The organism is Psychromonas marina (assembly GCF_030161115.1).
GTDB lineage: Bacteria > Pseudomonadota > Gammaproteobacteria > Enterobacterales > Psychromonadaceae > Psychromonas > Psychromonas marina.
This window is the reverse complement of the sequence record NZ_BSPQ01000002.1, coordinates 156318-213988: the sequence shown is the minus strand read 5'-3', so window position 1 is coordinate 213988 and position 57671 is coordinate 156318. Positions and strand designations below refer to the sequence as shown.

Sequence of the window (57671 nt, the reverse complement as noted above, 5' to 3'; positions counted from 1 at the left end):
CTGTGACTCATGTAATTCTTCTAGTTTTTCTTCCGCTTCATGACTAGCAATCATACGATCCGTTTGATTAGTCAATACTTGCCATGCAATTTGTAGGAAACGAAATGTCATCATCGCCATGCCAATAGGTAAGGCTGCATAGGGAATAAATCGCGGTAATCTTTCATAGCGTTCACCTTCGTTAAACCAATCAGAAAGGAACTGTAAAATTTCTGGCATCGGAATATCTTCCGTCTCATACCAAGCTCTGTCGGTAATAAACGGTAGCCAATAATTCCAAGAGCCAATAAAGAGGGAGATAGAGAAAGCCAAACAGCAGGTAACTGATATCAATGCAAAGGTCTTTTTCAGGCCATCAGGTGCGATATTAATAAGTACATCAACACCAATATGGAAGTGTTTTTTTACCCCATAAGAAGCCCCAACTAACACCATCCACGCAAACATAAATACGGTCAGTTCGAGTGCCCATAAAATATTACTGTTGAGTACATAACGAAATAACACATTGGCAAAGGTAAGCAGTGTCATCAAGCCCATAAACAACGCAATCAGGGTCTCTTCCATATAATCAGTTATTTCCCCAATACGGGTCCAAATTCCAGTTTTCATTTCCCTTACTCCCTTTTTCGAGTAATTAGCTCTCAGTGATTAGTCATTAGCTAGAAACTAGCGACTAACCACTGAAACTAAGCGCTATTTCATGTTTGCTTTTTGTGCCGCTTCAATCAGATCACTACCAATATCTTTTTCAAACTTTTTCCAAACAGGCTTAAGTGCAGTAACCCACTCTTCACGCTGCTCTGGTGTTAATTGACGTACGACACCACCCGCATTAATAATGTTTTGCTTGTTAGTTTCATTAACCAGACTCGATTCTGAATTACGTGTTTCTGTTACCTCTTTTAGAATCGTTGCTAGCTGATCGCGGACATCACTTGGTAAGCCATTCCACCAATCCCCAGAGGTCACAACTAAGTAATCTAAAATACCGTGGTTGGTTTCTGTTACCCCATCTTGTACTTCGAAGAATTTTTTACCGTAGGTATTCGACCAAGTATTTTCTTGCCCATCGATAACCTTGGTTTGTAAACCACCGTAAACCTCTTTGAAGGACATTTTTTGCGGATTGGCACCTAACTGTTCAAATTGTGCAACTAATACATCCGACGCTTGTACGCGGAACTTAAGCCCTTTTGCATCACTTGGCAGTATTAATGGTTTATTAGCAGACATCTGTTTCATGCCGTTATGCCAAAACTCTAAACCGATTAAACCACGACGTTTCATTGCATTTTTTAACTTATCGCCAGACGCTGAATTTTGGAATCTGTCGACGGCATCTACGTCCGCAAATAAAAATGGCAGATCAAAAATACGGTATTTTTTAGTTATTTTTTCAAACTTAGATAAAGAGGGAGCGGCTAGCTGAACATCACCATTTAACAATGCTTCTAACACTTGGTTGTCATCATAAAGTGTCGAGTTAGGAAAGACTTCCATACACGCTACACCGTTCATCTCTGTATTTACGCGTTGCTCTAACAGTGAAGCAGCAATGCCTTTAGGATGTTTATCGGTATTGGTCACATGGCTAAATTTGATAACAATTTCACCTGCATCACAATTTGCATAAGCATTTACACTGCTAAACAGTGCCGCGCTACATAAAGAAATCATGGTTAGTTTTTTTAACATGTTGAGCTCCTATATCCGTATTAGTACGCATCGGTTGCGTATGTTTGATCGTTCACTAAACCTATTGCATTTATTATCTGTGCTGATTATGGATAACTAATTGCTAGGTCTATTGCCCCTATAGCAACTACCACGCCAATGTTAAAAAAATGTTATTAATGTAGCGAGTAAGGGGGGTGTGACTGTTCAGGAAGATGCTTGAAATAGTTGTTAAGTAATAAATGGGGGGGAAATGACTCATTAAAAAAAGATAAATGAGTCAATATTGACCATTTGAATAATGGTTTATCTCGTAACGATACCGGTATAGGCGGTTAATTTACATTTGCACCTATTATTCGCTTTACAGATATCGCTAACAATAAAAGTGAGAACAGCCTAAAAAAGCACAATTAGTTAACATTACATTTACATTGAAAGTTATCTAACCAATCTACTGACAGGACACATTCGCTAAATAAATGAATTACAAATCTATTTAATTGTGAAATAAAGCAGGTTAAATGCGAGCTAATCTCAATAGCTCCCCACCTTTGGGGGTAAACAAAACAGTAATTGACAGTAATACTTGATGACCTTATTTATTGCGTTTTCAGATCGTTAATACTGACGTTTCTTCGACCCATTCTCATGCTATTAAGGTTATAAATTATGACACAGCAAGAATTTAATCAGCCGTTAGGCGGCAATGAAATGCCTCGTTTTGGTGGCCCGGGCACCATGTTTCGTTTACCAAGTAGCGACCCAGTAGAACAATTAGATATCGGTATTGTTGGCGTTCCTTTAGACATTGGTGCAAGTAACCGAAGTGGGACTCGTTTTGGTCCACGCTCGGTAAGAAATGAGTCGGTTTTAGTTCGCCCCTATGGCATGTATACCAAAGCCGCACCTTTTGATAGCTTCCAAATCGCTGATATAGGTGATGCGCCAATTAACACCTTTAATCTAGCCGATTCGATTCGTATTATTGAAGAACACTATGACAAAATCGTAGACTGCGATATCAAACCCGTCACAGTCGGTGGTGATCACACCATTAGCTTACCTATCTTACGTGCCTTGTATAAAAAGCATGGCACGATGGCCTTAGTGCATATTGATGCACATGCCGATATTAATGATTCAATGTTTGGTGAAAAAGAGTGTCATGGCACTATTTTCCGCCGCGCCATTGAAGAAGGCTTAGTTGATCCAAAGAAAATGGTTCAAATAGGTCAGCGAGCAACAGGTTATAGTGCAGAAGATTTTCAATGGGCAATAGATCGCGGTGTGCGAGTCATTCAAGCGGAAGAGTGTTGGTTAAAATCGATGGTGCCAACCATGGAGGAAGTACGTGAACTTATCGGGACAGAGATGCCCACCTATTTAACCTTTGATATTGATGGTATTGACCCGGCCTATGCGCCCGGAACCGGCACACCAGAGCCAGCGGGATTAACCTCGCCACAGGCATTGGAGATCATTCGAGGTATGTATGGCACTAATTTAATTGGCGCAGACTTAGTTGAGGTTTCTCCTCCCTATGATACATCGGGTAACACCTCATTATTAGCCGCTAACCTTATCTTTGAAATGTTATGTAGCTTCCCAGGCTGTATTCGCCGTTAAAAACGCGGCGAATAAAAGTTACACTGATTGTTGAAGGTGTTATGCCTAATCCACTTTCAGCAGAAAAATGACCGAGCTCGATGATCGATCTAGATGGCCGATGTAAAGATACATAACGGGCCCGGGAAGAAGAGAATATATTGGTATCGAACATTCAATGTTTGATAAATCTAAAGCGTAAAGTTGAACGTTTAGTTTTTAGCATGAGTTCAATTCGTTATACAAAAAAACACCATCTGAAGTGGAGGTAAACATGCAAAATGATACAAAATTAGCATTACAAGACACACAGCTAGTTAAAACATGTTCATACATTAATGGTAGCTGGCATAGCAGTGAAACTCAGGTAGCAATCACCAACCCTGCAAACAACCAACAAATTACGCAGGTAAGCAACGCTGGTATCGCTGAAACAGAGCTTGCTGTGAAAGCAGCTAAAAATGCATTAAAAATGTGGTCAGCTAAATCAGCAAACGAACGCGCTACGCTATTACGCAATTGGTTTAATCTAATGATGCAGCATCAGGATGATCTCGGCCGTATTCTGACGCTTGAACAAGGAAAACCCTTAGCTGAAGCGAAAGGTGAAATTGCCTATGGTGCTGCTTTTATTGAGTGGTTTGCAGAAGAAGGTAAACGCGTTTATGGCGATACCATTCCAGCGCCTTCTGCTGATAAACGAATTATTGTTGTCAAACACCCCGTTGGTGTGGTCGCTTCGATTACACCATGGAACTTCCCTAATGCGATGATTGCACGTAAAGCAGCGGCCGCATTAGCAGCTGGCTGTACTTTTGTTGTACGTCCGGCAATTCAAACACCACTTTCTGCACTGGCGATGGCAGAACTTGCTGAGCGAGCGGGCATTCCCGCTGGTGTATTTAATGTTGTGGTCGGTGAAGATGCCCATGGTATGGGGCAAGTGTTAACCCAACACCCTGATATTGCTAAGTTTACTTTCACAGGTTCAACCGCTGTCGGTAAAATCCTACTAGCTCAATGTGCAACCTCAATTAAAAAAGTATCAATGGAACTTGGTGGTAACGCCCCTTTTATTGTGTTCGATGATGCCGATATTGATGAAGCGGTACAGGGTGCAATCGTGTCTAAATACCGTAATGCAGGACAAACCTGTGTGTGTACAAACCGTATTTTTGTGCAACAAGGTGTACTGGCAGAGTTTACTGAAAAATTCAAAGTAGCAGTGGCAGCACTGTCTACCGGTGACGGTTTTGGTGATGGCATTACGATGGGCCCGATGATTTCAAACGAGGCAGTGAATCGCGTCGACAAATTGGTTTCTGAGTCTATTGCAGCAGGTGCGAAATTGGAATTAGGCGGTCACGTTTCCTCTGCGGGTGGCAGCTTCTACCAGCCAACGATTTTATCCAACGTCAGCAATGATATGCCCATTGCACGCAATGAAATATTTGGTCCGGTATCCCCCATTATTGCTTTTGAAAATGAACAGCAAGCATTAGAGATGGCGAATGATACTGAGTATGGGTTAGCTGCGTATTTTTATTCACGTGATATCGGCCGCGTATGGCGCGTTTCTGCGGGGTTAGAGTTTGGTATGGTGGGTATTAATGATGGCTTAATATCAAATCCTGCCGCCCCTTTTGGTGGGGTAAAACAATCGGGTAACGGACGCGAAGGCTCAAAATATGGGTTAGATGATTACTTAGAAATTAAGTACTTATGCATGGCTGGTTTAAACAAATAAAGCGCCTTTAACAATATACTTTGATAATTAAAAAACAATAATAATGGATTACCGATATGACAAATCAAAAATTACAAACAAGAAAAAACCAAGTCATTGCACGTGGACAGGGCAATGTTTACCCCATTTATGTGGAACATGCAAAAAATGCAGAGTTGTGGGATGTTGAGGGTAATCGTTATATCGACTTTGGCACTGGGATTGCTGTTTGTAATACCGGGCATAGCCACCCAAAAGTAATTCAAGCCGTTAAAAATCAAATTGATAAATTTAGCCATACCTGCGTGATGGTGAACCCTTATGAAACGGCAGTAACACTCGCTGAAAAGCTGGTTGAGATTGCTCCAGGGGACTCAGAAAAAAAAGCAATTTTTGTGACTACCGGAGCTGAAGCAGTAGAGAATTGTGTAAAAATAGCACGCGCTCATACAGGTCGTAGAGGTGTGATTGCCTTTAATGGAGGTTTCCATGGTCGCACTAACTTAACCATGGCATTAACGGGTAAAATTACGCCATATAAACATTTATTTGGCCCTTTTCCGGGGGATATTTTTCACGCGCCCTTCCCGATTGAGTCGCATGGTATTTCAGTTGCAGAATCATTAAAAGCGTTAGCAAACTTGTTCAAGGTAGATATTTCACCTACCGATGTGGCTGCAATTATCGTTGAGCCAGTTCAAGGTGAAGGTGGTTTTTATCAAGCCCCCACTGAATTTTTAATCGCATTACGTCAACTCTGCGATGACCATGGCATTGTACTGATCGCTGATGAGATTCAAACCGGATTTGGTCGAACCGGTAAGATGTTTAATATGGAATACTCTGGTGTTGAAGCTGATTTAATGACCATGGCCAAAGGCATCGCTGGCGGTTTTCCAATTTCAGCCGTTGTTGGTAAAAGTGAAATTATGGATGCCCCGTTACCCGGTGGATTAGGTGGTACCTATGGCGGCTCCCCTGTTGCCTGTGTTGCTGCTTTAGCCGTATTAGAGATTATTGAAGAGGAGAAGCTAGTACAACGCGCTAATGAGATCGGCGATCTGTTCAAGCAGCGATTAACAACACTGCAGCAGCAGTACCCACAACTTATTTTAGATGTCCGTAATAGTGGTGCCATGATTGCTATCGAGTTAATTGAAAATGGTGATGTTGAACAAGCCAATACAACATTAACTCAAGCACTCATCGCTAATGCTGCAAAACATGGGTTAATCCTATTAGCCTGTGGTTTCTTCGGTAACGTGATCCGATTTTTACCCGCGTTAACAATCAGCAATGAATTAGCAGAAGAAGGCTTAAGCAAATTTTGTGAATTATTTAATGAAGTTGCTTAGCTAACCTGACCTAATTTACTGTCGGCTTATTACTGTTTTCCAAACCTAACAAGCCGAATATAATTATCATACAATCAATCAGTTAAACTCATAAACACACTAAAGCCGTCATTTTAAATGTGCGCAATATCCCCCTTTCCCCAGCCTCTCGATTTAGTATTTATAAAGTATTTTAGAGCTAGTTCAAGTTATTGATAGTTTGACTTCATTTATCCACTTCACTCCCCGTTAGGGGGTATTTTGATCTTTTTCTTTAACATATGGTTAACATCTTGTTACCGCATTCATCAAAAAAGAGTTGGAGAATACAATGCAATACCATCGTAACCTTTACATCAATGGCATTTGGCAAACCTCTGCAAGTACACAAACAATTGATGTATTAAACCCGGCTAATGGTGAACTATGTGCGCAAACAGCAAGCGCAAATGAGACTGATGTTGATGCAGCAATTAGTGCAGCTAAAAATGCCTTCCCTGCGTGGTCTATTACTTCTGCTAAACAGCGTAGTGATTTTATTATTGCGATAGCCGATGAGATGCAACAAAGAGCAGCTGAATTCACCGATGTGATCACGATGACAATGGGCTGCCCAAGTAGTTTATCCCTCGATATTCAAGTACAGGGAGCGATCGATGCTTTTCGTGCTTATGCCGATATGACCACTTATATGGATCATACTGAAAATAGTCATGGCGCACTGCAACTTCATGCTCCCGTTGGTGTTTGTGTATTCATCAATCCTTGGAATTACCCCCTCTCTCAGCTTATTGGAAAACTCGGTGCCGCGATGGCAACAGGCTGTACTGTCGTCGCTAAACCCGCAGAACAGACGCCTTTGCAAGATCTAATACTGGCAGATATTTTTGACAAAGTGGGTGTTCCTGCTGGCGTATTTAACGTCATTACAGGCTTCGGCGCAACGATTGGCGAACGCCTATGCTCACATCCCGACGTGGATATGGTGTCATTTACAGGGTCTACCGCGGCAGGTATTAAAGTTGCCCAAGCAGCATCAACTACCGTTAAACGTGTCTGCCAAGAACTCGGTGGAAAATCACCTTTTATCATTACCGAAGATGCTGATTTAACGGCAGCCGTTCGCTATGGCGTCGAAGATGTCATGATAAATTCAGGACAGACCTGCTGTGCACTAACACGCATGTTAATACCTGAAAATTTATATCAACAAGCAATACAAATTGCCAAGGTAGCTGCAGAAGAAATTGTTGTTGGTGATCCCCTTGATCCCGATGTAACAATGGGGCCGTTGAGCTCAAGACAACAGCAGCAACGCGTATTAACTTATATAAAATTAGGTATTGAGGAAGGTGCACAATTGGTGACCGGTGGCGTGACGCTTCCCGAGAACTTGCAGCAAGGGGCATTTGTGATGCCAACTATTTTTGCACAGGTGAGCAACGATATGCTTATTGCTCGTGAAGAAGTTTTTGGCCCTGTTTTATGCCTCATCCCCTATTCAGACACTCAACATGCAATTCAGATAGCGAACGACACGGTTTATGGTTTGTCATCAGGCGTCTTCGCTAAAGACCAGCCATCAGCAATACAGATAGCACGTCAAATTCGAGCAGGGCAATGCTACATCCAAGGGTCATATTTTAACTCCAACGCCCCCTTTGGTGGATTTAAACAATCCGGCAATGGCCGTGAGTGGGGAATACCAGGTTTACGTGAATTTATTGAAGTACAAACAATGGTACTTGGATAATTAATAACATTTGTCGATGCAGTGACAAATAGGATGAAGGAAGGTAATACAGCCAACTATTATTAAAAAGGATAGGCAATGAGCGACGTTAAAAAGAATATAAAGACACTGGGCAGAAGGGATATATTTTTATTCTGTATTTCAGCCGTTTTGTTATTAGACACATTAGCTGCGGGCGCGGTGATGGGGCCAACCATTATCTTTTGGTGGGTTATATTAACCGTATTGTTCTTAATTCCATTTGGGGCAATCAGCATTGAATTAGGATCTGTGTATCCTGAACAAGGTGGTATTTATGCTTGGGTAAAACGTGCCTATGGGCAAAAAATGGCCTCACGGATTAGTTGGTATTATTGGGCTAATGTAGCCGTTTGGGTGCCGGCTATCTTTATTCTTTTCTCCGGTGTCTTTTCACAAATCTTCTTTCCAGAGATGTCGCTAAGCGCACAAATAGTACTCGGTGTCGTGCTCATTTGGGTGATTGTATTAGTAAACACTTTAGCGCTTAACGTTGGCAAATGGATTCCTAACGTCGGGGCAGCAATAAAATTAGTTATTTTTGCGTTATTAATTTTTGGTGGGCTTTCGTATGGCCTAGAAAATGGCATTGCGAATGAATTTACGTTAGCAACCATGATTCCTAGTACCGAAAATGGTGGCTGGAGCTTGCAATATTTACCAGCTGTTGTTTATGGCATGTTAGGTTTTGAATTAGCTAGTGCAAGCAGTGCTGAGATGAAGAACCCAAAAAGAGATTTACCTAAAGCGGTATTTTCTTCCATTGCCGTTGTAGTTGGTGCTTATATCTTAGCAACCACCGCTATTTTAGTCGCACAACCCGCAGGTGATGTTGATGTTGTAGATGGGTTAATGGATACCTTAGGCAAATTCTTTGGTGGCAGTGCAATGGGTGATGCCTTTGTTGTTGTATTAGGTGTAGGTGCTTTATATACCTTCTTTTCTAATGGCGCAACATGGGCAATGGGCGCAAATAGAGCAGCAGCAGAAGCGGCGATTGACAAAGAGTTACCCGCGTTATTTGCGTTAGAAACAAAGCATGGTACGCCTGTTGGCGCTGCGATTTTATTAGGTATTGCTGCATCAGTGCTGCTGATAATGTACGGTGTAATGGCGGGTAACAATGAAGATCTTTTCTGGTCATTGTTCGCATTTAGTGGGGTTATCTTCATGTTACCTTATGTCGCAATGTGTACTGCCTTTATTAAAATCCGTGAAAGCCATATTGGTAGCACAGGACAGATTGCAGATGATGGTCACTTCAGATTTCCGGGCAGCCCTAAAGTCGTCAAGTTTTTTGCTTACTTATGCGCCACTATTCTTACACTGACGATTATTTTGTTTATTTACACGCCAGGCGAAGGTATTGCTTGGGAAGTATTATGGGGAGCATTAACCGTGATTGTGATGGGTGAGGTGATCACTAATAGTGGACGTAAACAAGCACAAAAAACAGCCACTGAAGAGGTTAATAGCATCCCACTCAATTAAATGATTGGCGTTTGTCTAAAAAAAATATAAATTATCACAGTGACTCACGCAGTCACTGTGATTTTTCTTTTTAAAACAAATCGCTAGGAGCATTTTCATCATGGAATTAGATAAGTACAGTCAGGCACTCATCGCGTTAACAGACAGTGTGGGAAGTGCATCATTTTATCAAAATATTAATACGCTCATTAGCTGTATCATTGACTTCGATGAATTACTGGTGATGCAATTTAATAAAACCGCCAATGCAAAATTACATTACCGCTACGGTATTGAAGGCACTCCCAACCAACTTCAAGGGGAGGATGCTTGGAAATACTTATCGCGATTATATGTGTTAGATCCCTTTTATCGGGTATTCAGCGATAAAGGAGAGCACGGATTTTTTGCATTAAAAGAGATTGCACCCGATGAATTTGCCAATCTTTACAGTTCTTACTTTAACTTCCTGACCCTTTCCGATGAAGCAGGCTACCTGTTTCCTATTGACTCAGAGAATGCCTTACACATCGATCTATCAAGGTTTGCCGATAGCCCCCCTTTTACTGCATTAGAGCTGCAACAATTAAAATGTTTATTTCTTCCGCTGCAAGATTTGTGTCAAAAACACTTATCAACAATCGATCTAAACGAAGAAAATGCACACTCAAACGTACAAGATCTCTTACTTAATTTTGGTAAAGAGATACTCACCAACAAAGAATATCAAGTGTGCCAGCTTTTATTAAAAGGACATTCCGCAAAAGCGGTTGCTAGCGAAATGAATATTGGCTACGAAACGGTAAAAATGCACAAGAAAAACATCTACGGTAAAACCTCTTTATCTAGCCAATCGGAATTACTCGCCTTGTTCATTAACCTGCTGCAATCTGAATCTTTAGATAAAGGCATCGACCATCTGGCTAAATATGTTAGCAAGCAACAACATTTAACAATTGCTTAACACAAATTAACGCATTCCCCCATTTAGGGGGTATCTAAAAAAACCGATCAGTTTAACTTAATAACTAACAAGGCAGGCATTAGCATGTATCTATAAATGGAGTTATTACTGTGAATGATAAAATAAAAAAAGCATTTAAAAATACCAAATTCACCCCCTTTTGGTTGGATAACCCAAACCGCCCTGATCCAGAAAAAAAACTTGAGTCGCACATTGAAACGGATCTGTTAATCGTTGGCAGTGGCTTTACTGGACTTTGGACAGCCGTGCAAGCAAAGGAACAAAACCCGGATCGTAACATTGTTGTCATTGAAGCAAATACCGCAGCGATTGGCGCTTCTGGCCGACCCGGTGCCATTCTATCTACTTCGCTCATGCATGGGATGGAAAACTCCAATCGTTTATTTACTGATGATATGGAAGAACTAGAGCGTCTCGGCAAAGAGAACATGGACCAGTTTCGTGAAACAATAGAGAAATACAATATTGACTGTGATGTGGAATGGACTGGCGAACTGACCGTCGCTATCGGCAAACATGGCATTCCTGATATAGAAAGTGAGCATCATCTTTATATTAAACATGGCCATGATGCGCATCTATTAAATCAACAAGAAGTACAAAAAGAGATTAACTCACCGCTATTTGAAGGCGGACTTTGGTCCAAAAAACGCTCTGGCACCATTCACCCAGCTAAAATGGCTTGGGGTCTTAAACGCGTAGCGAAAGCGTTAGGTGTTATTTTTTATGAAAACACCCCCATGTTAAACAGTAAAACGAAAGCTCAACAGGTGTTAGTCAATACCCCAAATGGTTCCATCCTCGCTAACAAAGTTATCTTAGCAACCAACGCATTTACTAAGCATCAGAAAAAAATAAGTAAACGAGTCGCCGCAATTCGTGATCGTATCATCATGACAGTACCGCTCACCGAAGCACAATTATCTGAACTTGGTTGGAAAAATAGACAAGGTATTTACGATACGCGTACGCAGCTTAACTATATGCGTTTAACCAAAGATAACCGCGTATTATTTGGCGGCCGTTTAGACTATTTCTTCGATAACGACACGGATCCAGATTACGATAAAAAAGCAGAGCCTTTTGAACGTTTATTAGAAGCACTATATAAAACCCTACCCGCTTTAAAGGATATTGAGATATCTCATGCATGGAGTGGCCCTATTGCACTCACAACACGTATGGCGGTTCACTACCAACATTTCCATGCAGGTAAAATGATATATGCTGGCGGCTATTCTGGCTTTGGGGTTACTGCAAGTCGCTTTGCAGCACGTGTCGCATTAGCTATTATCGATGATGTGGATATACCTGAGCGCCACTTATTATTCTCTAAGACGGTTCCCGCCTGGATTCCACCGGAGCCATTTCGTTGGATAGGTGCAAAAATCACCATGTATGCATTAGATACCTGCGATGAAAAATCAGGTTGGAGAATCCCTTGGTTGAATATGGTTGATAAAATTGGCTTCCCATTAAAACCATAACGCTCCAGCTGCAGTGATATAACCTTCCGTTTTAGCTAAAGCCTCTTAATTGAGGCTTTTTCTTCGCCTCATAACCTAACTAAGTAGTCATATCAGACTTGCCATTGTTGTCTCATTTTATTGATTGTTGAGGTCGGCACGTCGTGAATACTTTGATATTTCCCGGTGCAGATTTTAATCTCTAATCTAGCCCCAAGCTGCTTTGCGAGTTGACGATAAGCATTCATCTCCCATTGCTTTACGAAGGTATTAGCCACCACAACACTCTGTTTTTGCTGCAGCGCTAACAAGCACTGACTTTCACACCATTGGTGGGCTTGCTTGATTAATGCAGGTTGAAAATGGTATTCCCCCTCACTATTCACAAAATACATATCCGCCTCTAAATGGATAAGCGTGTTATTAGCAGCACTTACTAATTGCTGTGCTAGCGTGCTTTTACCACTTCCCGGTAAACCACGGATCAAGGTCAGTGTTAACTCAGACATACAGGACTGTTTTTGAACATCAATGTGATGTCCTCCTTAGAGAAGATAAGTTGCCGTAGGGTATTCAACAAACGCTTACAACGCAATAAAGTCGTTCATGAAATCTTAGTTCTTTAAAAAAGGCTTGTTATTTAATAGACGGTCGGTCTATAATGCAAACATGAATTTAACAGACACTAAACCTAGACGTGGCAGACCCCCAAAAGTAGCGCGTGATAACCGCGATACTAGAACGGAATTAATCCGTAGCGGTCTTGAGCAACTAACAGAAAATGGCTTTGCAGCATCGGGCATAGATCCGATTTTAAAAAAAGTAGGTGTGCCAAAAGGCTCTTTTTATCACTACTTTGCAAATAAAGAGGCTTTTGGCCTTGCGGTGATTGATAGCTACGCTCAGTTTTTCGCTAAACGATTAGATGCTTGTTTATTAGATGAGTCCCATCCACCATTAGCACGCTTAGGTAACTATGTAGAAGGTGCTAAAAAAGGCATGGCACGCTTTGAATTTAAACGCGGTTGCTTAGTTGGCAACCTTGGTCAAGAAGTTGATTTGCTACCGGAAAGCTTCAGACAGATATTAATTGATATCTTCCTTTCTTGGGAACAGCGAGTAGCAAACTGCTTAAAAAGCGCACAAGTTAATGGTGACTTAGCAACGACAGCTGACTGTGATTTATTAGCGGAGTGTTTTTGGGTTGGCTGGGAAGGTGCGGTGAGTCGTGCAAGGTTAGTTCAGAGCAATCAACCCTTAGATAATTACTTTAATAATTTTATCGCGGGTTTACCTAAATAACAGCAGCTTGGAATAGCTATGACATATTGTTCCAAGATGAAATTAAACAAAATTTTTCAACTATTATATTAATACTTATCTAAGTATTATTTTTTAACTAATTAAAGACGATCGGTCTAAAAGAGGATTACAACATGTTTCAAGGTATTTTAATCGAAAAAGATGAACAAGGTTACCGCGCAGCAGTTAAAGATATCGACGAAAGTGTACTACCTGAAGGTGACGTGACGATTAATGTTTCACACAGTACGCTGAACTACAAAGATGCATTAGCAATCACTGGTAAAGGCCGTATTATTCGCAGCTTCCCGATGGTACCAGGTATTGATTTAGTGGGTACGGTTGAGCAGAGTGACAGCGATAAATTTAAAGTGGGCGATCAAGTATTGCTTAACGGTTTTGGTGTGGGTGAAGCACACAGTGGTGGTTTAGCACAAAAAGCACGTTTAAAAAGCGAATGGTTAATTCCTCTACCAAAAGCATTTTCTCCTCGCCAAGCGATGTCTATCGGTACTGCAGGTTACACTGCAATGTTATGTGTATTAGCACTTGAGAAAAATGGCGTGACACCAGACAAAGGTGAAATATTAGTCACCGGTGCGAACGGTGGCGTGGGTAGTTTTGCTATCGCTATCTTAGCAAAACTAGGCTACACAGTGGTTGCATCAACAGGCCGTGTTAATGAAGCAGAATACCTTAAAAAATTGGGTGCATCGGAAATCATTGATCGTGCAACACTCTCTGAACCAGGTCGTCCATTAGCGAAAGAACGTTGGACAGGTGCTGTTGATACCGTGGGCAGTCATACCCTAGCAAATGTATGTGCAAGTACAAAATATGGCGGTACTGTGACTGCTTGTGGTTTAGCACAAGGCATGGATTTACCCGCTTCTGTTGCACCGTTTATTTTACGTGGTGTCACCCTTACCGGTATTGATAGTGTAATGCGTCCTACAGCGGATCGTTTAGAAGCATGGGAACGTCTTGCTGAAGTGTTAGACCCATCTGTATTTGATGACATTTCTACAGAAATCAGCTTAACTGAAGCGATGACTGTTGCTGAAGATCTCATCTCAGGAAAAGTACGTGGACGTGTTGTTGTGAATATCAATAAGTAAATATAAATAACGCTCTATTGGCCTAATCTAAATTTTTAGATTAGGCCTTTTTTATGCTCGATACACATCCAACGGCCCTATCCAATCTACCTGTTTTTTGCTGCACATTGATAAGTAAGTAAAGCTTGTACGGTGGTGATTCCAATACATTCGCGATGATGATCATTGATAACAATAATCATCTCAGAAGCCGTTGAGAAATATTGCTCTGCCTCTTTTATATCACTATCAACATCCAACACCATAAATTCCTTTTTCATAATCTGATGAGCACGCTTATCAAGTGTGGCTAGATCGCGTTTATGTTCACCTTCAGTATCGATATAGGGGCTAATAGCCGCATAATAATCGCGACTATAGACAATGCCAACACACCTTTTATTTTCGATAACGAGGAAGTATTCATGTGCTTGTGATACTAACTTCTCCCTTATTAAGGACAGTCTGTCATCCAGTTCAACTCGCTCAAACGCTTTGATACAAATATCACCTAGCGTCGACGCAGATCTTTGATAAAGATGCTCGCTCAATGAATCAGGATAAGGCTGTACTTGGTTAGTGAGTATATTTTCCAAGCTAAGCGGTCTGCTGAAAATATAGCCCTGCAATAAATCCACTTTAGCACGCGATAATAGCGACAACTCTTCGACTGTCTCCACCCCTTCGGCGATCACCTTTGCGCCTATTTTGTGGGCTAATTTACATAACATCTCAATCATCGCATATTCATTACTATCAAGTGTCAAATCGGTAACAAAAGAGCGGTCTATTTTAATAAAGTTAACCGGCAAGTTACTTAAGTATGCGAAGGAGGAGTAGCCCGTGCCAAAGTCGTCAATAGCGACTTTTACCCCATATTCCTGTAATTTCTCTACCCACTTTTTTTGCTGTTGAAAATTCTCAAAGACAGCAGACTCGGTTAATTCAATTGTGACTTTGCTCAAATCGGCATTAGATGCGAGCAAAATATCAATGGTATCTTCCAAACAGCAGTGGGTGATTCGATCGTTAGCTAAAGAGCGATTAATCGCAATTGCTATATTGTCATCTTGATAATGCTTTTGGATATCAGGTAGTGCGTTAAGGGCGATTTTAGTCACCATGGTATCAATTTCATTTATCCAATTATTGGCTTCTGCAATGCTTATCAGCTCCTGAATTTCATATTCAAGCTCAGTATCCAATTGGATTCGAAATAGTGCTTCAAACTCCTCGATTTGAAGTGAGGGAATCGCCACTATCGGTTGATAATAGACCTCGACTGCTTGCTCATTAAGTGCTTTTTTTAATAACTTAGCGAGTACTTGATAGCGACCAAAACGATTAGCAAGACGACGATCAAAATAGTACAAAGACGAATAGGCTTTAACCGGATTGGCGATTAAGGTTTGCGTACTGTGTGAGATCAACTGAGTTGGATTTTTAGCATCAACCAATAAGATGGAAGCACCGATATTAATCGTAGAAAAAAGATCAAAACCACTATCATCAAAGCCATGACTGAATACTTTTAACAACTGGCGTAACAAAGCATCTATTTTATCTGGCTTTTTTTCTTCTACCCAATAGATTGAATAGATACCTTCGCTTATCAGACCTAACGTACCGAACTGTTTTATCAATTGAAAACGCTGTGAAACGAGCCAACAAGCGGTGAAATCACTGACTGTTTGTAACCAATTTATCTTAAATGTCGCAACAACAAGGGTTTGCTCGTTATTAATGGAAGCAAAGCTTTGTTGCAAACTTTGCGTATACAGCACTTTATTAGGAATACTCGAGTTGCTGTTATCGATGGTTAGATTGCTATGTAATGCTGATGAAGGTAGGTCTAACTTTACACAATTTGAAAAATAAAAATGATCGCCACCATCAAGTTCAAAACGTTGAATTTGCACCTCACGGGCACATACATTGTGCATTTTATTTTTAGCCAATAATTCGCCACGCCACACTTTAAGCGTATCAACCGTTTCCCATAGTTTTTTATAAAACTCAGGCTGATAGTGCCCTGACTTCAATATCTTCGCACTTTTACCAATCAGTTCATGCTGTTGATAACCGAGTTGATCACAAAATGCTTTATTCGCCATAATAATAATATGGTTGCTGGTAGCTAACATTCTGCCGTTATCTGAATGCAGAAAAATTTCTCTTAAAAATTCATTTTCTTGCACTGTTTTAGGGAAGTTCTGTAAATATTCGATCACTCCCTCAACGGATCCCACTCTGTTTTCAGTTGGGAAGATAGATAACTTAACAAGATAACGATGATCGGGTGTGTTAATAACACTATCGAGTTCAATCCCCTGTTGCGTTGAAAGCACGCGTTTAAAAGCGCTTTTAATGATACTTACTTGATGTGTAGGGAAGCAGCTAAGCAGAAGCCCTATTGATAATTTTTTATTAGCAGAAAAACCTAGAAATTCAGACAATAAGGGATCGCAGTCTAATGATTTTTCCTTTAGATTAAAAAACCATTTAAATAGCTGTTTATCTTTAACCGCGCTATATTGTTTCATGGCATGCATGTCCATTGAGAATAAGACTTTTAATAAAAGAATCAGATCAATACAATCATAATACAACAGGAAAAAGTGGTAGACATTGATTCTATTAAATTGAATTTAGCTCACTGTTTATTTAAAATAAAAGGTAACTTTTAAATACTAAAATTACCGTACAATAGGCTAAGTCGTACTTAACATATCCCTCGACATGCTTAAATTAATTCGCAAATAATAAGGACATCATTTTGATTAAAAATTTATTGCCTGTGTTTCTCTGTAGCTTATTATTTGCTTGTGCAGGACTCCCTGAAAATACAACACCAGCATCAACAGCCATGGAAGATTCTGGTAAGAGCTATGTAAGTATTCAGTCAGCCAAACACCGCAAAAATTTAGACATGGCTGAAACCGATGAATTGATGGTGTTATTATCAGCGGGTGTTGATTCCTTCGCATCTCGTATCGCACTTATCGAAGACGCACAAGAAAGTATTGATCTTCAATATTATCTATTCCATTCCGATTTAAGTGGTGGATTAATTATCGCAGCACTGTGGCGTGCAGCCGAACGTGGTGTGCGAATTCGTGTATTAGTTGATGATATCGATCTAGAAGGTAGTGATAGTTATATTGCCAAGCTCGATGCACACCCCAATTTTGAAGTGCGTATTTTTAATCCCTTTTTACGCAGTAAAGGACGTATTGGTCAATATATCACCGGTCTAGGAACAGTAACGCGCCGTATGCATAATAAGACATTCACCGTTGATGGTAGTGCAGCTATTTTAGGCGGCCGCAATTTAGCAGATGAATATTTTGGTGCTGATCCTAATGTTCATTTTGGTGATCTTGATGTGCTATTTACTGGTGAAGCGGTAAAAGATGTACAACAATCATTTGACCTTTATTGGAATAACCAACTCAGTTACGGCATCAATCTGTTAAGTGATTATCAAGTGCAACCAGACGATATTCAGTCTATGACAACGCTGCTGAAAGAATTTGAAGAACAAAACAAAGATTCACTGTACTCAATTGCAGTGCGTGACGATAATATCGTTGAATTAATTAGGGCACAAAAAAAGCGAGAGTTCCAAGGTAATGCTATCGTATTGTACGATGATCCGTTAAAAATAGTTTCCTCGCATGACCAATTACAATATAACCTTGAGCCTAAATTAGAAGCTTTTGTTAATACAGCACAAAAAGAGTTGGTGCTTATTTCTCCCTATTTTGTCCCAGGTAAAGAGGGAATGGCACTGTTTGAAACTTTACTTGAGCGCGGTCTAAAGATAAAAATACTCACTAATTCGATGATGTCCAACGATGTCAAAATTGTACATGCAGGCTACTCTAAATACCGTAAGAAACTGTTAGCAATGGGCATTGAACTGCACGAAGTAGATGTCAAAGAGCTCAAAGATTTGGTTGAAAGATCGCATAAAAAACGCTCTTCAAATGCATCAAAGCTTGCATTACATGCCAAATTTTATGTAATGGATCAAAATACAACCTTTATTGGCTCATTTAACTTAGACCCACGCTCTCGATATGAAAATACAGAAGTGGGTATTGTTATCCAATCCGAAGCGTTAGGCCAGCACCTTGTTAAAGACTTTAATAAAAATATCGATCTTGTCGCTTTTAAATTAAGGCTTGAAGATGGCGATATTATTTGGACTAAAACGGTGGATGGGAAAACGATCACTTATACAGAAGAACCCTATAGTAGTTGGTGGGATCGTTTTAAAAATCGTGTCATGAGGTTATTACCAGTAGAGTCGCAATTATAATACCAAAGGAATTAATAAAGTGATCATTCTTGCTGGTTAAAATTATCCCTAACTGCGTTGTGAGTTTTGAAGTGAGAATAACTATCTCCTGCAACTCACGCCTTATTAGTAATAATTTTTCCTACGCAAACTCTGGTCACCTATTAAATTCCATTGGTATAAGTAGAAAGTTGCTTTTTAAAAAATGATCATTAAGCACTTTTCATGATCAGATAAGTGCTTAATTATTTTTATGACTTAATATCAGCTCTGGATAATGGTATTGAGGTTATTTCGCTAAAATATGGCGAATACGTGATTTCAATATGTCTGCTGCAATACGATTTTTACCACCACGAGGAACGATAATATCTGCATGCTGTTTTGAAGGCTCAATAAATTGTAAAAACATCGGGCGAACGGTTTTAGTATATTGCTGTATCACCGACTCCATGCTTCTTCCTCTCTGCTCAATATCGCGCTTTAAACGACGCATTAAACAAATATCTAATGGCGTATCAATAAACACACTTGCATCAAGCTGCATACGCAATTGAGGATCTGTCAGTAATAAAATACCCTCGACAATGATGATTTTCTTTGGCGTCAAAGTCGTAGTTTTAGCTAAACGGGTATGCTCAGTATAACTGTAAGCAGGAATCTCAACCGATTGCTTATTTTTAAGTGCTTTTAGGTGTTCACACAGTAGATCATGGTCAAACGCTTTAGGGTGATCGTAATTTGTCAGTACTCGTTGATCCATAGAAAGGTGTGACTGGTTACGATAATAGGCATCTTCAGAAATTATCCCTATCTGCTCAGTACCAAGTTCATCACATAACTCATTAAAAATAGTATTTGCAATCAAACTCTTACCCGATGCCGATGCTCCAGCAATAGCAATCACGACACAATCTTTAGTATTCAATTTAAATCTACCTTATTTTTATCAGTTATCTCAGAAATGCGAAGACTGCATTGTACATGAATAAAAATAAAGTGTAGACGCACGAAGTGAATTTGAGGAAAAACTTATGTTTATTCAATACTAACTATTTCGTTTTGTTCACATTTTCAATCGTTCCCCCCCATAATTATCAAATTTTGCTCCTCCAATCCGAACAGGTATACTCAGTGACATAAAAATACATGCTATTAAAAGAGAAAATTTGTGGAATTATTAAGAATTGATTGTTTAGGAAAAGAACTCAGGCTTGAAGGTTCAATGGCGGGTTGGCAACAACTATTCTGGGGCGATACCGTCGTCGCCGTTAAAAATGCTTCTGAAGATAATCAGGGAGCTTATACACATGAGTTCCAACTGACTACCCCAAGTCAGCAACAACAAGAACCAACGTCAATCAACATCAGTCTCGAAATTGATCTGCAATGGCAGCCTTTCAATATATCTTACCGTCTGTTAAAAGATCAGCAATTACTTACCGAGGGAAGTAGGAACAGTAAAGATATTGAGCAACAGGTGCCGGTCAAGCCTGTTGAAGTACAAAGAAAACTGAGTGTCATAGGACTAGCATCCTTAGGCTTTAAACTGCTTAAAAGTGCCAAAGTGATCAAAGTAGTATTAGCGGGTGCCAGTATCGCCGCTTATTCATGGCTATTTTCATTTCAGTTTGCACTCGCATTGATCGCTTGTTTAGTCTTTCATGAGTATGGGCATATTAAAGCGATGAAACATTTTGGTATGAAAACCAAAGGTATCTACCTGATCCCATTTATGGGCGGGCTTGCAATGAGTGATGAGAAAATTAATACGCGTTGGCAAGATGTGGTTATCTCTATTATGGGCCCTACTTTTGGTCTATTTATGTCGATAATGGCCCTTATTGCTTATTGGGTAACTGGCGAAACGTTCTTTGCCGGATTAGCGGCTTTCAATGCGTTGCTTAACCTGTTTAATTTATTGCCTATTTTACCCCTTGATGGCGGGCACATTCTCAAAAGTATTAGCTTCTCAATGAATAGCACAGCAGGGCTTGTTGCTTGTATCGCTGGCGCAGGTATCGGGGTTTATCTAAGTTATAGTTTAGGATTAGCGCTGCTTGGCTTTATGCTGTTAATCGGTAGCGTCGAAATTATTTTTGAATGGAAAACGCGACATCAGAGTCATCTTTTACCATTAGACAGGTACGGGCAGTTATTTTCTGCTGCATGGTATTTTCTCACCGTAGGGGCATTGATCGCAATTATCTGGTACTTCGCAGGATCAGGTGATGAAATTCTTAGCTTACCGCTAAAAATATTACAGAGTTAATCCTTTTTAAAGCAAATGTAAGTGCATGAATGATTGGAAACCATTACCTTAATCGTTATATTATAACAATTAAGGTATCGCTTTTATCGATATAAAAATAATTGGGCTGTGAACAATTTTCACCACCTCACATACATTCGCTTATCAAGGTAACTAACAATGATAAAAATTAATGACCTCTGTTTTTCTTGGAAAACAACACCCGTTATTAATATTAGTAATCTACATATTCAAACGGGAAAACACCTGTTTATTGAGGGCCCTAGTGGCAGTGGTAAAAGTACACTATTAAGTTTACTCGCGGGCGTACTGACACCGAATAGCGGTGGCATTGAGGTGCTTAAACAGCCTTTAACATCTTTGTCTTCTAGCCAAAAAGATAGTTTTCGTGCTGATCATATTGGTTTTATTTTCCAGCAATTTAATTTAATCCCTTATTTAAGTGTTATTGATAACATCACCCTGCCCTGCTCCTTTTCTACAATCAGAAAGCAAAAAGCCATAACCCGCAGCGGTGACTTAAAAAGTGAAGCTGTTCGCTTATTAAAAGCGTTAGGTCTCACCGGTGAAGATATTTTTCAACGCAATGTCAACGAACTCAGTGTCGGTCAACAACAACGCGTCGCAGCAGCTCGTGCCATGCTCGGTTCCCCTGAAATAATTATCGCCGATGAACCTACATCAGCACTTGATAGCGCACATCGCGATGCCTTTATCAGCACGTTATTCAATGAGTGTGATAAAGAGAATATTACCCTTATTTTTGTTAGTCACGATAGCAGCCTGAAAAAGCATTTTAATCACCACATCAATTTAGGCGCAATTAATAACATTAAGCAGGAGCAACAATAATGGCTATTTTCTCTTTAGCATTTAAAAGCTTGCTTAACCGTAAGTTTACTTTTTTAATCACGCTTTTCTCGATAGCTATCAGTGTCGCGTTAATACTTGGTGTGCAGACCTTAAAAGATGAAACGAAAACAAGTTTTATGAAAAGCATCTCTGGCACTGATTTAATTGTTGGTGCACGCGGCGCGTCATCGCAGCTATTATTAAGCTCTGTATTTCATATTGGTAATACCACGAACACCATTAAATACGACTCTTATAAAGAGATCAGCCAATTACCTGTTGTTGAATGGGCAGTGCCAATTTCATTGGGGGATTCGCATAAAGGTTATACGGTGATGGCCACTGAACTAAGCTTTTTTGATCATTTTAGCTATGCCAATAAACAATCATTAAGCGTACAGTCTGGCGAAATATCTGATGATATGTTTGCAGTTATCATCGGCTCTGATGTTGCTAAAAAGTTGAACTATAAGGTTGGTGATAACGTGGTAATGACACACGGTGGTGGTGAAATAGATGGCCACGATCACGACAATATCCCCTACTTTATCAGCGCTATACTTACCTCCTCTTTTACCGCTATTGATCAGACATTAATCATCTCTCTTGAAGCGATGGAAGCGATGCATACTGAACACAATGACTTCCATAGTGCCTTACCTTCAGAACAAAGCACTCGTACTGATACTCAGCAGGATGATGGTCATAAGCATGAACAACATGATCACGATGCTCACAATAACCACGATACTCACAATGATCACGCTGCTCACAATGACCACGATGACCACGATGATCACGATGAACACGCTGCTCACAATGACCACGATGATCACAATGACCACGATGCTCACGATGAACACGCTGCTCACAATGAACACAATGAACACAATGATCACGATGCTCACAATGACCACAATGATCACGATGCTCACAATGATCACGCTGCTCACAATGACCACAATGATCACGATGCTCATCATGATCACCATGATCACGCTGATCACGCTGATCACGCACATCAACATAATGATACCCCAGAGCAACGTATTGCACGTTTATTGCAAATTAAGCCTGAAAATATCAATGCCGTCTTTATTGGTTTAACATCACGCCAAGCCGTTTTAGGTGTGCAAAATTATGTGAATAATTATAAAAATGAACCACTAACAGCAATTATGCCTGCTGTTGCACTGCAAGAGTTGTGGGCCTTTTTTGCCATTGCAGAAGTAGCACTTGATATTGTTACGGTGTTTGTCGTACTGGTTGGTTTATTAGGAATGCTAAGCATTATTTTAATGAGCTTAAACGAACGTCGTCGTGAGATGGCGATTTTACGTTCAGTTGGCGCACGTCCCGGGCATATATTTGCATTGATTATTGGTGAAGCTGCAGCCGTTTGTTTTTCAGGTATTGTAATGGGAATTGCACTGCTTTATGGATTATTATTTGCTTTGCAAGCACCTTTAGCGAATCACTTTGGTTTTTATTTGGATATTAACTTTTTAAATTTAAACGATTTGTGGGTATTAGCGACGATTCAAATAAGTGCATTAATCATTGCTATTATTCCAGGAGTGCTCATATACAAAACCTCTCTGTCTGATGGTATGAATATTAAGTTTTAAACATATTTACGATGGGATCTTTTTATCTGAAGGTCTCATCGTTTAACTTATAAAGGCCAGTCCCCCCTTTCTCAACGTTAAAGCAGGCTCACACCAAAAGATGATGAGCGTGTAGTGACAAATAAACAGTGATGGAAAATAGTAATGAAAAAAATAGTACACCTTCTCACCGCACTTATGTTGCTAGTAAGCTTTATGAGTTATGCGCAAAAGAATGAACCAATACAAATAGGTTGGCAGGACTTACGTGGAAAAGTAGCTCCCTATGACGACCCATTTATTGCGTTTACCGATGAACAGTTTTATAACTTCTCGGTTTATTCACAAATCAAAGAGATGCAAGAGCTTGAGCCGACAAGAGTTACTGAGGAAATGAGAGCAGTGGCAAAAGACGCAAAGCAGAAACTTGTTCAGGAAAATATCGATATTGAGCATTTTTTACAACAACGCACAATTATTATGCATAAGCGTAAGCAGTCAGAAAATAAAGCCAACGAACTACTCGCGGATAAAAACATTAAGATGAGCGGTTATATGTTAGCCCTTGAATTTGACAATGGTTTAGTAACTGAGTTTTTATTAGTACCAACAGTCGGGGCATGTTCCCACAAACCCGTGCCACCCGCTAATCAACTCGTATTAGTAAAAGCAGCGCAAGCGGTTAAAGCGGGTAATGCTTATATGCCGATTACGGTAACAGGTACATTACGTATTACCCATCAAAGCCAAGATTTGTACTTAGTCGATGGCAGTAAAAATATTGAAATGGCCTATACATTAGAAGCAACAAACGTTGCACCTTATGGAAGGTAATATTTAACAAAAAAAAATTAATCGTCAAGTTAACGAATGAACGATCACCTTGTTTGTAAATTTATATTTTCACATAAATATCAAAAACACTATTCACGTTATATAATAAGAGATTACATTAAATCCAATGCCCTAGATTAGGAAGTGTTAATGAATATTCATTTAATCATCGTCTCTTTTATCTCTCTGTTACTGTTTGCCTGTTCAGATCCCGGTAAACAAGCCACTATCGATAATGGTCCACTGCAAGTGCGTGACCGTATTGTTGCTGCAGATGATCCACTCGCGCAAAACTATCATCAACAGGTGAAACCAATACTGGAGAATCGTTGTGTCGTCTGTCACGGTTGTTACGATGCCCCTTGCCAATTAAAGCTTTCTTCCCCCGAGGGTATAGATCGTGGCTTCTCTCCTGAATTAGTATTTGGTACTCGATTCAGACAAGCAGATCCAATGCGTCTGTTTATTGATGAACAAACAACTCAGCAATGGCGCGATAGAGATTATGGCAGTGTCTTAAATGAACGCGATCAAAACCCACAGGCAAATCTTGAGCAAAGTGTTTTGTACCATTTATTAGCATTAAAGGAGAGCCACCCTCTCCCAGAAACCGACATTCTTTCTAATGATGATTTTGACTTCTCTTTGAATCGAGAACAAACCTGCCCTGATATGAACACCATCGAGGCCTATAAGCAGGAGCAACCACTTGCAGGTATGCCCTATGGTTTGCCTAGCCTTGATAACACGGAGTTTAACACCTTAAAAGAATGGCTTGAGCAAGGTGCACCAATGGCCCAACCTGCGGTACTCAACGCCTCAATTGAACAACGTATCGAAACGTGGGAAACACTGCTTAACCAGCAAGATAATAAATCACAACTGGCTAGCCGTTATATCTACGAACATCTATTTATAGGCCATATCTATTTTTCTGAAGAGCCTATCTCTGCACAACAACCACCGGTATTTTTCAACCTAGTTAGATCAACTACACCACCGGGTCAACCTGTAAATGAGATTGCGTCACGCCGCCCTTATGACGATCCTAATATAGATAAATTTTATTATCGTTTACGTCATTACACTGCAAGCATCGTTGAAAAAACGCATATGCCCTATGCACTTAATGAACAACGATTAGCACGTTGGAATGAGCTTTTTTATGATGCAGAATATACCGTTAAAGAGCTACCTGGTTATGAGCATGGTGGTAGCCCCTTTAACAATTTTGCTGCGATTCCATTACCCAACCGCCATGAGTTTTTATTAGATGAAGCTGAATATACCATTTTGGGCTTTATTAAAGGCCCAGTATGTCGCGGTAATACAGCACTTGGCGTTATTCAAGATAAGTTCTGGGTTTTCTTTACCGATCCTAACAACCCACATTCAAAAGCTTATGATAACTTTATTTATGAACAAGCTGATAATTTAGAATTACCCTCTGACTTTAGCACACGTCACTTTGCCCTTACCTCTTGGTATAAATACTCAAAACGCGAAAAATCATATGTTGATGCAAAAAAGAAAATGTTAAATCGCGCGTCTGAAAATGGAAAATATATCAGCCTTGATTATTTATGGTCAGGTAATGGTAGTAAAAATGATAATGCTAGCTTAACTGTTTTTCGTCATTCAGATAGTGCACAAGTCGTAAAAGGCTTACAGGGAAAACCGCCTAAGACAGCATGGCTTATTAACTACGCGGCTTTAGAACGCATCCATTACCTACTCGTTGCCGGTTATGATGTATTTGGTTCGATTCAGCATCAGTTAGTAACGCGTTTATATATGGACTTTTTACGCACAGAAAGTGAGTTGGGTTTTGTCACACTATTACCCGCAGAGGAACGTCGAGGAGAGATCGATTATTGGTACACGGGCTCCACTAAACGCCTTAAAGAGTACCTTTCTGACAATGACTTTTTCTTTGAACAAAAAAATGATATTGAGTACAAAACCAATAATGCTAAACAGGAACTATTTCATAACTTAAAAACAAAGTTTGAAACAGTGCCTGAATATGATCTTGATGTAAGTAGTGGCGAGTTAAATGGTTTGAATAAATTACCAAACTTAGCCGTACAGCAATTACCACAGGCTAGCTTTATTATTGTTGAAGATGAGCAAAACCCTGACCCTGCTAATGCTCAATTGTACTCACTGTTACGCCACAACGATCGTACCAATGTATCTACACTGCTTGATGAAGCAAAAACACGTGTACCAGAACTTGATACCGCAGAAATATACAAAGGACTGCTTACGAGCTACCCACAGGTTATTTTCAAAGTAACAACAGCACAGCAACAAGCCTTTGTGGAGCAGTTTCAGCTAGTAGAAAATGCGCAACAATATAGTGAATTACTAAAAGCTTATGCAGTGCGTCGTACTGACTCAGATTTCTGGAAAGTGAGTGATTTTTTACATCAAGCTTACAAAAAACAGCAACCGATTCAATATGGTTTATTTGATTATAACCGCTTAGAAAACCGCTAACTCAAATACAAGCAGCCAGTGATTTTATTATTGGCTGCTTGTATTTATCTAACCTCTGCTCTATTACGCTGTAGTCTCATCAACACAACACTCGTCAAGCATAAAACCAATCACTGCATTTAACTGCTCATAATCTGCGACACAATAGAGCGTTCGCCCTTCTCGTCGTTGCGAAATCAATCCGGCGGCAATCAAGCTTGAGATATGATGCGATAAAGTAGAACCGGGAATACTCAACTCTGTTTGCACAATACCAACCGCAATGCCCTGTTTACCCGCACGTACCACCGATTTAAAAATCTTTAACCGGGTAACATGACCTAACTCTTTCAATGCCTTAGCGACAACTTCGATTTCCATATAAATTCTCATTCGATAATTATATTTCGACAATAGCAGAAATAACTTGATCAGTACAAGCTCCCAATATATATTTCGATTATTCCAGAAATAAAGAAAGGTAATCATTATGTTCCACATTACGTCAGAAATGATAGCGACTACGTTAAACATGTTTGTTTTTTTAGCCGTCGAATTGACACTATTATTTTTAATCATTAGCTACGCGGTGGGTGTTTTACAGCATTATATTCCCGCACATAAAATACAAAGCATACTCGGTGCGAAACAGGGTAAAGGTTACCTTGTCGCTGCATTATTAGGGGCAATTACCCCCTTTTGCTCATGCTCAACCATCCCTTTTCTAAAAGGGTTATTACGTGCGAAAGCAGGCTTTGGCACAATGATGGTATTCCTATTTGCAAGCCCACTATTGAATCCTATTATTATTGGACTATTTTTTGTCACCTTTGGCCTTAAAGTCACCGCGCTGTACTTTAGTGTCGCAATGGGTGTCTCTGTTATAGCAGGGTATTTATTGGAAAAATTTGGATTTGAGAAATATGTAAAACCGGAGGCTTACCTCGAACCACAGAAAAAAGGTTGTACAAGTGGTTGTGGTGCGACTAATAAACCTGTTGTAAGCAAGTGGAAAAAAATATGGGATACAACCTGGCAGGACTTTAAAAAAGTATTACCTTACTTAATTGCAGGTATTGCATTAGGTTCGATAATTTATGGATTTATCCCAACAGAGTTTATTGCAAACATTGCCAGCGACAGTAACCCTTTTGCTATCCCAATCGCAGCAGTTATTGGCATTCCACTGTATATCCGCGCTGAAGCAGTGATTCCACTCAGTGCAGCATTAGCCGCTAAGGGCATGGGACTTGGCGCAGTGATGGCGTTAATTATCGGCAGTGCGGGCGCAAGCTTAACGGAAGTAATTTTATTAAAGTCTCTTTTTAAAAACCAAATGATCATTACTTTTTTAGTGGTGATCCTGTCAATGGCAATGTTAGCGGGCTATTTATACCGCTACCTATTCTAATCCAAAACAGCGCTGTTAAAAGAGAGTACTAATGTTAATATTAATGCTCTTTATTTTGTTAGGTTTGACCATGTTATCAATCAAAAAATGGGCAGTGTTGCCCTTACTTTTTTTTATGCTAAACAGCCCCCCGAGTATTGCTAACGCAATATGGAAATGGAGTGATTTAATCTCAGCAGGCGCAGCGCCTATTGATAACCCCTTTGCCGGTTTTTCCTCTATCCAGCGTTATGATTTATTGATCATGACGAGCTTGCAGCAGTCTCCACATAATCCTAAATTACAAAAAGAATCACAACTCTCTTTGCAGCGTTTTAATGATGCTGGCATCGATATTTTAGCACTGCTTAAAAAGCAACAAGAAACAGCCAATGAACGTGCACAAGCTCAACAAGCGATTAATAAAGCACTATTAGGGCAACAGGGAAAGCTAGCGGGATATATTGTTCCATTAGCATTTGATAACAATCAACTAACGCAGTTTTTATTGGTTCCAACGGCAGGGGCGTGTATCCATACCCCGCCACCAGCTGCAAACCAGATAGTATTAGTCAACTATCCTCAAGGTTTTGAGATGGTGGGATTATATACGCCAATTTGGATAGAGGGCAGTTTACAAGCAGAGAGTAACCTGCCTAGTGTCCAACTGAGCGATGGTGAATTAGCGGTAAACAGCGCCTATATGATGCAAGCTGACAAGGTTACTTTATATCGTTAATTGCTTTTAGATGTTTAGCATGGAATGCCAAATGATCATCAATAAAGCTACTAATAAAGAAGTAACTATGATCATAACCCGGTTGCATTCTTAGCAATAGATCAACGCCATTTTCTTCTGCTGCGTTCAGCAAACGTTGAGGTTTTAACTGCGTTTCTAAAAACTGATCTGCTTCACCTTGGTCTACTAAAATAGGTAAAATACAACCTGCTTTAATTAACTGTGAAGCATCATATTCAAGCCAATCAGACTGGTTATTGCCTAAGTAATTACTCAACGATTTTTTACCCCAAGGGCAATCAATAGGGTTACAAATAGGGCTAAAAGCAGAGATCGATTGATAATTTTGCTGATTTTTAAGACCGATGGTTAATGCACCATGCCCGCCCATACTATGACCAGAGATAGACTTTTGCTCGGTTACCGGAAAGTGTGCTTCAACCAGCGCAGGTAACTCTTGGTTAATGTAGTCAGCCATTTGGTAATGCTTATTCCAAGGTGCTTGTGTTGCATTAACATAAAACCCAGCCCCTAAACCAAAGTCATAGGCTGCGTTTTCATCATCTGGCACGCCATCACCACGTGGACTTGTATCGGCACAAACAATTGCTATCCCTAGTTCAGCCGCTTTTTTAAATGCACCTGCTTTTTGCATAAAGTTTTGATCGTCACAGGTTAACCCTGATAACCAATACAAAACAGGGACTTTATTGGTTTCACTCGCATTAGGTGGTAAAAAGATAGCAAACTGCATCATACAATTTACCGACTTAGCATCATGCTGATATTGCTTGTGCCAACCACCAGCAACTTTACTTTGGCTTATATTTTGTAAGTTCATCTGGATCTCTGTTTAAATAAGGGATAACGAAGAATGAAAAATAAAAAAGGCCAATGTCATTGGCCTTTTTTGTTTAAGTGTTATTTATCGAAGTGAATGACTGAACGGATACTTTTACCCTCATGCATCAGATCAAAGGCTTCATTAATTTTATCAAGCCCCATGGTATGGGTAATAAAGTCATCTAATGCAAACTCTCCCGCCATGTAACGATTAACGATCTCAGGCAATTCAGAGCGACCTTTCACACCACCAAACGCACTACCACGCCAAACACGGCCTGTTACTAACTGGAATGGACGAGTTGAAATCTCTTGTCCTGCACCAGCAACACCAATCACTACCGATTCGCCCCAACCTTTATGACAACACTCAAGTGCAGAGCGCATCACGTCAACATTACCAATACATTCAAATGAGTACTCAACACCACCATCGGTCATCTCAACGATGACATCTTGAATTGGTTTGTCGTAATTTTTAGGGTTAATGCAGTCAGTTGCGCCTAATTTTCTCGCTAACTCATATTTACTTTCATTAATATCGATACCGATAATACGATTTGCGCCAGCCATTTTAGCGCCGATAATTGCTGATAGACCAATACCGCCAAGACCGAAAATAGCAACATTATCACCCTTTTGAACGTTAGCTGTTTTTGTTACCGCCCCCATTCCAGTTGTCACGCCACAACCTAATAAACAAACTTCTTCAAGTGGTGCGTCTTTATTAACTTTGGCTAATGATATTTCTGGTAAAACTGTAAATTCAGAAAAAGTCGAGCACCCCATATAATGGAAAATTGGCTGACCATCTTTATAGAAACGACTGGTACCATCTGGCATGACACCACGCCCCTGTGTTTCACGTACTGCACTACAAAGGTTAGTTTTACCCGATTTACAGAATTTACACTCACCACATTCAGCGGTGTAAAGTGGGATAACATGATCACCAACAGCAACACTGGTCACACCTTCACCAATCTGCTCAACAATACCACCACCTTCATGACCTAAAATAACAGGGAAGAGACCTTCAGGATCTTCACCAGATAAAGTAAACGCATCGGTATGGCATACACCACTAGCAACAACACGCACTAACACTTCACCTTTACGCGGTAGCATTACATCCACTTCTTCAACACTTAATGGTTGGTTTGGACCCCATGCAATCGCCGCTTTTGATTTGATAAATTTATCTGTCATTTGCAATCCTTAATAGTTATTGATGTGTTGATTAATCAACGATAGAAGAATTATAGTTAACAAATGCAAAGTAACAATCAAGTTAAATTACAAAACTTAATTACAAATGTGTAATAATAAAGAAGCTTTTAGCGGTCAGTAGTTAGCAGTTAGCAGTTAGCAGTTAGCAGGGTCATACCAGACTAATGACTAATGACTAATAACTAAAAACTAAAAAATCAAGCGGAGCATTCATGGACAATTGGTTAGGCATTAATGAATTTGTTGCGGTAGTGGAAACACAAAGCTTTACCAAAGCGGCACAGCAACTTAATACCTCTGTGGCACAAGTGAGCCGAAAAGTAGCCTCTCTTGAGAAACGTTTAGCGAGTAAATTATTACTGCGTACAACACGTAAAATTACCGTCACTGAAGCGGGATTGCACTATTTCCAACACTGCCAAGGTTTAGTTGAAGGGCTTAAACAGGCAGAGTTAGCATTATCGGCACTCTCTCAAATCCCCAAAGGGGTATTAAAGATCACAGCGCCTATCACTTACGGTGAACAGGTTATTGCACCGCTACTGAATGAGTTTATGCAAGCTTATCCCGCGCTTAAATTACAATTGATACTGTCTAATCAGACCTTAGATCTGGTTACTGAGAATATTGATTTAGCCATTCGTATTGGTCATTTAGAAGACTCAACGATGATTGCCAAAAAGCTTACACAGCGACAACTGCATGTATGTGCGGCGCCCAGTTACATAGAAAAACATGGGTTGCCTTTTAGCTTATCTGAATTAGACAATCACAACTGTTTGGTGGGTAGCTCACCACTATGGGCATTCAGAGAACAGGACAGAGAGCGTAATATGCGTATCAATGGCAGCATTAACTGCAATAGTGGTTTTGCACTACTCGATGCTGCGATAAGAGGAATTGGTTTGATACAGCTGCCCGATTATTATGTTGAACAAGCATTAAACAAGGGGAAATTGATAGAGTGTTTAACAGCTTACCGTGCTCCGTTGCAGGCGATTTCAGCTGTTTATCCAAATAACCGTTACCTGAGCGTAAAAATAAAATTACTACTGGAGTTTCTTAATCAAAAGCTCTGCCGTGATTGAATAAAGCGTGAGCAGAGCCCTACTCACGCTTTTAGAACTACATTTATAAACCCAACTTTTCCATATAATTTCGCCAGCCACCATATTTACTGATATCGCGCGCTTCTGCTATCTCATAACCTTCACAGATAAAGCCAGTGACCCAGCTGTTATCCGCTAGTTGCAGCTTCCCTAACCCTAATGGTTTGGGTATGCCTAGCAGAAAACAGCCTAAACTATCGATAGGCAATCGCCATACTTCTAGCTCAATCGCAACCCCCTGATCACTTTTATCCTCGACCCTAATTAAACCGGGTCGAAATGGTGGGCCACCCGCTAATGCATAGAGTCGATAATCCTTAGAAGTGGTACAACTTTTCACTAAAAAGCCACCTCGTTCGGTAAGTTGATGATTGAGCGGAAAACCGGCTAAATGTGCACCACAAACAGCAATATCAATCTCATTTTCATGGGCACTTTGCGCCATTAAAGGCAATCCTGTTGCCCCTAATGGGAAATCATTAATCTGTTGCAGTTGCGCACCGGCACTGAGTAATAAACGGTCACTAAAAGCTTTCCCAAATAGGGTAATTCCAAAGGGTAAACCAGAATCTAAGAACCCAGCTGGTAGCGCAATTGCAGCGTAATCAAGCAGGTTCATAAAATTGGTGTAATAACCCAGATTTGAGTTTAACTGAATAGGATCCGCTTCAACCTGCTCAATAGTATAAGTGGTACCAACAGTCGGAGTAACGATACAATCTAGTTCATCTAAAATGGCATCACACTCTACTTTAAACGTTTGTAAACGATACATCGCTTTAAAGGTGCTTACCGCGGAATGGTCGGTTGCGCCACCAACAATGGTTTCAATAACCGATAAGCACTGCTTGGGATCTTTTACGAAAAATTCTTCAATCGCAGCGTAACGTTCTGCAACCCAAGGACCTTCATAAAGTAGTTTTGCAGCATCTAAAAAGGGTTGAAAATCAATGCTGATAACCTCAGCGCCCGCTTTCTTTAAACACTGTACATTTTTTGCAAACAGCTTCTGCGCGCTACTATCACCAAAAAATGCTAACTGCCCTTTTTTAGGCACGCCAATTTTCAAACTTGATAGGCGATTTTCTGGCTGATACCACTCATCACCGTTAACAGCACTATTAGGACGGGAGTAACAATCTTTTTCATCCCACTGTGCACTAATCTCCAAGAGCTGATTTAACTCCTCAACACTGTTAGCAAAGAGGGTAACGCAATCCAAACTTTTACAGGCGGGTACTACACCAGTACAACTTAATAACCCTTTAGTCGCTTTTAAACCAACAATATTATTCAGCGCCGCAGGTACACGCCCAGAGCCAGCAGTATCAGTCCCCAAAGCAAAACTCACCTGTCCTTTGGCAACCGCTACCGCACTGCCCGAGCTTGAACCGCCAGAGATATACTCAGGGTTCACGCTGTTTTTGACCGCTCCCCAAGGGCTTCGTACCCCAACTAACCCGGTTGCAAATTGGTCGAGATTGGTTTTTCCGAGAGGGATAGCCCCCGCTTCCATTAATAATTGTACCACCTGCGCAGATTGCTTAGGTTGATAAGAATACGCTTCACAACCTGCCGTTGTCGCCAGCAAAGAGAGGTCGATATTATCTTTAATCGCAAATGGGATACCATATAGCGGCAGCGATTCAATCGGCTTGCTGCTTAGCTGCTTGAGCATCTTTTTCAATTGGCTTTCGGAGATCGTCTCTATCCAAATATTATTGTCATCCAGCTTAGCCTGCTGTAACTTTTCAGTTAAGAATGTTTCTACCTTTAAATCGCCACTGCGATAAGCCTGTTGCAAGGCACCAATGGTCATTCTTTGTTCTATCGACTGTTGATCTATTATCTGTTGCTCACTCATGATGCTTTCTCCAAAATCAGTAGGCGTTGCCCAGCATGTACCTGAGCCCCCTCTTTTTGCACGACACCAGCAACAATACCCGCACTAGGTGACACTACTTCGATCTCCATTTTCATCGCCTCTAGTACCAACAAGGGTTGTCCTGCTTTAACTTGCTCACCCGGTTTGACTAGTACTTTCCAAATATTGCCGGCAACATGACTATCTACTCCACGCTGCTCAGTGGTTAATGCCGCTACATCGGTTTCGACCTGGGTCATCTCTTCTGCAACAAAATTAGCCTGGCCACTTTTTTGCCATTGCAAACGCTCCGCTTCAAAGGCTTTTTGTTGTTTATCTTTAAAACTAACTATCGATTCTTGGTTATCAACCAACTGCTGTTGGTAATCTGCCAAGCTGAACGTCGTTTCCTCTATTTTCAGAGGGTAATCACCACGAGGAAAGTCATGACGAATTTGGGTTAACTCTTCACTGCTCACAGGGTAGAATTTGATTTGATCAAAGAAACGTAATAACCATGGTTTTGTAAATTCTGTGGTTTTACGGTAACGATTCCACATCTGTAGCGTACGCCCAACAAACTGATACCCCCCCGGTCCCTCCATGCCATAAACACACAGATAAGCACCACCAATACCGACCGCATTTTCTGGTGTCCATGTTCTTGCTGGATTATATTTTGTGGTCACTAAACGATGACGAGGATCCAGTGGTGTTGCAACCGGTGCACCTAAATACACATCACCTAAGCCCATCACTAAATAACTGGCGTTAAAAACAATCTCTTTCACCTCATCAACGGAATCAAGGCCATTAATGCGACGGATAAACTCAATATTATCCGGGCACCAAGGCGCATCTTTACGTACTAATTCATCATATTTTTTTATCGCTAAACGGGTCGCATAATCATCCCAAGAGAGTGGAATATGCACAATTCTTGAAGGTACGGTTAATTGGCTTATATCACCCAATGCTTGTTCAGCTTCTGCTAAACATTGTAATAACTGTTTAAGTGGTAGCTGTAGGTTATCGTAATGTACCTGCAATGAACGAATGCCCGGGGTTAACTCTGCAATCCCCATGACGTTCATCTCTTGTAGTTTAAGCATCAAGGCATGAACGCGAAAACGCAGGGCCACATCAAGCACTTGCTGACCATATTCCACCAGTAGATAATCTTCACCACTAGCGCGGTAAACTACCTGCTCATTCAATTCCGTTTTATCTATCTGTTTGATGATTGCGCTATCGGGCAGTTGCGTTGGTGCTTGCTGCTCAATATATTGCCCCGCTTTTAGCTGCTCAATTTGTGCAATCTCTAGTTGCTGTGCATCATCAATAGATACTGCTTGAAAACGGATATTCGCGCCCGCTTTAAGCTGACCCACTTTCCAAAGATCGGCTTTAATGATGGTGACCGGACAGACAAATCCCCCTAGACTTGGACCATCAGGGCCTAAAATAACCGGCATATCACCTGTAAAATCAATCGTGCCTACCGCATAAGCATTATCATGAATATTAGAGGGGTGTAATCCCGCTTCACCGCCATCATTTCGTGCCCATTTTGGTTTTGGCCCCATCAAACGCACACCAGTGCGGCTAGAGTTAAAATGCACTTTCCAGGTTGCATCAAAAAAGGCATCAATATCTTCTGGACAGAAAAAATCAGGCGCACCATGTGGGCCATAAATGACACGAATCGTCCATTGATCAGATATTTCTGGCAGTTGGGTACTCACCATTGCTGGTGTTGGCTCTATCTCAGGCATCGGCTCAATATGTAATACATCACCCGTGCGCAGTGCACGCCCTGCATGACCACCAAATTGTCCAAGCGTGAACGTAGATTTACTGCCTAAATAATCGGGGCATTGAATACCGCCTTGCACCGCTAAATAACAGCGTGATCCTGCGCCTTCGATATTACCTAGGTTTAAGGTTTGTCCGCCATTAACATTAATAACATCACCATTTTTAATAACCACATCATCAAGTGTTGCAGCAATGGTTGCGCCGGTTAATACAAAACGGGTGGCACTATTAAAACGCAGTGAAGGACCGCTCACGGTGATCTCTAAAGCCGCTGATTGTTCACTATTACCCAACAGGGTATTTGCTAAACGAAAACTGACACTGTCCATTGGACCTGATGGTGGTACACCAATATCCCAGTAACCTTGTCGTCCAGGGTAATCTTGAATGGTGGTTTGTGTACCCGCACTAAGCAGATCAATTGAACAAGGCGCATAGACAAATTCATTAAGGGTCTGTGTTAATAACAAACCATCAACCACGACTTCACTACTTAATAGCTGATGCAGATAATCTTTATTGGTTTCAATGCCATATACTTCACTGCTCAGGAGTGCCTGCTTAAGGCCAGAAAGCGCTTGTTGGCGGGTTTCACTGTGGCAGATAACCTTCGCTAACATAGGGTCAAAAAAGGGTGAGACTTCTGTGCCACTTTCTAACCAATGGTCGAGTCGTAATGTGCCCTGTTCCACCTCGGTCGCCCAATTAATATGACTGATTAAACCAGCACTTGGTTGAAAGTCTTTATTGGCATCTTCAGCATATAAACGCACCTGAATAGCATGACCATTAGCCACCAGCTGCTTTTCAATTTCCGTCAATGGTGCAAGCTGTTGTGCAGCTAAACTCACCATCCAATTGACCAGATCCACGTTATAAACTAACTCGGTGACACCATGCTCAACCTGTAGGCGGGTATTCACCTCTAAAAAGTAAAACTGTTGCGCTTGTTGATCGAAAACAAATTCTACCGTGCCCGCACTACGGTAATTAACTGAGGCCGCTAAACGGGTGGCAGTGCTATGTAACTGTTGACGTAATGTTTCATCTAAATTAGGAGCAGGACACTCCTCAATCACTTTTTGATTACGACGTTGCGCAGAGCAATCTCGCTCACCTAATGCAATCGCATGGCCTTCACCATCACCAAATACTTGCACCTCAATATGGCGCGCTTGAACAATAAACTTTTCTAGGAAAAGTGCACTGTTACTAAAATTATTTTCACTTAATCTTTTTACTGAATCGTAAGCTTGGCTGAGCTCCAGCGCACTATTACAACGCTGCATACCAATACCACCACCACCCGCGGTGCTTTTAAGCATCACAGGATAACCAATTTTTTCAGCACATTTTAATGCATCATCAATATCCGCTAACAGATCACTGCCAGGTAACAGCGGTACATTGGCTTGCTCTGCGATTTCTCGTGCTCTGTGCTTCAAACCAAACTGCAACATCTGCTCTGATGTGGGGCCTAAAAATACAAGATCATTTTTTTCACAGGCAGCCACAAACTCAACATTTTCACTTAAAAAACCATAACCGGGGTGAATCGCTTGTGCACCACACTGCTTGGCAATGGCGATTACTTTATCGATATCAAGATAGGTTTGCTTCGCACCACCTTCACCAAGAGAAAAAGCGTGATCCGCTTGAGAAACGTGCAAGCTGTCGGCATCGGCAAGGCTATAAATAGAGACACTTTCAATACCCATTGCGGATAAGGTACGAATAATACGGCAGGCAATCGCCCCACGATTGGCGATTAATACTTTAGTAAACATTTTTGCAGGCGTTTTAATTGGCATAAATATGACCTTAACAAGGTCGGGTCGTCCCGAAATATTTCTGAGTTGTTTAACAGGGTCGTCCCTATTAACTCATTACTTTCACTGTTAAAAAATCCGACAAACAGTGGCTCAATTCAATCCCAAATCAGCATCTCTACTGCGGTTGGGTTGTAAGCGTTACAAGGGTTATTAAGTTGTGGGCAGTTAGATAACAGCACAATCACATCGATCGCAGCGGTTAACTCAACATATTTCCCCGCTCCACTAATACCATCAGCAAAACTTAACCCCCCCTCACTGCTCACGGGTACGTTCATAAAGAAATTAATGTTATGGGTGATATCACGTTTACTTAGGCCATATTGTGGATTTTCTGCCACCGCTAATAACCAGCTATCACGACAAGCATGCATACATTTTTTCTCAATCGCATAACGCACCGTATTGCTTTCCGTTGCGCAGGCGCCACCTAAGGTATCGTGACGACCACAGGTATCAGCAGTGATGGTTAACATCAGGTTGCCATCATTGGAGAGTAACTGTGTGCCTGTTGTTAGATAAACATTGCCCTGCTCGCGAATGGTATCCATCGCGCTATAACGCTCGCTTGGATCATGCGCATTATAAAAAAGTGTGTCAGCGGCTTGATTACCTTCTAAATCAAGAATGCGTAATGTCTGCCCGGCTTTCAACACCTGCATGTAATAATCACCTGCGAAGACGGTATCGCTGCGCACTGCTTGCTCTGCTTTAAATTGACTGGTGCTGATCATGGTTAGGCTCCTACTACAACGGCATGTTGATGGTGTGTATGCTGACAGCTATAACGGCGATTATTTTCAAAACCACGGCCATTCTCGGCACTGGAATTTAAACATTGATCATCCGCTGCCATAGCTGCCGCTTCGCTGAGTGCGATGTTTACTGGTTTATTGGGATATTCAGTGGCCGGATTCATCGGATGCGGACAAGTGGTTAAAACCACCAGAGTCTCCATTTCAAAACGTAATTGAATACTATCGCCAGCTTTACTGTGTGCTGCGACAAAACTTAAATTACCCTCATCATCGGTTTTTACTTTACTAAATAGGTTGATATTGGCAGCAAGGTCACGTTTACCTAATCCATATTTCGCTACTTCAACTAATAGGCTGTCATAGCCATTTTGTAACCAGTTATTACGATCTGTTTGGTAATCTCTTTTGCCCCACTTTACCGCTACTTTTTGCTTATTAGCAACGCCCCCCACACTATCAATCCAATGCGTATCATCGCCAATAATAGAGCAAAAAATGCGCCCCATATCTGAATAAAGACAATGCCCTTGAGTGAGTTTAAAGGTGTGTTGGCACTTCAGCGTATCTGGCGCGTTATAACGCTCTAATAAATTTTTTGGATTGTAAAACAGCATCGAAACATTCGCGCCGCCCTCAATATCAGTTAACGATAAGACTTTTCCAGCAGGAATGACCATCGACCAATGGCTAGCACCGTCGATAACATCTTGGTAAATAGCACCTTGACCAATTACTTGTTGTTGCATATAAATTCTCCTAAACAGCGACTTTCGCTGCTTGCTGTTTTTCTATTAAAGATTGTATGGAATTGGAAAGTTTGTGTTCAGAATTGATGTCAATATCATAAACAACCTGCGCTCCGAAACGTTCCGGTTGATGTGGGTCGATACGTGGTTTATCGAGCACCCAGACACGCGAACCAAGGCTAAAACCCTCCGATAAATCATGGGTGATCATAAACACGGTTAAGCCGCGTTTCTTCCACAACTCACGAATCAACTTATGCATATCTTTGCGAATACCCGGATCAAGCGCACCAAAGGGTTCATCAAGTAACAAAATACGCGGCTCCTTAATCAACGCTTGTGCGATAGCGAGACGTTGCTGCATGCCGCCGGATAACTCACTTGGGTATCGCAGTGCTGCATCGGCTAACCCGACCGCGGTTAGCATCTCCAAGGCTTGCTCACGTAACTTTTTACGTTCGTTACCAAACACCTTGCCAAGCAAGGGTGAACTGGCAAATTCGCCGCCTAACATCACATTTTCTAACGCATTGAGGTGAGGGAACGCAGAGTATTTTTGAAACACGATGCCACGTGTCGCATTGGGCTCTTGAGGCATCGGTTTACCATCAAGTAATATTGAACCGCGACTCTGTTTTTCGGTACCTAATAACATATTTAACAGGGAGGTTTTTCCGCAACCGGAAGCACCAACGATGCTGATAAACTCACCCGCTTGCACGTTTAAGTTAAGCTTTTCCAGCACCACATGGTCACCGTACTCTTTCCAAACCTGTTTGATTTCGATGATTGCTTTACTCATGAGCGTCTGCTCCTCTACCGTGATACCAAGGAAAAGCGCGCTTAGAGATCAAACGTAAAATAGTATCCATCAGGAAAGCTAAAACAGCGATCCACAGTACGTAGGGTAAAATGACATCCATCGCCAAATAACGGCGAATTAAAAAGATGCGGTAACCCAAGCCTTCTGTTGCAGCAATCGCTTCACCTGCAATTAAAAACAGCCATGCACTGCCTAGGGTTAAGCGCACAGCACTAACAAGTGGCGGTAATACTTGCGGTAACACAACACGTATCATGATTTGCCAACTATTGGCGCCAAGGGTCTGCGCTTTTAGTAGTTGCTCCTTTGGCAGCGATTGGGTACGTAGTTGTAGATCACGTATTAAGATTGGACAGATACCAATAATAATTAGCATCACTTTTGAAAGTTCGCCCAAACCAAATACGATAAACAGAATAGGTAATATCGCCATTGGTGGAATTAAAGAGATAGCTGTCACTAAGGGTGAAAAGGTTGCTCTAAACAGCGGCAACATACCACTCACCACTCCCACAATCAGGCCGATAAACGCGCTAATACCAACGCCTAATAAAAGACGTTGTAAGCTCGCAGCGCTATCAACCCATAATAAATATTCACCGGTACGTTTACTTGGCTCAAATGCCATACGTTGCACCGCATCGGCAAAACTCGACCATGAGGGTAATAATTTGTCACTTGGGTTTTCTAACAAACGAGCATCGGATGCAAGAGTGTAGATAATCAGTAAAATGACAAAGGGTAAAAGGTTTAAAGCGAGTCGCATTCCACGACTCGGCTTGCTATTCATCAGACGCATAAACTGCTACCTTATAGTTTTTCGTCGATCGCCATTTGCATGTAAGCAGGATTGAAGCGCAGTTTGATGTTGCCTTTGTCACCATAAATACCACTTGGTGTTTCAATACCGATAAATTTAGCATCGGCCGCCCCCTCACCTAACAAACCATGTTCAAAAGAAAACTCAGCAACTTTTCCCATGGTGCTCATTAACGCAGCACTGTTGTTAAACTCCACCGCATCTTTGGCGCTATAAAACATTTTTGTTGACGCTAATTGAGCATCGTAACCCTCTAAATCAGTACCTGACGCTTCTGCCATGATAGAGCGCGCTTTGATTGCTTCTGCATCGCTACCCTGCATGGTTTGCATGATCTCATACCAAGCACCAGTTAACGCTTTACCTAGTTTCGGGTTATCAGCCAGTGTTTTTGTATTAACCACTAACAGGTCAATAATTTCACCAGGGATCATCGAGGAATCAAACACTTTAGTGGTATTTGGCATTGCAGTGATTTCGCTTAATAACGGATTCCAAGTCGTCACAGAGGTAACATCATCGGTCGTAAAAGCAGCGACTAGATCAGCATCAGAGGTATTCACTACACGTACATCTCGCTCACTTAATGACACCGTTTCTAATGCACGAGCAAGTAGGTAGTGGGAAACACTTAGTTCAACTAAGTTAACGTTTTGACCTTTAATATCAGCCAGTTTTTTTGCACCTTTAAGTACAACGCCGTCGTTACCATTTGAAAAGTCACCAATGATCAATGCCGTTGAATCAACACCACTTGCAGCAGGAATCGTTAAGGCATCCATATTGGTCATCACCGTTGCATCAAAGCCACCGGCAGTGTATTGGTTGATCGATTCAACATAATCATTAACTTGAACAATTTCGATATCGATATCGTATTTATCGGCCCATTTTTTAACAATGCCAGAAGCATCGCCATAGTCCCAAGGCATCCAACCAACATAGATAGTCCAAGCGAGGCGGAATTTTGATTTGGTTTCAGCGGTTGCTGTAGAGGGAGCAAGAAGTACGGCACTACAGAGGGTAGTAACTGTAAGCATTTTAGTAACAGAGTTGCGTAGGCGTTTAGTAAATTTCATATATTTATCCTTATCCTTGGTTACATTTTAAAAAGCATGAGAGACATTGCTGCAGTCTTCTCCCGGGCTTTTATCCCTCCGTGTAACCTTAGAAAAGGTCGACAACTCTCGGTCCAGTCACTACGAATAGCCGGAACCCTAGATGTCTATTACCAAATTGTAGATATTGGCAGTGAATTACTGCAATACCTCTCATACGAATAATTTAATGTTTGCAACAACAGTGCCAAATTATATAAATCAACAATAACAAAGACTTAGAAAACATAAGGGACAATATTATAGAATTTCGCACTATATCAGAACATGAAATGCACCAAAAAGTAGCGCCAAAATATATAAATGGGATAGGGAGTTAATGAATGAAAGCCTAAAACAGTAACCTTCATAACCAAAAAAGCGACCTTACAGGGTTGTAAGATCGCTTTTTTAATCACTTTGCTTAACGCGCTTTACACCTTATTTAGTGTAAACCGGGTAATCTGTTAGCCCTTTCTCAGCACCACCAAACAGTGTTTCTGGATCATGTGCCGCTAATGGGTACCCTTGCTGGATACGATTAGGTAGATCTGGGTTAGACACAAATGGACGACCAAAACCGATCAGATCAGCAAGACCTTCGTTAAGTGCCTGTTCACCTTTCTGTGCGTCGTAACGACCAGCATAGATCAACACGCCTTTAAATGCTTCACGTACCGCTTGGCGGAATACAAGTGGTGTTTCTGGTGCATCATCCCAATCTACTTCAGCAATATGAAGATAAACAATATTGTGTTTATTGAGTAATGCTGCTGCTGCAGTATAAGTTTCAACAGGTGTAGCATCAACCGTACCATTTAATGAGGTAAAAGGTGCAAGGCGCACACCAACACGATCAGCGCCGATCGCTTCAACCATTGCCGCAACCACTTCGTCTAAGAAACGTAAACGGTTTTCGATACTGCCACCGTATTCATCGGTGCGATCGTTTGCTTCTGAATCAATAAATTGGTTAATTAAGTAACCATTTGCACCGTGTAACTCAATACCATCAAAGCCAGCTTCAAGTGCATTCAATGCCGCTTGGCGATACTCTTCAACGACATTGTTAATATCTTCTTTAGTCATTTCACGTGGCATTACTACATCAACAAAACCAGGTTCTTGATTACCATTGTCGATAAATACTTTTACATTTTCAGCTTTAATTGCTGATGAAGAGATAGGTTGTTCGCCACCAATATTATCTGGATGCGTCACACGACCAACATGCCAAAGTTGAGCAAAGATAGCGCCGCCTTGTGCATGTACTGCGTCAGTTACTTTTTTCCAACCCGCGATTTGTGAAGGCGAGTAGATACCTGGTGTCCAAGCATAACCCTGACCCATTGCAGATATTTGTGTACCTTCACCAACAATAAGACCAGCAGAAGCACGTTGTGCATAATATTCAGCCATCATCTCATTCGCTTCATTACCCGGTTGAGTTGCACGTGAGCGTGTCATTGGTGGCATAACAATACGATTTTTAAGCGTTAATTTACCAAGTTGTAATGGTTGAAATAGTGAGTCAGTCATAATCGGTTTCCTTCAAAAATAATTTTTATATGTAACGGTTAAAACTCTATTAAATAAAGCTTTAACAAATAATAGATGCAACTGCTTGGGAGAAGACAGGTAGTCGTTTAAAAAATAATTTCCCAACGCAGAAGTAGGCATCAATAACAGCTGCCTGAGTAGTTTACTAACTGCTCAGGGCTAAGCCATTAATGTCTAATTCAAGGCGGGAAAGCGCAGTTTAGTGGTTTAAATGAGCATTTCACAACACAGAAGTAGGCTTTAATGGCGACGGCCTGAGTAGTTAGAGTTGGATTAGTTCAATTTGATACCCATCCGGGTCTGTGATGAAAGCGATATGCGTTGTTCCACCTTTAACAGGACCTGCTTCACGTGTCACGTTGCCACCTAGTGCTTTGATGTTGTCACAAGTTGCGTAGATATCTGATACACCTAATGCTAAATGGCCAAATGCATTGCCATGTTCGTAGCTATTAGTATCCCAGTTATAGGTTAACTCAATCGTTGTACCACCTGGTTGGTCTTTATAGCCAACAAATACTAACGTGTAGCGGTACTCACTGTTTTCAGATCTGTCTAAAACCGACATACCTAATACGTTGGTATAAAATTCAATTGATTTTTCAAGGTCAGCCACGCGAACCATAGTGTGTAAAAATTTCATAATAACTCCAGTTAAGCCCGCTACTGTTGAGGCTTTTATTTCGATGAGGAGACTATACGCCGCTTTCATAGATGAATGAAATTATCAGTTATGATTATTATGATAACATTTTGTTATCTACCTCTATACTTTACCCGTTTACATTAGTGGACCGGTATTGATCTTTAGTAAAATAAGCACTTTATCTGGCACAAAATAACTATTTAATATAACCAGCAATCAATAATCTTCATCTCTCCCTGGTAACTAAGGTTAGTCGCATCTTTAGGTGTAAAAATACGCGCGGACATCACTGCTTGACCACCATTGATAAACAGTTCAATAGAGGAGTTATCGGATAATATCTGTAACTGTACCGACTTCAAATCAACAAGTGCTAATTCACGTATGCAATCTCCCTCACGGATTAAGGTATTGGTTCTATCTAAAAACAGTGTCTTGGTTTTTTTATCTAAACGAATTTCACAGTAGCCACTATTAGATTGATGCAGACGCAATGAACTGCCCCACTGCATCTCAAGGTTTAACTCAAAGGCTTTACTAGCAAGGTTATAACTAGATTGATCTTCAGGAAGGACAACCGACTGTTTACGCAATGTTTGCAGCTCTTTAATCGGCGTTTGTATTAGCTTTCCACCAACATAGGATAACTCTCTAAACGTGGTTAGTTGATGTACCCAACCATTATCAGCACTCGGGTGATTCACTTCATCGGGTAATCCCATCCAAGCATTCATCACCCGACGACCATCTGCTGTTTGTAAGGATTGTGGGGCATAAAAGTCAAAGCCATGATCTAAATGTTGAAAATCAGACAGTGTCGCTTTACCACTTTCATCCAATGTCGCTTTAACAATCCCATTATGATGCGGGACAGTATGGTGCTCACTCGGTGAATCGATCCCCTGTGGACCAATGACAATAAAGTCCTGCTTATCTAAGGTAAAAAAGTCGGGGCATTCCCACATGTAACCAAACTCACCCAGTTCATCACCAGATAGGGCAAGAAAGGTCCACGTTTTAAGATCATCAGACTTATAAATCGCTAAGCGCCCTATCTCATCATCACGTTGTGCACCAAGTAACATCAACCAGTGGTCATGATGACGAATTATCTTAGGATCACGACAATGTGGTGTCACTGCAGGTGGTAAATCAGGTACAACAGGGCCATGTTTAGTAAAGTTTATTCCATCGCGAGAGGTCGCTAAACATTGTGTAGTGTGACGTTCCCTACTCTCTCCAATGCGAACATTACCAGTGTAGAACAACATCAACTCATCACCCTGAGAAAGCGCATGACCTGAAAAAACACCATGACTATCAAACCAATCTGAAGGCGTTAATGCAACGGGTTTCCATTGCCAATCGACTAAATCTTTACTGGTTAAATGCGCCCAATGCTTATCTTTATGCTCACAAGAAAAAGGGTACCACTGGTAGAACAGGTGATATTGCCCTTGATGATAGATAAAACCATTGGGATCATTTAATAAACCTTGTGGTGGAGAGAGATGCCAACTTGGGCGATGTTCACATGCAACGATTTCACTACAAGGGGAAAATGCATCACGCTGTTGTTCTGAGATTAACTGTCCAACAGCAAGCAAATCTAACTCAAGTTGAGTTCGATTTTCAATGCTACTTTTAAGGTAAGTCACCTGCCTTAACAAGTCATTGAAACCCTGAACTTTTGCCTGTTTAGAAAGTAAAGCAACATCGATTACCTCAATAATAAGACGAACATCAGGGCTCAGAACACGAGCCACATTGTGGATACCACCACACTCTTTAATAATTGATAATAACGACATAGATACCTACCATTTAACTGGGAACGTTTGCAATAAAGTATCGTTAAAAATGGGAATTTGCAATAGCACCCCCATATTTATCGGTTAAATAGTTGCTTTGATCTCATTTTCATTAACTAACTACTAGCGTCTATTTAGCAGCTTTCACGCTCAATACTCTCAAAGCCCATTACCATTTTACTAACTTCTGACTGTTTATTATGGATCAACTCCAATAACATTTGTGCTGCTTTTTTACCTGTTAAATCAAATGCATAATTGAACGTCGAGAGGCTTGGAGAACACACTTGAGAGAGTTCATCATTGCCAACGCCTAATACTTTTATATCTTTACCCGCTATTTTTTTCGATTCAGCAATCGCTTTCAACGCACCAATCGCAATTCTGTCGGTGGCGCAAAATAGTCCATCCAATTTTGGCCAGTCAATTAATAGTTGTTTGGTTTGTTGAAAACCTGATTCAATTGAAAACTCGCCACGACTATGAAACAGTGGCGATGTTTGTTTTGCATGCTGTAAATATTGAGTTAACCCCTGATAGCGACACTGATCAACGGCAATATCTTGACTGTTAACACCGATAAAACCGATGTTAGTTGCCCCTGCGTCAATAAGTCGTTTACCTGCGGTAAAACCAACGCTGATATCATCATATATAAGGCTTGGAATATTAAACAGTGATCCATCCTGCCCTACTAACACAACAGGTGCATCAGATTGTTTAATCGCATCAACTAACGCGCTATCTAAATGCGTTGCATAGAGGAGAATCCCCTCTACCCGCTTCTGATTGAAGCGCTTGATATATTCTATCTCTTTAATATTATCCTGATCACTATTGGCTAATAAAACATGTTTATCAGCCAGTTCAATAACAGGGCTTAAACCATCCAAGCCTCCTGCTGTGGCATTTGAAGCGATACGAGGTACGATCACACCAATGAGGTGGGTCTTATTTGATTTAAGATCCCTTGCGACTTGATTCGCGACATAACCACACTGTTCAATCGCTTTCTGTACTTTCTCTTTCGTGCTTTTTTTAACGCCGTATTCATTATTCATTACGCGAGAAACCGTCGACTTAGAGACGCCTGCTAATTTTGCCACATCGTGCAACCCGACCATAAAATTACGTCCTATATTTTGGGAATGTTTGCAATCATCATAACAAATAGCGGCACTTTTAAAGTAGAAAGATCACTTGCCAGTACATTTTATGAACAACAAACGAGATCTTAATCACGTTTAACCCACCTGCAACTTGCTTATGTGACTAAAGTGATAAAAACTCATTTCTGCAAACGTTCCCATAAACTAACAGAAACAACCAAATCTTCAATTGGAGGAAGTTATGAATTATCCCAAACTCGCCAACCAGCTTTTAGAAAAGCTAGGTGGTAAAAGCAATATTTCTGCACTCGCACATTGTGCTACCCGTTTACGCCTAGCAGTGGCAGATGATTCACTGATTGATGAAAAAGCGATTGAAAATATCGATGGCGTAAAAGGCCAATTTAAAATAGCAGGTCAATACCAAATTATTTTTGGTTCGGGCATCGTCAATCAAGTTTATGCAGAGATGGCAAAACTGACAGGCATAGAAGAGATGAGTACCAAAGATGTCGCTTCTGCCGGTGCTGAAAAACAGAATATTATTCAAAAAGCGGTAAAAGATTTATCTGACATATTTGTACCGATTATCCCTGCGATTGTTGCTGGCGGCTTATTAATGGGTATCTTCAACGTATTAGTGGCACCGGGGTTATTTATCGATGGGCAGTCATTGGTTGATGCTAATCCTGGGCTGGCTGATTTAGCAAGCATGATTAATACCTTTGCAAATGCCCCCTTTGTTTTCCTGCCTATTCTTTTAGCCTTTTCAGCAAGTAAAAAATTCGGTGGTAACCCATTCTTAGGGGCAGCATTGGGTATGTTGATGGTGCATCCAGATCTACTTAATGGTTGGGGATTTGGTGGCGCGGCGGTGTCCGGCAATATTCCAGTATGGAATATATTTGGTATAGAGATCCAAAAAGTGGGTTATCAGGGATCTGTCCTGCCCGTGCTAGTGGCTACCTTTATCCTCGCAAAAGTGGAAAATGGATTACGTAAATTTATCCCGTCAATATTAGATAATCTACTTACACCACTGCTTGCTATCTTTATTACCGGCGTCATTACTTTTACGATTGTAGGCCCTTTTACGCGTGATATTGGCTTTCTTCTTGGTGATGCTCTGAACTGGTTATACGATTCTGCTGGATTCATCGGTGGCGCACTATTTGGTTTTATCTACGCACCGTTTGTTATCACCGGTATGCATCACAGCTTTATCGCCATTGAAATTCAGTTACTTGCAGATATAGCAGTAACGGGTGGGTCGTTTATTTTCCCCATAGCAGCGATGTCTAATATTGCACAAGGTGGCGCAGCATTAGCCGTTGGCTTCTCAACCAAAGATACTAAAACGAAAGGGATTGCTGTTCCATCTGGTGTCACTGCATTACTTGGTATTACTGAACCCGCAATGTTTGGTGTCAACTTAAAACTACGTTACCCCTTTATTGCCGCGGTGGTTGCAGCAGCAACATCAAGTGCTTTCATCACGTTGTTTAATGTGAAAGCAAGCGCATTAGGGGCTGCAGGTATACCAGGTATTATCTCAATTCGTAATACTGATATTACCCCTTACATCATTGGTATGCTGATCTCCTTTGTGACCGCATTTGTATTAACCTTAATACTTGCAAAACGTGCAGATAAAAAGTCACAAAAAAATACTAAAGCGATGGCGCAAGCTACAGCATAAACTAGATTATTAATCATCAATAAAAGTCAGTCGCTATCACTACTGACTTTTATTCAGTTTAAGGAGTTATCATGAATAAAATTTGGGTTACTGGCGATGCCGTTGTAGATTTAATTCCCAATAGCGAAAACAGTTATTTGAAATGTCCCGGTGGTGCCCCTGCTAATGTAGCGGTAGCAGCTGCTCGATTAGGTAGCGAAACGGCTTTTTTTGGTCGTGTTGGGCAAGATCCGCTTGGCCGTTTTATGAAAAAAACACTTACAGATGAGGGCGTAAATACTGATTTCATGTGCCTTGATAAGGCGCAACGCACCTCTACCGTGATTGTTGATTTAGATGATTGCGGTGAGCGTAGCTTCACTTTTATGGTTAAACCTAGTGCAGACCAATTTATGCAAGTCAGTGATATTCCTGTTTTTGAAAAAAACCAATGGTTACATGTTTGCTCTATTGCCCTGGCTAATGAACCAAGTCGTAGCAGTACCTTTCAAGCGATGCAGCAGATAAAAGAGAGCGGTGGGTTTATCAGTTTTGATCCAAATTTACGTGATGAAGTTTGGGCTATTCCAGCTGAAATTAAATCAGTGGTATTAAAAGCAGTGGCGATGGCAGACGTGGTTAAGTTTTCCGATGATGAGCTTCTGTTTTTAACCGATACGGAGACGTTAGAAGCAGGTCTAACAGCAATATCAAATTATAATAATACGTTACAGCTGATCACCCAAGGTGCAAAAGGAGCATTAATAATTACCCAAGACACGCAGCAATTGATCGCAGGAAAAGCGATTAAACCAGTTGACACAACGGGGGCAGGAGATGCTTTTGTTGGTGGTTTACTTGCTTGTCTTGCAAGCTATGATAACTGGAGTGATATTGAACATATCAAGCAGGCTGTAAAATGGGCAAATGGTTGTGGGGCACTCGCGACGACTCAAAAAGGCGCGATGACAGCGCTGCCTTTAAAAAGCCAATTGATAGCTTACCTCAACCACTCTTCTTAAGCTCATTTAAGAGTAAACAAGCTTAAGTTATGTTAACGAGTAATAATGTAACTTATTAAGAGTCTAATAAATGGTAAACAGATAAACCAATTAATGATTGCATTTTTTCATGGCCAATTTTATTAGCAAAGTTATCAAAACCATTTCTAGCCAGCGCTTTAGCAGGTGACTCATTAGAAATGGAGCCGATAAAAAATTTAAGGCAATTTCTAAATTGTGCATTTTCTAACGCTTCAGTCCAACTACTCGTCAATGAAGCGTCATCTGAAAAATCGAGGTTTTGGTATAAATACTCGGTAACTTGCCCTTGAAAAGCGCCCATCATGGCACCTTTGCTAGGGACAATACGTTGTACACCACCTCGAGAAAGGCCGGTATGTTTAGCAATAGAGCCGTAACTTATTGCTTCCCAACCTTTATCCATAAAAATATCAATAATTGCTTGATGTATGCGTTGTTCTGTTAACAACGCTTGTTGTTGTGTACTTTTAGCCATAGTTATCACTTCCATTTGATAATTAATAATGATTAATCTGAGCAAAGCTCAATTTTAACCCCTTGATCCTTCAAGAGTTGTAGTATTTTATTCTCTGAATTCAAATCTGTCACTAGTAAATTCAGTTTATTGCAGTCGCACACCTTATAAGTGCCCATTTTCCCTAATTTTAGTGAGGAACCTAACACAATAACCTGTTCTGATTGCTCAATAATGGTTGATAGTGTTTCTGCTTCATCCAATTGGTTAATACTTAACCCCTTGTTTGGATGCAATGCACAAACACCAAGAAAGCAACTATCGAAATGTATTTTGCGTAACATCGCATTGGTTGTTGCACCAAGTGCCATTACAGCAGACTTTGATACTTTACCACCTAATAAAATAAGTTCGATATTATCATGATACATTAATTTACTTGCCACTAAAGGGCTTGGTGTAACAACCGTAAAATTAAAATGAGTTGGTAAATTCATTGCTAACTGTAAACAGGTTGTACCGGAATCAATTAAAATGGTCTGATCTGGTTTAATAAACTGAATAGCAGCCAATGCGATTCGTTTTTTAAGAGGATCAATTTCATCCTGACGCTCACGGTAAGCTTCGTATTCCTGCTGCAAAGGAAGTGCCCCACCATGGACGCGTCGTAATAACTTATCTTCGTCCAGTTGTTTTAAATCTCTACGAACAGTATCTTCAGAAACCCCCAAAGCATGGCTTAATTCAGTTGCATATACACGCCCTTGCTGGCAAAGCAGATCTAAAATTTTATTGTGTCGCTCTTGCTGTAACATTACTACCCTTTCATATATTGCTTGTCGAGGACACTATAACCTGCCCCGCTATTTTTATGCACATGGATTTGATGGTTAATGCGCTCTTTCAACGCATCAACATGCGAGATGATACCGATTAACTTACCTGTTGAATTCAATCGTTCTAAAGCATCCAGTGCCATTGACAAGGTATTCTCATCTAAAGTACCAAATCCTTCATCTAAAAACAGTGATTCTATTTGAGTTTTGTGACTTACTAAATTTGAAAGTGCTAACGCTAGCCCTAAACTCACTAAAAAGCTCTCTCCACCAGATAGGGTTTTCACATCTCTCACGCTATTCGCTTGCCAGCAATCGATCACTTGCAGTGCTAATTCCTCATCAACATTACGTTTTAGCTGATAACGTTGATCTAAATGAGCCATCTCCCTATTAGCAAGGTGGATCAAATTATCGAGGGTTAACCCCTGTGCAAATTTTCTAAATTTGCTGCCATCAGCTTGACCAATTAATTTATTTAATAGCTCCCAATGCCCAGCAGTCTGTTTAAATTCTATTTGTTGCTGCTGTAATTGCTTTTGCTTTTGCTGGTTGCTTTGATCCATCTTCAAGCGAGAGCTTTGCGCGATAAGTGACTCGCTTGTCACTGCATATTCTGCTTGTAACTGTGTCAATTTATCTTGTAATTGTTGAGTATCTAATGTTGAATTTTTAGTTTTATGATGTTCACTTTGCTGTTTTTGAAGGCCATCAAGCTTAGTTTTTTCTGTTAATAAATTATCTTTTAGTGTTGAAGCGTTTGATTGTAATAGCGCTAAAGCTTGATGAGACAAACATGCTGTTTCAAACTCTAACACGGTCGTAAATTCACTTTTATTCAAGGCTAACTCAAACGTTAACATGGCTTCTTTAAGTTGTGTTGCTAATGTTATTTTAGAGGCGTTTAAGGTATTAAATATACCTTGAATACCTTCAATATCGAGCTTAACAGTACTAACTTGTTGCTTGGCTTTTTCAACCTCTGATTTTACGGCTTGTAACTGTACATCGTAGAACACTTGTAACTGCTGGCTGGTTTGCTCTGTAAATAATTTAATACGTTCTGTAGATAAGTTATTCTTCTCTTTTACAATTAATTGCAACTGCTTTTGTGACTCTGCTAAGCGAGTTTCATCATGCGCTAACTGCTGTACATTCAGTCCTAGTTGCTGCGTTAATTGCGTAACAGACTCAGTGAGTGTTGCAAGCTGATTAGCGAGTAATTCACACTGTGCAATAGCTTGTTTTTGAGCCGTTAACCACGTTTCTGGCGACAGTAAAATAGCGGCTAAATCACTCGTCCCCGCTAATTTATCACTTATATCTGTATTCAATTGCGCTAATGCATTTTGAACGACAATGAGTTGCTCATCTGTTTGCTCAGCACTAGAGAGAAGTAATTTATGTTCATTAATAACATCCTTTAACTGTTGCTGCTGCGCCGTTAACTGTTCATTTAATGCAGTGTGTTGCTGCTGTAATGGTAAATTTTGTTGTTCAATAGCGTGCAATTCTTTTACTAAACTGCTCAGTGTCGTTATCTCACTATCGAGAACAAGTGCTTTCTCGCTTAATAATAACGAACTTTTATTATCATAAATCAACGCTTCAGACTCACAATAATCGCTTTTAACCCACGCTTTTTTAAGATCACCTATTTCTGAAATTTGTCTGGTGTACCCTATTTGTAAATCATTTATTTGTAGATTTAATGCCTTTAAATGCCCATTCAATTGTTCGTACTGCCCGCGCTTAATAATCAACGCTTCACTTTTTTGTTGTAAACGCTGCTCAGTGCTTTCGAGGTCAATCGCTTGGTGGTCGGTGACTGCAGGATGTTCAAGTGAACCACACAATGGACATGGACTGTCTTTCTCCAGTTGTAACTGTAAATCCTGAACACTACGTAATAAACTATCTTGTTTAATGAGTGTTTTAAGATCTGACTCTTCAAGTGAGAGTTGTTGCCCTTGCTTTTTAAGCTCTGCTAATTGTAATTTATCTTGCTCAAACTGGGTCTTTTTATCAGCAATCGTCTGCTCCGTTGCGTTACTCTCTAATATAGATTTATCCAGTGATTGAGTTAATTGCAATAGCCTCGATAACGATTCTTTACGCTGATATAAAGTGTTTAGTTTCTCGTTAGCATTATTTCCTATTTGCATAGATAAACGAGCCTTGTGCTCTTCAAAGGAAGTTAAGCTGGTATTAACCTGTTTTAATTGTGCAACATTATTTTCAATCACCTGATTAATTTGTTGCTGTGCACTGCCATTTGTCGCTATTAACTGCTTTTGAACTTGTGTTTTTTCAGTCAATGCCAGACTCTTTTTTGATTCTTGGCTATAAGCTAATAATAGATGTTCCAACATTGCTATTTTTTCGGCATCAATCGTTGATGACTGCTGCTTAAGCAATGTTTCTTGTGATCTTTGTAACGTTATTTTTTTCTCTTTTATCTGTTCTTCAAGCGTGATAACTGCTTTTTTAGCCTGTTGCTGTATTTGCTTTTGTTGTTCAACATACGGGACTTTCTCAGTGTACTCATTTTCAAGTGCACTAATTTTACTGTCCATCGGAATTAATTCCTCCGTCAAACGTTGCATCTGCAGCTTATGCTTTTTTAATGCTTGTTGCTCTGTTACTAATAGAGTCGATAACGTTTTATCCGCATTTAATAGCAGCTGTTGAAGTTTAGTTAACTGCTCAGTGTGCTCGTTTATCTCTTTCTGATTGCTCTCAGAAAGTTTCTGCTGCGTAGTTAATGCGACAAAATGAGGTAAAATAGGCTGGGCTTGCAGCGCTTGCTGTATTTTTTTTGATTGTGGCGCAAAATCATCTAATGCCTGTTCAGCCTGTAAATGGGCTGTTGAAGTCGCTTTCAACTGTTCACTAAGACGAAGTGCATCGGCTTGCCATTGCAGTGCTTTTTCGAGGCTTTTAATCTCATTACGTTTTTTATCTGATTCACTTTGTAATGCAATGATATCGGTCTGTAATATTGCTAAATCAGCTTCACTTAACAGCTCTAATAATGCTGACTGACTGGTTAATAATGCAAGTTCTGCTTGAACTTCTTTATTACGTTCAAAAATATGCTGCGATATTTGCGCATAAATCTCTGTGCCAGTGAGTTCCTCTAATAACTCTGCTCTGTCCTTTGGACTTGCATTTAAAAAAGCTGCGAAGCCACCCTGTGCTAATAACATTGATTTAGTAAAACGAGAAAAATCGAGCCCGGTAAGAGAGATAACAAGCTTTAATACTTCACTGCTTTTAGTTGCTAAAATTGTGCCATCCAGCTCAGCCAGTTCACAAATAGGCGCTTGTAATCGACCATCACTCTTCTTACGTGCGCGGCTTTGTGCCCATGACACACGGTAGCTTTTGCTTTTTCCATTACGTTTAACACTAAACTCAACCTGGGCAGAACAGTGTGCAGTCCCTCGAGTCATCAACTCATTGTTACTTTGTGTCAGTTTATCAAGACGTGGGGTTTGTTGGTAAAGTGCTAAACAGATAGCATCGAGTAAGGTACTTTTACCTGCCCCCGTTTGCCCTGTTATCACAAACAAACCATTATCTATAAAGGCTTTATCTTGGAAGTCGATGACCCAACTGCCTTTTAATGAATTTAGGTTTTCAAATTGAAGAGAAAGTATTTTCATGATTTTTGCTCCAGCTCTTCAATACTTTGCGCAAAAAGTGTTTTAAGTTGCACCTGTTGCTCTTCGCTTATGTACTCTGCATCAGCACAGTCCAATCTTTTTTGAAAAAGATCTGCAGGTTTAAGCTCGTCTAGTGTTTCTATTTGCAGCCCATGTAATTGGCTATTTTCATCTATCTTAGGTGTGCTGACTTTTAATATTTGAACTTCTGTTGCTGCAACAAGATCATTCAACTGCACTTGTACATCACTACGGTAAAATGATTCTTGAATTTTAACTTCGACCCAAACCGATTCGCCAGTTTCTATTAACCTGTTTATTTGAATGATAACACTCGCTAAATTACCCGTTATTACCGCTAACTTTTGGAACGCAGGAATAACAACCTCACTAGTTGTCAATTCAGCACTTTCATTAAATTCAGCAATAATAATGCGCTTATCATGTTTTACTTCATCAAAACTTAATGCAATCGGTGATCCGCTATAACGAATATGTTCACTCTTTTGTACTTTTTGAGCTCGGTGTAGATGCCCTAATGCAATGTAGTCAAACTCAGGAAACAGTTGCGCGGGGAACGCGGTCAGGGTGCCGATATAAATATCGCGTACCGATTCTGAAACAGAGCACCCCACCGCAGTTAAATGACCCGTGGCGATAATAGGGCAATGTTGATGCTTTTTACTCGATTCAGCTAACGTGTAAATGTCTTGGTAGGTTTTTGCAATACCCTGTTGCAGACTCATCTGCTTCTGATCAGCAGAACTGCCCGATTCACTCAACATGACATCGGTTGCTCTTAAAAAGGGTAACGCACAAATAATCGCTTCATTATCTTGTTTATCTTTAATCGTGATCAAGTGTTCACTTAAGTCGTCACTTAACCCCGCCAGTACAGAAACATTTAATGCACTCAATAAGCTTTTACTTTCATTTAATACTGCAACACTGTCGTGATTACCCGAAACAATAATAAGTTGAGTACATCCAGCCTTTTGTAAGTTAACGATAAAATCACTATATAACTTACGTGCATAAGAGGCCGGTGAAGCACTATCAAATATATCTCCCGCAACAACTACTGCATCAATAGATAGTGTCACAACTTGCTCAATTAACCAGGCTAGAAAAGCACGATGTTCTGGCTCACGATTTTTCATCATAAAATGCTGGCCTAAGTGCCAATCTGAAGTGTGCAGTATTTTCATCTTTTATCTCAACAATTAACTTAATCAACAGTTTAACAATTTAGAAACAGGAAAACTCTAATAACTTCATTTATGCATTTTTGGCTGTTAAATTTACGATTTTAGTGCGAAATAAAATCAACTTGTTTAACAAGCAAGCAATCGAATTGAAATCCACCTTTTTTATTAAAAAACAGTTGACGATTGTGAGCTAACTCAGCATAATGCGCCCCATCGAGACAACGACTGGTTAAACAGAAACGGGTTAAGATACAAAGCAAGATGGCTACATAGCTCAGTTGGTTAGAGCACATCACTCATAATGATGGGGTCCCTAGTTCAAATCTAGGTGTAGCCACCATTTGCTTTATGCGGAAGTGGCGGAATTGGTAGACGCGCTAGATTTAGGTTCTAGTATCGTAAGATGTGAGAGTTCAAGTCTCTCTTTCCGCACCATTCTTAACTTAGTTAAGAAGCCATAGCGAAGACAACGCTTAAAATTACAGTTGGGATATCGCCAAGCGGTAAGGCACCGGGTTTTGATCTCGGGATTCAGAGGTTCAAATCCTCTTATCCCAGCCACATTCTTTAATTTGTTTGAAATATAACGAATTGAAAAATACTTGAAGAAGTTTAAACTTAGCGTAGACAACGCTTAATAATTACAGTTGGGATATCGCCAAGCGGTAAGGCACCGGGTTTTGATCTCGGGATTCAGAGGTTCAAATCCTCTTATCCCAGCCACGCGGAAGTGGCGGAATTGGTAGACGCGCTAGATTTAGGTTCTAGTATCGTAAGATGTGAGAGTTCAAGTCTCTCTTTCCGCACCATTACTCCTTTGTTATTCGGAGTAACAAAAATTCCAGCACTTAGCTGGTTTTTTTATCTCTTACTTTTCAAGTAAAAGTATGAAGGCTACATAGCTCAGTTGGTTAGAGCACATCACTCATAATGATGGGGTCCCTAGTTCAAATCTAGGTGTAGCCACCATTTTTAACATCTAACGTGTAGTTAATTGTTAAAAATTTCAAGTAAAACAAGCATAAAATGGCTACATAGCTCAGTTGGTTAGAGCACATCACTCATAATGATGGGGTCCCTAGTTCAAATCTAGGTGTAGCCACCATTTGCTTTATGCGGAAGTGGCGGAATTGGTAGACGCGCTAGATTTAGGTTCTAGTATCGTAAGATGTGAGAGTTCAAGTCTCTCTTTCCGCACCATTCTTAACTTAGTTAAGAAGCCATAGCGAAAACAACGCTTAATAATGACTATTGAGATATCACTCAGTGATAAGGTACCGCGAGACTTTAATATAGAATCTCGGGATTTTAAATCACGATACTCAAAGCGAAGATAACGCTTAAAAATTACAGTTGGGATATCGCCAAGCGGTAAGGCACCGGGTTTTGATCTCGGGATTCAGAGGTTCAAATCCTCTTATCCCAGCCACATTCTTTAATTTGTTTGAAATATAACGAATTGAAAAATACTTGAAGAAGTTTAAACTTAGCGAAGACAACGCTTAAAATTACAGTTGGGATATCGCCAAGCGGTAAGGCACCGGGTTTTGATCTCGGGATTCAGAGGTTCAAATCCTCTTATCCCAGCCACATTCTTTAATTAGTTTTTAACTGATTAATCAATACTTGAAGAAGTTAAACTTAGCGATGACAACGCTTTAAAAACACAGTTGGGATATCGCCAAGCGGTAAGGCACCGGGTTTTGATCTCGGGATTCAGAGGTTCAAATCCTCTTATCCCAGCCACGCGGAAGTGGCGGAATTGGTAGACGCGCTAGATTTAGGTTCTAGTATCGTAAGATGT

Annotated in this window: 43 protein-coding genes, 12 tRNA genes and 1 riboswitch (2 of these 56 cut by a window edge); of the genes, 32 read left to right on the top strand and 23 right to left on the bottom strand. The window is 40.6% G+C overall.

The window, feature by feature from the left end:
* Window positions 1–612 carry the 5' portion of a TRAP transporter small permease gene (locus QQK09_RS05085; protein ID WP_284203034.1) on the bottom strand. 15 nt of this gene lie to the left of the window's left edge, so only the first 612 of its 627 coding nucleotides appear in the window; it begins with the start codon at window positions 610–612; its stop codon lies beyond the left edge, outside the window.
* An 84-nt stretch (window positions 613–696) separates the two neighbouring features.
* Window positions 697–1698, bottom strand: coding sequence for a DctP family TRAP transporter solute-binding subunit (locus QQK09_RS05080; RefSeq protein ID WP_284203033.1), 1002 nt, complete (start codon window positions 1696–1698; stop codon window positions 697–699).
* 651 nt (window positions 1699–2349) lie between these two features.
* Here QQK09_RS05080 and speB point away from each other — a divergent pair.
* The 7 genes from speB to QQK09_RS05045 all read left to right on the top strand — a co-directional run bounded on the left by speB (window position 2350) and on the right by QQK09_RS05045 (window position 12058).
* The gene (speB, locus tag QQK09_RS05075) at window positions 2350–3306 is read left to right on the top strand and encodes an agmatinase (RefSeq protein WP_284203032.1); all 957 of its coding nucleotides are present in this window, start codon (window positions 2350–2352) and stop codon (window positions 3304–3306) included.
* 253 nt (window positions 3307–3559) lie between these two features.
* Window positions 3560–5032 (top strand): NAD-dependent succinate-semialdehyde dehydrogenase, encoded by a 1473-nt coding sequence (locus QQK09_RS05070; protein ID WP_284203031.1) that lies wholly within the window; start codon window positions 3560–3562, stop codon window positions 5030–5032.
* Window positions 5033–5088: 56 nt separating this feature from the next.
* A complete protein-coding gene (gene gabT, locus QQK09_RS05065) occupies window positions 5089–6366 on the top strand; it encodes a 4-aminobutyrate--2-oxoglutarate transaminase (RefSeq protein ID WP_284203030.1) in 1278 nt (425 codons plus the stop codon).
* A gap of 310 nt (window positions 6367–6676) precedes the next feature.
* The gene (locus QQK09_RS05060; RefSeq protein ID WP_284203029.1) at window positions 6677–8098 is read left to right on the top strand and encodes an aldehyde dehydrogenase family protein; all 1422 of its coding nucleotides are present in this window, start codon (window positions 6677–6679) and stop codon (window positions 8096–8098) included.
* 78 nt (window positions 8099–8176) lie between these two features.
* Window positions 8177–9607 carry an APC family permease gene (locus QQK09_RS05055; RefSeq protein WP_284203028.1) on the top strand — a complete coding sequence of 477 codons (1431 nt, stop codon included), beginning with the start codon at window positions 8177–8179 and terminating at the stop codon, window positions 9605–9607.
* Between the two features lie 100 nt (window positions 9608–9707).
* Window positions 9708–10550 (top strand): helix-turn-helix transcriptional regulator, encoded by an 843-nt coding sequence (locus QQK09_RS05050; RefSeq protein ID WP_284203027.1) that lies wholly within the window; start codon window positions 9708–9710, stop codon window positions 10548–10550.
* A gap of 110 nt (window positions 10551–10660) precedes the next feature.
* On the top strand, window positions 10661–12058 hold the full coding sequence (locus QQK09_RS05045; RefSeq protein WP_284203026.1) for an NAD(P)/FAD-dependent oxidoreductase: 1398 nt from the start codon (window positions 10661–10663) through the stop codon (window positions 12056–12058).
* Window positions 12059–12150: 92 nt separating this feature from the next.
* Here QQK09_RS05045 and QQK09_RS05040 read toward each other — a convergent pair whose 3' ends face one another.
* Window positions 12151–12546, bottom strand: a complete 396-nt coding sequence (locus QQK09_RS05040) for an ATP-binding protein (protein ID WP_284203025.1) — start codon at window positions 12544–12546, stop codon at window positions 12151–12153.
* A gap of 160 nt (window positions 12547–12706) precedes the next feature.
* Between QQK09_RS05040 and acuR the strand changes: the two genes are divergently transcribed.
* Together acuR and acuI are read left to right on the top strand one after the other, a co-directional pair.
* Complete coding sequence (acuR, locus tag QQK09_RS05035) at window positions 12707–13339, top strand: acrylate utilization transcriptional regulator AcuR (RefSeq protein ID WP_284203024.1); 633 nt, start codon at window positions 12707–12709, stop codon at window positions 13337–13339.
* Between the two features lie 134 nt (window positions 13340–13473).
* Window positions 13474–14457 carry an acrylyl-CoA reductase (NADPH) gene (acuI, locus tag QQK09_RS05030; protein WP_284203023.1) on the top strand — a complete coding sequence of 328 codons (984 nt, stop codon included), beginning with the start codon at window positions 13474–13476 and terminating at the stop codon, window positions 14455–14457.
* An 86-nt stretch (window positions 14458–14543) separates the two neighbouring features.
* On the opposite strand, the gene QQK09_RS05025 is transcribed toward acuI, so the two are convergent.
* Entirely contained in the window at window positions 14544–16979 is a 2436-nt protein-coding gene (locus QQK09_RS05025) for an EAL domain-containing protein (RefSeq protein WP_284203022.1), read from the bottom strand.
* 233 nt (window positions 16980–17212) lie between these two features.
* Between QQK09_RS05025 and QQK09_RS05020 the strand changes: the two genes are divergently transcribed.
* Complete coding sequence (locus QQK09_RS05020; protein WP_284203021.1) at window positions 17213–18760, top strand: phospholipase D family protein; 1548 nt, start codon at window positions 17213–17215, stop codon at window positions 18758–18760.
* A gap of 268 nt (window positions 18761–19028) precedes the next feature.
* Here the strand turns inward: QQK09_RS05020 and udk are convergent, their stop codons facing one another.
* Entirely contained in the window at window positions 19029–19667 is a 639-nt protein-coding gene (gene udk, locus QQK09_RS05015) for a uridine kinase (RefSeq protein ID WP_284203020.1), read from the bottom strand.
* A 243-nt stretch (window positions 19668–19910) separates the two neighbouring features.
* Between udk and QQK09_RS05010 the strand changes: the two genes are divergently transcribed.
* From QQK09_RS05010 to QQK09_RS04990, 5 genes are all read left to right on the top strand, one after another.
* Window positions 19911–21011 (top strand): site-2 protease family protein, encoded by a 1101-nt coding sequence (locus tag QQK09_RS05010; protein WP_284203019.1) that lies wholly within the window; start codon window positions 19911–19913, stop codon window positions 21009–21011.
* A gap of 159 nt (window positions 21012–21170) precedes the next feature.
* Window positions 21171–21863 carry an ABC transporter ATP-binding protein gene (locus QQK09_RS05005; protein WP_284203018.1) on the top strand — a complete coding sequence of 231 codons (693 nt, stop codon included), beginning with the start codon at window positions 21171–21173 and terminating at the stop codon, window positions 21861–21863.
* A complete protein-coding gene (locus QQK09_RS05000; RefSeq protein WP_284203017.1) occupies window positions 21863–23491 on the top strand; it encodes an ABC transporter permease in 1629 nt (542 codons plus the stop codon). Before QQK09_RS05005 ends, QQK09_RS05000 begins: the two co-directional genes overlap by 1 nt.
* A gap of 144 nt (window positions 23492–23635) precedes the next feature.
* Window positions 23636–24304, top strand: coding sequence for a DUF3299 domain-containing protein (locus QQK09_RS04995; RefSeq protein ID WP_284203016.1), 669 nt, complete (start codon window positions 23636–23638; stop codon window positions 24302–24304).
* Window positions 24305–24454: 150 nt separating this feature from the next.
* The gene (locus QQK09_RS04990; RefSeq protein ID WP_284203015.1) at window positions 24455–26806 is read left to right on the top strand and encodes a fatty acid cis/trans isomerase; all 2352 of its coding nucleotides are present in this window, start codon (window positions 24455–24457) and stop codon (window positions 26804–26806) included.
* Window positions 26807–26869: 63 nt separating this feature from the next.
* Here the strand turns inward: QQK09_RS04990 and QQK09_RS04985 are convergent, their stop codons facing one another.
* A complete protein-coding gene (locus QQK09_RS04985; protein ID WP_284203014.1) occupies window positions 26870–27166 on the bottom strand; it encodes an ArsR/SmtB family transcription factor in 297 nt (98 codons plus the stop codon).
* A gap of 109 nt (window positions 27167–27275) precedes the next feature.
* On the opposite strand from QQK09_RS04985, the gene QQK09_RS04980 reads away from it, so the two are divergent.
* A complete protein-coding gene (locus tag QQK09_RS04980) occupies window positions 27276–28196 on the top strand; it encodes a permease (RefSeq protein WP_284203013.1) in 921 nt (306 codons plus the stop codon).
* A 31-nt stretch (window positions 28197–28227) separates the two neighbouring features.
* Entirely contained in the window at window positions 28228–28914 is a 687-nt protein-coding gene (locus QQK09_RS04975) for a DUF3299 domain-containing protein (protein ID WP_284203012.1), read from the top strand.
* Here QQK09_RS04975 and fghA read toward each other — a convergent pair.
* Complete coding sequence (fghA, locus tag QQK09_RS04970) at window positions 28898–29755, bottom strand: S-formylglutathione hydrolase (RefSeq protein ID WP_284203011.1); 858 nt, start codon at window positions 29753–29755, stop codon at window positions 28898–28900. The two genes, QQK09_RS04975 and fghA, sit on opposite strands and share 17 nt — an antisense overlap.
* Window positions 29756–29835: 80 nt before the next feature.
* Complete coding sequence (locus QQK09_RS04965) at window positions 29836–30966, bottom strand: S-(hydroxymethyl)glutathione dehydrogenase/class III alcohol dehydrogenase (protein ID WP_284203010.1); 1131 nt, start codon at window positions 30964–30966, stop codon at window positions 29836–29838.
* 233 nt (window positions 30967–31199) lie between these two features.
* Between QQK09_RS04965 and QQK09_RS04960 the strand changes: the two genes are divergently transcribed.
* Entirely contained in the window at window positions 31200–32075 is an 876-nt protein-coding gene (locus tag QQK09_RS04960) for a LysR family transcriptional regulator (RefSeq protein WP_284203009.1), read from the top strand.
* A gap of 43 nt (window positions 32076–32118) precedes the next feature.
* Here the strand turns inward: QQK09_RS04960 and atzF are convergent, their stop codons facing one another.
* The 11 genes from atzF to QQK09_RS04905 all read right to left on the bottom strand — a co-directional run bounded on the left by atzF (window position 32119) and on the right by QQK09_RS04905 (window position 46995).
* Window positions 32119–33960 carry an allophanate hydrolase gene (gene atzF / locus QQK09_RS04955; protein WP_284203008.1) on the bottom strand — a complete coding sequence of 614 codons (1842 nt, stop codon included), beginning with the start codon at window positions 33958–33960 and terminating at the stop codon, window positions 32119–32121.
* Window positions 33957–37589 carry an urea carboxylase gene (gene uca / locus QQK09_RS04950; RefSeq protein WP_284203007.1) on the bottom strand — a complete coding sequence of 1211 codons (3633 nt, stop codon included), beginning with the start codon at window positions 37587–37589 and terminating at the stop codon, window positions 33957–33959. Before uca ends, atzF begins: the two co-directional genes overlap by 4 nt.
* A gap of 116 nt (window positions 37590–37705) precedes the next feature.
* Window positions 37706–38344: an urea amidolyase associated protein UAAP2 gene (locus QQK09_RS04945; protein WP_284203006.1), complete on the bottom strand. Its 639-nt coding sequence runs from the start codon at window positions 38342–38344 to the stop codon at window positions 37706–37708.
* A gap of 2 nt (window positions 38345–38346) precedes the next feature.
* Window positions 38347–39114, bottom strand: coding sequence for an urea amidolyase associated protein UAAP1 (locus QQK09_RS04940; RefSeq protein WP_284203005.1), 768 nt, complete (start codon window positions 39112–39114; stop codon window positions 38347–38349).
* 10 nt (window positions 39115–39124) lie between these two features.
* Window positions 39125–39916, bottom strand: a complete 792-nt coding sequence (locus tag QQK09_RS04935) for an ABC transporter ATP-binding protein (RefSeq protein WP_284203004.1) — start codon at window positions 39914–39916, stop codon at window positions 39125–39127.
* Window positions 39909–40736 (bottom strand): ABC transporter permease, encoded by an 828-nt coding sequence (locus QQK09_RS04930; protein ID WP_284203003.1) that lies wholly within the window; start codon window positions 40734–40736, stop codon window positions 39909–39911. Before QQK09_RS04930 ends, QQK09_RS04935 begins: the two co-directional genes overlap by 8 nt.
* A gap of 11 nt (window positions 40737–40747) precedes the next feature.
* Complete coding sequence (locus tag QQK09_RS04925) at window positions 40748–41836, bottom strand: putative urea ABC transporter substrate-binding protein (protein ID WP_284203002.1); 1089 nt, start codon at window positions 41834–41836, stop codon at window positions 40748–40750.
* A 57-nt stretch (window positions 41837–41893) separates the two neighbouring features.
* Window positions 41894–41989: riboswitch (guanidine-I (ykkC/yxkD leader) on the bottom strand.
* Between the two features lie 306 nt (window positions 41990–42295).
* Window positions 42296–43393, bottom strand: a complete 1098-nt coding sequence (locus QQK09_RS04920) for an alkene reductase (protein ID WP_284203001.1) — start codon at window positions 43391–43393, stop codon at window positions 42296–42298.
* 283 nt (window positions 43394–43676) lie between these two features.
* On the bottom strand, window positions 43677–44057 hold the full coding sequence (gloA, locus tag QQK09_RS04915) for a lactoylglutathione lyase (RefSeq protein ID WP_284203000.1): 381 nt from the start codon (window positions 44055–44057) through the stop codon (window positions 43677–43679).
* Window positions 44058–44260: 203 nt separating this feature from the next.
* Complete coding sequence (locus QQK09_RS04910) at window positions 44261–45871, bottom strand: glycoside hydrolase family 32 protein (protein WP_284202999.1); 1611 nt, start codon at window positions 45869–45871, stop codon at window positions 44261–44263.
* A 134-nt stretch (window positions 45872–46005) separates the two neighbouring features.
* Entirely contained in the window at window positions 46006–46995 is a 990-nt protein-coding gene (locus QQK09_RS04905; protein WP_284202998.1) for a LacI family DNA-binding transcriptional regulator, read from the bottom strand.
* Window positions 46996–47221: 226 nt separating this feature from the next.
* Between QQK09_RS04905 and QQK09_RS04900 the strand changes: the two genes are divergently transcribed.
* Window positions 47222–48679: a sucrose-specific PTS transporter subunit IIBC gene (locus QQK09_RS04900; protein WP_284202997.1), complete on the top strand. Its 1458-nt coding sequence runs from the start codon at window positions 47222–47224 to the stop codon at window positions 48677–48679.
* Window positions 48680–48750: 71 nt separating this feature from the next.
* Window positions 48751–49680 (top strand): fructokinase, encoded by a 930-nt coding sequence (gene cscK, locus QQK09_RS04895; protein WP_284202996.1) that lies wholly within the window; start codon window positions 48751–48753, stop codon window positions 49678–49680.
* Window positions 49681–49735: 55 nt separating this feature from the next.
* Here the strand turns inward: cscK and QQK09_RS04890 are convergent, their stop codons facing one another.
* Genes QQK09_RS04890 through sbcD form a run of 4 tightly spaced genes read right to left on the bottom strand, consistent with a single transcriptional unit; the run spans window position 49736 to window position 55867 of the window.
* A complete protein-coding gene (locus tag QQK09_RS04890) occupies window positions 49736–50176 on the bottom strand; it encodes a TetR/AcrR family transcriptional regulator (RefSeq protein ID WP_284202995.1) in 441 nt (146 codons plus the stop codon).
* A 32-nt stretch (window positions 50177–50208) separates the two neighbouring features.
* Window positions 50209–50970, bottom strand: coding sequence for a DeoR/GlpR family DNA-binding transcription regulator (locus QQK09_RS04885; RefSeq protein WP_284202994.1), 762 nt, complete (start codon window positions 50968–50970; stop codon window positions 50209–50211).
* Between the two features lie 2 nt (window positions 50971–50972).
* Window positions 50973–54659, bottom strand: coding sequence for an SbcC/MukB-like Walker B domain-containing protein (locus QQK09_RS04880; protein WP_284202993.1), 3687 nt, complete (start codon window positions 54657–54659; stop codon window positions 50973–50975).
* Window positions 54656–55867, bottom strand: coding sequence for an exonuclease subunit SbcD (gene sbcD / locus QQK09_RS04875; RefSeq protein WP_284202992.1), 1212 nt, complete (start codon window positions 55865–55867; stop codon window positions 54656–54658). The genes QQK09_RS04880 and sbcD overlap by 4 nt, the downstream gene beginning before the upstream one ends.
* A gap of 263 nt (window positions 55868–56130) precedes the next feature.
* Between sbcD and QQK09_RS04870 the strand changes: the two genes are divergently transcribed.
* The 12 genes from QQK09_RS04870 to QQK09_RS04815 all read left to right on the top strand — a co-directional run.
* A tRNA-Met gene (locus QQK09_RS04870) sits at window positions 56131–56207 on the top strand.
* Between the two features lie 10 nt (window positions 56208–56217).
* Window positions 56218–56302, top strand: a tRNA-Leu gene (locus QQK09_RS04865).
* A gap of 51 nt (window positions 56303–56353) precedes the next feature.
* A tRNA-Gln gene (locus QQK09_RS04860) sits at window positions 56354–56428 on the top strand.
* An 87-nt stretch (window positions 56429–56515) separates the two neighbouring features.
* Window positions 56516–56590: transfer RNA gene (locus QQK09_RS04855), tRNA-Gln, on the top strand.
* Between the two features lies 1 nt (window position 56591).
* Window positions 56592–56676: transfer RNA gene (locus QQK09_RS04850), tRNA-Leu, on the top strand.
* An 83-nt stretch (window positions 56677–56759) separates the two neighbouring features.
* A tRNA-Met gene (locus tag QQK09_RS04845) sits at window positions 56760–56836 on the top strand.
* A gap of 59 nt (window positions 56837–56895) precedes the next feature.
* A tRNA-Met gene (locus QQK09_RS04840) sits at window positions 56896–56972 on the top strand.
* A gap of 10 nt (window positions 56973–56982) precedes the next feature.
* Window positions 56983–57067, top strand: a tRNA-Leu gene (locus tag QQK09_RS04835).
* A 154-nt stretch (window positions 57068–57221) separates the two neighbouring features.
* Window positions 57222–57296: transfer RNA gene (locus QQK09_RS04830), tRNA-Gln, on the top strand.
* Between the two features lie 86 nt (window positions 57297–57382).
* Window positions 57383–57457, top strand: a tRNA-Gln gene (locus QQK09_RS04825).
* Window positions 57458–57538: 81 nt separating this feature from the next.
* Window positions 57539–57613: transfer RNA gene (locus tag QQK09_RS04820), tRNA-Gln, on the top strand.
* A 1-nt stretch (window position 57614) separates the two neighbouring features.
* Window positions 57615–57671: transfer RNA gene (locus QQK09_RS04815), tRNA-Leu, on the top strand; it runs 195 nt beyond the window's last position.

Bases quoted from the DNA above. Each gene is read 5' to 3' on its own strand.
- QQK09_RS05080 (WP_284203033.1), bottom strand. From the start codon at position 1,698: ATGTTAAAAAAACTAACCATGATTTCTTTATGTAGCGCGGCACTGTTT.
- speB (WP_284203032.1), top strand. From the start codon at position 2,350: ATGACACAGCAAGAATTTAATCAGCCGTTAGGCGGCAATGAAATGCCT.
- QQK09_RS05070 (WP_284203031.1), top strand. From the start codon at position 3,560: ATGCAAAATGATACAAAATTAGCATTACAAGACACACAGCTAGTTAAA.
- gabT (WP_284203030.1), top strand. From the start codon at position 5,089: ATGACAAATCAAAAATTACAAACAAGAAAAAACCAAGTCATTGCACGT.
- QQK09_RS05060 (WP_284203029.1), top strand. From the start codon at position 6,677: ATGCAATACCATCGTAACCTTTACATCAATGGCATTTGGCAAACCTCT.
- QQK09_RS05055 (WP_284203028.1), top strand. From the start codon at position 8,177: ATGAGCGACGTTAAAAAGAATATAAAGACACTGGGCAGAAGGGATATA.
- QQK09_RS05050 (WP_284203027.1), top strand. From the start codon at position 9,708: ATGGAATTAGATAAGTACAGTCAGGCACTCATCGCGTTAACAGACAGT.
- QQK09_RS05040 (WP_284203025.1), bottom strand. From the start codon at position 12,546: ATGTCTGAGTTAACACTGACCTTGATCCGTGGTTTACCGGGAAGTGGT.
- acuR (WP_284203024.1), top strand. From the start codon at position 12,707: ATGAATTTAACAGACACTAAACCTAGACGTGGCAGACCCCCAAAAGTA.
- acuI (WP_284203023.1), top strand. From the start codon at position 13,474: ATGTTTCAAGGTATTTTAATCGAAAAAGATGAACAAGGTTACCGCGCA.
- QQK09_RS05025 (WP_284203022.1), bottom strand. From the start codon at position 16,979: ATGAAACAATATAGCGCGGTTAAAGATAAACAGCTATTTAAATGGTTT.
- QQK09_RS05005 (WP_284203018.1), top strand. From the start codon at position 21,171: ATGATAAAAATTAATGACCTCTGTTTTTCTTGGAAAACAACACCCGTT.
- QQK09_RS05000 (WP_284203017.1), top strand. From the start codon at position 21,863: ATGGCTATTTTCTCTTTAGCATTTAAAAGCTTGCTTAACCGTAAGTTT.
- QQK09_RS04995 (WP_284203016.1), top strand. From the start codon at position 23,636: ATGAAAAAAATAGTACACCTTCTCACCGCACTTATGTTGCTAGTAAGC.
- QQK09_RS04990 (WP_284203015.1), top strand. From the start codon at position 24,455: ATGAATATTCATTTAATCATCGTCTCTTTTATCTCTCTGTTACTGTTT.
- QQK09_RS04985 (WP_284203014.1), bottom strand. From the start codon at position 27,166: ATGGAAATCGAAGTTGTCGCTAAGGCATTGAAAGAGTTAGGTCATGTT.
- QQK09_RS04980 (WP_284203013.1), top strand. From the start codon at position 27,276: ATGTTCCACATTACGTCAGAAATGATAGCGACTACGTTAAACATGTTT.
- QQK09_RS04975 (WP_284203012.1), top strand. From the start codon at position 28,228: ATGTTAATATTAATGCTCTTTATTTTGTTAGGTTTGACCATGTTATCA.
- fghA (WP_284203011.1), bottom strand. From the start codon at position 29,755: ATGAACTTACAAAATATAAGCCAAAGTAAAGTTGCTGGTGGTTGGCAC.
- QQK09_RS04965 (WP_284203010.1), bottom strand. From the start codon at position 30,966: ATGACAGATAAATTTATCAAATCAAAAGCGGCGATTGCATGGGGTCCA.
- QQK09_RS04960 (WP_284203009.1), top strand. From the start codon at position 31,200: ATGGACAATTGGTTAGGCATTAATGAATTTGTTGCGGTAGTGGAAACA.
- atzF (WP_284203008.1), bottom strand. From the start codon at position 33,960: ATGAGTGAGCAACAGATAATAGATCAACAGTCGATAGAACAAAGAATG.
- uca (WP_284203007.1), bottom strand. From the start codon at position 37,589: ATGCCAATTAAAACGCCTGCAAAAATGTTTACTAAAGTATTAATCGCC.
- QQK09_RS04945 (WP_284203006.1), bottom strand. From the start codon at position 38,344: ATGATCAGCACCAGTCAATTTAAAGCAGAGCAAGCAGTGCGCAGCGAT.
- QQK09_RS04940 (WP_284203005.1), bottom strand. From the start codon at position 39,114: ATGCAACAACAAGTAATTGGTCAAGGTGCTATTTACCAAGATGTTATC.
- QQK09_RS04935 (WP_284203004.1), bottom strand. From the start codon at position 39,916: ATGAGTAAAGCAATCATCGAAATCAAACAGGTTTGGAAAGAGTACGGT.
- QQK09_RS04930 (WP_284203003.1), bottom strand. From the start codon at position 40,736: ATGCGTCTGATGAATAGCAAGCCGAGTCGTGGAATGCGACTCGCTTTA.
- QQK09_RS04925 (WP_284203002.1), bottom strand. From the start codon at position 41,836: ATGAAATTTACTAAACGCCTACGCAACTCTGTTACTAAAATGCTTACA.
- QQK09_RS04920 (WP_284203001.1), bottom strand. From the start codon at position 43,393: ATGACTGACTCACTATTTCAACCATTACAACTTGGTAAATTAACGCTT.
- gloA (WP_284203000.1), bottom strand. From the start codon at position 44,057: ATGAAATTTTTACACACTATGGTTCGCGTGGCTGACCTTGAAAAATCA.
- QQK09_RS04910 (WP_284202999.1), bottom strand. From the start codon at position 45,871: ATGTCGTTATTATCAATTATTAAAGAGTGTGGTGGTATCCACAATGTG.
- QQK09_RS04905 (WP_284202998.1), bottom strand. From the start codon at position 46,995: ATGGTCGGGTTGCACGATGTGGCAAAATTAGCAGGCGTCTCTAAGTCG.
- QQK09_RS04900 (WP_284202997.1), top strand. From the start codon at position 47,222: ATGAATTATCCCAAACTCGCCAACCAGCTTTTAGAAAAGCTAGGTGGT.
- cscK (WP_284202996.1), top strand. From the start codon at position 48,751: ATGAATAAAATTTGGGTTACTGGCGATGCCGTTGTAGATTTAATTCCC.
- QQK09_RS04890 (WP_284202995.1), bottom strand. From the start codon at position 50,176: ATGGCTAAAAGTACACAACAACAAGCGTTGTTAACAGAACAACGCATA.
- QQK09_RS04885 (WP_284202994.1), bottom strand. From the start codon at position 50,970: ATGTTACAGCAAGAGCGACACAATAAAATTTTAGATCTGCTTTGCCAG.
- QQK09_RS04880 (WP_284202993.1), bottom strand. From the start codon at position 54,659: ATGAAAATACTTTCTCTTCAATTTGAAAACCTAAATTCATTAAAAGGC.
- sbcD (WP_284202992.1), bottom strand. From the start codon at position 55,867: ATGAAAATACTGCACACTTCAGATTGGCACTTAGGCCAGCATTTTATG.